Here is a 57,671-nt window from a genome sequence, read left to right as displayed (position 1 = left end):
ATTTATGGGGGATCTATTCGAAGGTGATCATTCCGAACTCTGGCAACCTGGACTTTTATTATCTGGGCATACGCAGGGATGGGGCCACTTTTGAAGAAGGCAGTGCAAAGGAAATAAGACATACCCTGGGAACACGGATCTGGAAATATGGCGGAGGTTTTATTTATAACCTCGAAGCAGCCTGGCAGTTCGGAACGTTCGGTAACGGTAACATCCGTGCATGGACAGGCTCTATAGATGTTGGGTATGTCTTTAAGAAGGTAACACTTAATGTACGTAATGATTATATATCAGGAGATAAAAAAGCCGGCGACGGGAATTTGCAGACATTCAACCCGCTATATCCCAAGGGAGGATATTTTGGTTTTGATCCGCAGGTGGGGCCGGTAAACCTGATTGATATACATCCTTACGGCACAATAGCGTTGCTAAGCAATCTTACCCTGCAGGCAGATGTGGTATTTAACTGGCGGTATTCTGTGCAGGACGGGATTTACAGGCCAAGTGGCACATTTAATATCGCCGGGGCAGGATCTGACAAAAGATATATCGGTACTGCGTATTTAGCCAGTATTGTGTATAACCTGAGTAAATATATCAGTATGAATACAGGCATACAGTATTTCAATACGGGCAGTTTTGTGCATGATGTGATACCTGACCCTAAAAATGGATTATTCATCAATACCAGAATAGGATTTAAATTTTAAACTATGAAAAGGATCATCGTTTCAGCAATTTTAACATTAACAGGATTAACAACTTTTGCCCAAACTACGACGGTTGGTACTTCCACCATCTGGGGTAAAGTAGATGGTGTGGGTATAGAAGGCATGGTACAGGGGCCATCAACAGAAGTAACACCTTTACAGGTAGCCTGTGTATTTGAATACACGGAAGGCGATATTTTCAATTCACCGCCTGCATTGGAAGCTTCTGTAAATGGTATGGTGCATCTGGACCATGACCTGAAAGGTATTATCACGGACATCAGGAAGAGCGGCAGATTTACCGGTCATGCTTTCGAAACGTTGCTCATTACCCCTCCTGCCGGTACGATCGGCGCAAAAAGGGTGTTGCTGATAGGGTTAGGCAACCGCAACAAGTTTACCCCTTCTCTGATGACCGATATTGCCAGTGTAGCTATGCGGGAAGCCCTGCGTTTAGGCGTGGGCAGTTTTGCCTTTGCCAGTGACCTGAAGGATGCCGGTATTGATTCTCCTACTGCGCTGGTAGCAGCGAATGTAGTGAAAGGAATGTTTGCCGCCTACCGCACTGAAATATACCTGAAAACGAAAAAAATGTCCTCATTTAAGCCTTTGACGAAAGTAACATTACTGGCAGGACCAGCCTTTTATACGGTTGCTGGTCAGGGTATCAAAGAAGCTATTGCCACCTTTAACAACTAATTATGAAAGCAGACCTCATTTTATATAATGGGAAGATACATGCAGTAAACGCAGCGACGGCAGTAGCTATCAAAGACGGGATATTTATCGCGGTGGGAGATGACAAGACTGTCATGCAATTTGCATCGGAAGACACAAAGAAGATTGACCTGTTGAAAAAGCTGGTGATACCGGGTATTAATGACTCTCACACGCATGTTATACGGGGAGGGCTGAATTATAACCTGGAATTGCGCTGGGACGGGGTACCATCTCTTGCAGACGCAATGCGGATGCTGAAAGAACAGGTAGACAGAACACCTTCCCCCCAATGGGTACGGGTAGTAGGCGGATGGTCGGAGTTTCAGTTTGCAGAGAAAAGAATGCCAACGCTGGACGAGATCAATTCCATAGCACCGGATACGCCGGTCTTCATCCTGCATTTGTATAACCGTGCTTTTCTGAACAGAGCTGCTTTAAAAGTAGTTGGATACACAAAAGATACGCCGGCACCTCCCGGCAGCGAGATACAAAAAGATGCGAACGGAGAACCTACGGGTCTTATTATCGCCACTCCCAATGCGTTGATCCTTTATTCCACCCTCGCAAAGGGACCCAGGCTTTCTTATGAACACCAGCTTAATTCTACCCGTCATTTTATGACAGAGCTGAACCGCTTTGGAATTACCAGCGTTATAGATGCAGGCGGCGGATCTCAGCTTTTCCCGGATGATTATAAAGTAGTGAATGAACTGCATGAGAAAAAACAGCTGACGGTAAGGATTGCCTATAACCTTTTTACACAGCGGCGGGGGCATGAGTTTGAAGATTTCAGTGAATGGACACAGTCTGTTCCGTTACACCAGGGAGATGATATGTACCGTCATAACGGAGCCGGCGAAATGCTGGTATTCTCTGCGGCCGATTTTGAAGACTTTGCACAACCAAGGCCCGACCTTTCTGGGAATATGGAAGCAGAGCTGGAGAAGGTAGTCAGGCTACTGGCAGAAAAGCGCTGGCCATTCCGTATACATGCAACCTATGATGAAAGCATCACCCGTTTCCTCAGTGTGTTTGAGAAGGTAAACAGGGATATTCCGTTTGATGGGTTACACTGGATCATTGACCATGCAGAAACTATCAGTGAGCGGAGTATAGAAAGAGTGAAAGCTTTAGGTGGAGGGATTGCCATACAAAGCAGAATGGCCTACCAGGGAGAATATTTCACCGGGCGTTATGGACCCGCCGCTGCAGAGCAAACCCCTCCCGTGAAGAAAATGCTTGCCATGGATGTACCTGTTGGTGCAGGGTCTGATGCTACAAGGGTAAGCAGTTATAATCCCTGGGTATCCATGTACTGGCTTACAGCAGGTAAGACCGTAGGTGGTTTACAGTTGTATAATGAACAAAACCGCCTGAGCAGGGAAACTGCGCTGGAATTATATACAAAGGGCAGCGCATGGTTTTCTAATGAGCAGGAGAAAAAAGGAGCCATACAGACAGGTATGTTTGCAGATCTCGCTGTACTTGACCAGGACTATTTCACCATAGAGGACGAAAAAATAAAAAGTATAGAATCTGTTCTTACCATTGTAGGCGGTAAGATTGTGTATGCCAAAAATGAATTTTCACCGTTATCTCCGGCGCCTGTCCCTGTGTTGCCCGACTGGTCACCAACGAAGATATACAACGGCTATACACAGCCTGTAGTAACGGCTGTTCATAGTTGTAAAGGAAGCTGTGATGTACATGCACACCAGCATGATACCGCCAGGTTGAGTAATGTTCCGGTAAATAACTATACCGCATTCTGGGGTGCGCTGGGATGCTCCTGTTTTGCATTTTAATCTCACTATATGATAAAAGATCTTTTATACTCTGATGCAGGAAGTAACATGAATAATATTGCGTTGCTGGTTTACAGGATATTACTGGGCTTCGAACTGTTCCGTGTACATGGCCTGAAGAAGTTCAGGTTAGAGAATGGTCAGAAAGAGCATGTACCTAATCCGCTGCATCTGCCGGATAAACTGAATGGGCTTGTCGCTACTTTTTCTGACACGGTAGTACCATTTTTGCTGATGCTGGGTGTTTGTACCCGGCTGATATTACTCCCTGTAATCGGCGTTACTGCCATTGGCTATTTTGTTGTGCATCGCAGGGATTCTGCAGAAGTAAGGGATGTCCCCTACATGTATACAATATCATTCCTGTTTCTGCTGATAACAGGAGCAGGTACTTATTCTATTGATCATTTACTATTCAGTCTATAAAAAATGGCAGTAAAAACCGGTATTAATTCAGCACTTTCATTATCGCCGAACAGGATACTCACAGATGAATCCGTGCTGTATACAAAAACACACCTGGAATAATATGGAACAACAAAATAATATATGGTCCGTCACGCTTCTGCTTTCCGCTGTTGCAGGGTACTGTGACACAGTTACCTTTGTTGCCGCCGACACGATCTTTTCTGCTCATGTAACGGGTAACTTTATTGTATTTGCTTATCAGATGATAAAGGGCTCTGATCTTCAGGCATGGATCAAGCTGCTGACATTCCCTGTATTTATCCTGGCAGTGATGACAGGAGGATGGATAAAAGTCAAATCATCGAATCAGTATATTCTGTTACTCTGCCAGGGAGCGATATTACTGATTGCGGGATTAACCGCAATGCTATTTCATGCATTGCCTGTATATCTGATAGCGATGCTGGTCGTATTTGCGATGGGACTTCAAAATGCCTTCGGAAAGCTTTTTGCCAAAGAGACATATGGTCCTACCACCATGATGACAGGCAATGTTACACAGTTATCACTGGACACGGGCGCTTTAATACGGGGAAGGTTGAAAGATGCCATTGCCTGGGAAAGTATGAAGAAGCAGTTGATTACAATTGGAGGCTTCCTGGCCGGATGTCTGCTGGGAGCCGTGATTGCACAGAGGACAGGACTGAATGCCATCATTTTACCAGGAATAGCTATGATCGTATGCTATTTTAGTACCCATAAAAAAACAGTATGATAAGATAGCCTTAAAATCACTGTCGCCTGCAGCAGTGGTTTTAAGGCTTAATTCCTTTGACTACTGCCGTTAGAACAAAAATTAAAGAGTTCATTTCTCTAATGGGATTTTCCTTGTAAAATCAGGGATTAATTGATAATTCTTTTGTGAAAAGTTCTTTACCACTTTCATCAGTGACTGACAATTTGATTTTAGGTTGAGTTCTTAAATTTTCGGGAACTGTATAATCAAATTTTATCAGATTATCTGTAATGTCAATATTACTTACTGGTATATCACCTATCTTGATAATGATCTTCTTTTTAGTAAGCAATTTGCCACTCAATTTTATATGATTTATACCCTGGGCTTGTAAAACATCAGGTATAACTTCCTGGATAATCAGGTCCTGCATCTTATCAGGACGATCGTCCTTAGGTTTGAACAAGACAGTGAAAACTTCGTCCAGCTTCAAAGTCGCTTTATCTGTAAATAAACCGGCTAAAGCAGATAATGCAATCAAACCATAAATATTTACACTACCAGCATTCTCATTTCCGTTTAAAAATCCGGCTCTGAAAACAAAGTAAAATATAACGGCAATTGCAGCCCCAATGAAAGGCTTTATAAAGTACCACAATATCCAACTCCGTTCAAAATTTTTAGAGCCAACAAAATTGGTAAAAGAGGAAGCTATATGTGTTAATGCTCCCAGGAAGCCTGCAATTGCAACTAAGAGCAGTAATATTATATTGAGGTGAATAGTAGTAAATGATACGGGCAGATCAGACGTCGTGCAACCGCCCTTTACTATTGTTGTCCCCATATTTTTTTTAGTGTTGTCAATATCTCCTTTAATGGGACCTTTCGTCTTGGCAGTAAGCGCTGTATCTGAGCTATCCTTCTTTATGTTTGTCGAATCACTTATAATTTCAGGCGGCACATGTTTGTTCAAATTCATTAAACGATACTCGGAGGTATCAATAAGTGTCATATGAAAAGGCTTGCATGCATAGTGATAGGCTTTCTCCGCTGGTTCCGGTAAACGGTCAGGCCAGAAGGCTAAAAGACATGTGATAGATATAATGAAAGAAGATATTAGCAGCACCCCTGCAAAAAACTTTCCACTACGAGAGATTTCATTCATTGCCATAATTTAAATTGATGAATATAAATACGGGAATAATATACCATTGAGTATACAAACTGACCCGATGTTATTTTAATTGGAGTTCTCTTCTTAAAACGAATTTAAGAGTTCGCTAAATGGCTAACAATACCAACTAGTTTGTATTTTAACTTGATTTGTTTGTTGATGCGAGGTTTCTGATTTCCTGTGCATGAATACTGAATGGATAAAACTATCCAACCCTTAGAAGGATTAACAATATCCTTCTAAGGCCTTAACAGGCTTGTGATCAGGAGTATAATCCATATATAAGCCATATGTAATCCATATATGAAGCATATATAAAGCATACTTCTAGAGGTATGCTTTATATATGCTTTGTTCTTGGTTTTTATATAGAATTTAAGTATTTTAGAATACTCATTATAACCTTTTAAAGAACTTGTTATGGCAATATTAAAGAGCGGGATCCCATTTACCGGAAGCGTGGGTAACATGTCTTGTTATACACGGAAAGACATGGAGGGCGTTTACATAGTACGAACAAAAGGTGGTGGCTCCAGAAAGAAAATAGCTAAATCCCCCACCTGTAAAGCTATCCGGGACAATAACGCAGACTTTGGCGTCAGCTCAAAGGCGGGTAGTAATGTGAGATGGATGTTGACCTATTTGAAACACCTGGCAGATTATAATATCACTCCAAAACTGAATAGCTTATCAAAAATTATTCAATCTTATGATAAGGTAAATCCTAAAGGTAAAAGAGAAGTATTATTCGCTAAACACAGGCAGCTGCTGAACGGGTTTAGTCTGAATAACAGGTATCCTCTTGACGGCATTGTAAGACACCCGCTGCAATGTACCATTAACAGGACAACCTGCAGTGCAGTAGTCCAGTTTCCGGACCTGATCCCCGGTGTAAACCTGTTCCTTCCCTGGAAAGCACCTCTCTACCGCTTTATTATTTCCCTGGGTATATTAACTGATAATGGGGCTAAGCCAGTGCAGGAAAGGACGCATCGTTTCGTTAAACGCGTTTATACCGCATGGCAGACAGCACAAATACCTTTTGCTGCACAACAGATTGAAGTAAAAATAGAAAACGGATATGCAAATGAAGAAAATCAGACACTGATATTATCAATTGGGATTGAAATGGGCGAACCTATTACCAATGAACTGATCGGTATTGTAAAAAATACAGGCAGTGCTAAAATAGTGATGGTGGAATAACCCATCATCTGATACCAATCATAAAATCATACTGTTGCAACTGGATAATCAGGATGACAGCATCCTTCATAAAATTGAGAAAATCCGACAACGGTATCATCAGATGGTTTTGAAAAAATATAATTATATAAAACAATGTTTAAGAAAGTATATTATCTTTATGCCTGGAATGAAAAAGGCTTCTGCTATATTGCTGTTAATTATATATACTACTGCCGCTTGTGGTGTTAGTATAAAGCAGTTCTATTGCTGTGGCAAGCTGAAATCAGTATCATTTGCTTTTAAAGAGGACAAAAAAGAAAATTGCCACAAGGACCGTGAAAAAAGCGGATGTTGCGAAAACAAATACCATATATTAAAGGTTAAGGACAATCATATTACTACAGATAATGTTCTCAATCCTACTAAGTATTTCACCGACCTCCATATATTCCCCTCTTCTTATCAAAGTCCCGTTCTTACTGTATTTCAACAAATAAATCCGGCCAATCCAGGCAATGCGCCGCCACTGCATTATGGCGTTCCTGTTTATATTCTCAACTGCATCTACAGAATCTGACAATGCTCTCCCCGGGCATATTACAGTCATTATTTCATAGTGACTTATCATTTATTTACAATTACTCTATCTAAAATGTATTGCATTAAGCAGTACTGATTGTCTGTACACATCTAAATCTTACAAAAATGAAAACGATTATTATCACTATGATAATTGCAACAGGTTTTGCAGCCTGTTCAGGCGGAACAAATAAAAAGAACGCCCAGGATAGCACCACAATGACAGCTAAAGTAATGTACACCTGTTCTATGCATCCAGAAGTAATCAGCGATAAGCCGGGTAAATGCCCTAAATGTGGAATGGACTTAGTGAAAAAGGAAATGATGAAAGACATGAACATGGACAGCACTAAACATTAATACTTAAAGCTATGGTTCAAAAACTCATAGAAATTTCTTTACGCAACAGGTTCGTGGTACTGCTTGCAGCGGCGGTCCTGTTTGCATGGGGGATTTACTCCATTCAGCAAAACCCGATTGATGCCATTCCTGATTTATCGGAGAACCAGGTCATTGTTTTTACCGAATGGATGGGACGCAGTCCGCAGATAATGGAAGACCAGGTTACCTATCCTTTGGTCAGTAACCTGCAGGGCATTCCAAAAGTCAGGAATATACGGGGAACATCCATGTTTGGGATGAGCTTTGTATATGTGATTTTTGAGGATAATGTTGATACTTATTGGGCAAGAACAAGGGTATTGGAACGACTAAACTATGCACAACGTTTATTACCCCCGGGTATTACACCTACGCTTGGACCGGATGGAACAGGAGTAGGACATGTTTTCTGGTACACGCTGGATGCAAAGAAAATGGATTTAGGGGAGCAAAGGGCGCTACAGGACTGGTACATCAAGTTTGCCCTTCAAACAGTACCTGGCGTGGCAGAAGTAGCCTCTTTTGGTGGTTTTGAAAAGCAATACCAGTTGGTAGTTGACCCTGTAAAACTGCAATACTACCGTGTTTCTTTAATGGATGTGATGAATAAAGTAAAAGCCAACAACAATGATGTAGGTGGAAGGAAATTTGAGATGAGCGATATGGCTTACATCATTCGCGGATTGGGTTACGTAAAGAGTAAAGAAGACCTGGAAACCATCGCTGTGAGCAATTATAATGGCATCCCTGTAAGAGTGAAAGATATTGGCACTGTACAAATGGGGGGCGACCTCCGCCTGGGCATTTTTGACGAAAACGGGGAAGGCGAAGTAGTGGGCGGCATAGTAGTTATGCGGTATGGCGAAAATGCAGATAAGGTAATCACTGCCGTCAAAAAGAAAATGGGAGAAGTGCAAAGAGGATTACCTGAAGGCGTTAGCTTTAAAGTAGCATATGACCGCAGCACATTGATCGAAGCAGCCATTGAAACCATTAAGGGCAAACTGTTTGAAGAGATTACAATTGTCTGCATCATCGTTATCCTTTTCCTGTTTCATTGGCGGAGCGCATTAAGTATCATTATACAAATACCTATCACCATTTCCATCAGTTTCATCTTACTCAATGCCTTTGGCCTATCCTCTAATATCATGTCGCTTACCGGTATTGCATTAGCCATTGGTGTAATTGTAGATAACGGTATCATCATGAGTGAAAACTCATATCGTAATTTATCAGATTGGCAGAATAACCCTGCCAATAAACCCAAGCAGCCATGAAAAAAATATTTAAAAAGATACTTCCTCAAAAGGATTACGTAAAAATACCCGAAGATATCCGGATGGCTATTATTGAGCGTTCCAGTAAACAGGTATCAAGAGGGGTGTTTTTTTCTACGGTCATCATCATTGCATCCTTCCTGCCTGTCTTTTTACTTACCGGACAGGAAGGAAAACTGTTTGGACCATTGGCCTTTACCAAAACATTCATTATGGCAGTGGATGCAATACTGGTAGTAACGTTAGCGCCTGTTTTGATCTCCCTGTTTATGAAAGGAAGGTTCAGACCTGAAAGTGCGAACCCGATTAACAGCCGTTTGGAGAAAATATATGAACCCGTAATCCGTACCTGCATCAAATGGCGTAAAACGACTATTGGTATCAATATTATCGCATTACTGATAAGTATCCCCCTGCTAATAAGTTTGGGTAAAGAATTTATGCCCCCGCTGGATGAAGGTTCTATTTTATTTATGCCTGTTGCTTTGCCCGATATATCTAATTCGGAAGTGAAAAGATTGTTACAGGTACAGGACAGATTGATTAAGACGGTACCCGAAGTAGAAAATGTTTTGGGTAAAGCAGGCAGGGCCAATACTGCCACTGACAACTCCCCTATCAGCATGATTGAAACGATTATCATACTCAAACCAAAATCAGCCTGGCGGGAAGGTAAAACCAAAGATGATATTATCAATGAGCTCAATTCAAAATTACAAATACCTGGCGTAACGAATGGATGGACACAGCCTATTATTAATCGGATCAATATGCTTTCCACAGGTATCCGTACCGATGTGGGCGTAAAGGTATACGGGCAAAATCTGGATACTATTTATGCCTTTGCGCAGGAAGTTAAAAAACATCTGCAGGGTATTGATGGTGTAAAAGACTTGTATGTAGAGCCGATTACAGGCGGAAAGTATATTGATATTGCAGTAAAGCGGGAAGAGATTGGCCGGTATGGTTTAAGTGTTGATGACTTAAACGATGTGATTGAAAGTGCATTAGGTGGCGTAAAGTTAACTACTACCGTGGAAGGCCGGCAGCGTTTTTCTGTGAATGCAAGATTTGGGCAGGATTTCAGGGATAATCTGCAGTCGCTGAAAAGGTTACAGGTACAGACACCTGATTTTGGACCGGTCCCCCTGGAAGCCGTCGCTGATATAAAAATATCAGAAGGTCCGCCTATGATTAATTCAGAAAATGCTTTGTTACGGGGTACGGTACTGTTCAATGTTCGCGAAAGGGATTTGGGTAGTACTGTACAGGAAGCGCAACAGAAATTAGATCAGATGATGTCAAAAATGCCAAAGGGTTATTTTATTGAGTGGAGCGGGCAATATGAAAACCTGATAAGAAGCGAAAAGACGCTAATGCTGATTTTGCCCTTTGTCCTGCTCATCATTTTCATGTGCATGTATTTTGCCTTTCATTCGGTACGGGAAGCCTTTTTCAGCCTTATATCCATTCCTTTTGCATTAATAGGCGGCGCTTATATGATCTACTTCTGGCACGTTAATCTTTCTGTTGCTGTCGCCGTTGGCTTTATTGCGTTGTTTGGACTGGCGGTAGAAACAGGTATCGTCATGGTTATTTACCTCAACGATGCTATGCAACAATTGGTAACATTAAAAGGCAATTCAAAAGAAACGATTACCCCATCTGATTTGCGGGAGTATGTAATTTCCGGTGCAGCAAAACGTTTGCGTCCGAAGATGATGACAGTATCCGTATCACTTTTTGCATTGATACCGATCCTGTGGAGCCATGGTGTGGGAAGCGATGTAATGAAACCGATCGTGTTACCTATGATTGGTGGTGTACTTACATCCGCTACACATATTTTATTGGTAACTCCCCTCATTTTCTTAATAACAAAAGAATACGAATTACGCAGGCATGGAAAGATAGACGTGCTGGAAGTAAAACATTAGTATATGAAAAATTCATTCTCGATAACCGCTGTTTTGCTATTACTCTCCTGCAAGGCATTGGCACAGGATAAGGTAACGCTGGAAGTAATTTTTCAGCAGATACAAAAAGATAACCCGGGCTTAAAAATGTATGATGCCGAAATCCGTTCGCAGGATGAAGCGGCCAAAGGTGTTCACAACTGGGAACCACCGGAGATTGGCGGAGGACTTTGGATGACACCTTATAACCCTGCCTTATGGAAAAAAGGTCAGGATGGTACCCCCGGCATGGGACAGTTCATGATCTCTGCACAGCAAATGTTTCCCAATAAAAGGAAACAGGATGCAGAAGCGAAGTATATGGAAGCAGTATCATCCGTTGATGCAGAAAAAAAGAAGGCGTCCCTAAATGAGTTGTATGCAATGGCAAAAAAGAATTATTATCAATGGATCATCATCAAAAAAAAGCTAAGTGTCATAGACCAGAATGAGAAGCTCCTCAATTTTATGATTCAGAATGCTGAGATACGTTATAAGAACGGGCTTGAAAAAATAGGTGCCTATTACAAAGCCAAAGCAGCACTGGGTAATCTGCAAAATACACGACTGGTACTGGAGAACGATATCAAACAAAAGCAGGTGGCATTAAATACCCTGATGAATCGTGACAAACTGACCGTGTTCGATATTGACACCATTTATCAGGTAAACGATTATGCCGCTGCGCAATTAGACAGTACTACTTTCATTAATAGCAGAAGCGATATTAAAGCTGTTGAAAAAGACATACAATTAACATACCTGCAACAAAGTGCAGAAAGAGCTAAGTTAAAGCCGGAGTTTGGTGTTTCCTATAATCACATGTTTGGTTTTGGAGGACAACCTATGCAATACAGTCTGATGGGAACAGTAAAAATACCAATGGCAAAATGGTCATCGAAAACAGTTAATGCCAATGTGGAAAGCCTTAAATGGAAGGTATCCTCACTGAACCAGCAAAGGCAAATGATGGTAAATGATGTAAGCGGTGCTGCTTATAACATGAAAAATGAAATAGCGCTAAAGAAAAAGCAGATAAAATTGTTTGATGAAAATATCATTCCTGCATTAAAAAGAAATTTCCAGGTCATGCAGCTGGCATATGAACAAAACACGGAACAGCTCTTTACCTTATACGACGCCTGGGAAACGTTAAACATGACGCAACTCGAATACCTTGAACAGTTACAACAGTTGCTATTGATGCAGGCTGAAATGGAAAGAATATTGGAAATACAATAAAAAGAAAAAAGTATGAGCCGGTATAAACATATTATTGGATTATTCATAGTTGTTATCAGCCTGGTATCCTGTAAAAGCCATACACAGCAGGGAGAATACACCTGCTCTATGCACCCTCAGATCATACGGGATAAACCCGGCAACTGCCCTATCTGTGGAATGACGCTGGTAAAAAAAGGGGCTGATGAAAAAGCAATAAAGGAAGTTGACCTGAACACTTTACTTAAACCTACCAATGGATTTGTGGTGTCTTCTATCCCTGTTATCACCATACAGCCGGATAGTGATACTATTCAAACAGAAGCGCTGGGTACCATTGCCTACGATACAAGAATGATAGGAAATATTTCCGCAAGGGTTTCTGGAAGAATTGAGAAACTTTATCTAAGGTATAATTTTCAGGATGTTAGAGCAGGGCAAAAGGTGATGGATATTTACAGTCCTGAATTAATGACCGACCAGCAAAACCTTCTGTTTCTTTTAAAGAATGACCCCACCAATACAACACTGATAAATGCTGCGAAAGAAAGATTGTTGCTGTTGGGGGTAACCACACAGCAATTACAGCAGGTAATACAAAACGGCAAATCTTTAACCGCTGTTTCAATATACAGCAATTATAGCGGGCATATTCATGATCCGGCAAAAAACATGGCTCCGTCAGAAATGAGAAATTCCCTAGTAACAAGGGAACTGGACGTAAGAGAAGGGATGTACGTACAGCAGGGGCAGCCTGTATTTTCGGTATATAATGCGCATCACCTTTGGGCATTGCTGAATATTTACACCGACCGCCAATCTTTTGTTAAGGTAGGGAATAAAGTACAGATCATACCTGAAACAGCACCGGAGAAAAGCTTTTTAGCAACAATTGATTTTATTGAACCAGTTATAAGAAAAGAGAACAAAACGATAACCGCAAGGGTAGTTTTTGACAATTCAACACTACATATTCCGGTAGGAAGCCAGGTAAAAGCACTCATCCGGGGCAATGCAGTTAATGCAAACTGGTTACCGAAAGATGCCATTATTTCACTTGGTCTGGATAAGATAGTTTTCCTCAGATCAGCCGGTGGTTTTAAAGCGCATAAAGTAGAAACAGGATTGGTAAATAATAATAAAATAGAAATACTAAAAGGATTATCTGCAACGGATAGTGTTGCCGAAAATGCCCAATACCTGGCTGATAGCGAAAGTTTTATCAAAGTAAATAATTAGGCAATGAAAAAGATACTTTTTATAGTCATTTCAGCACTACTTGTTTTTGCAGCTTGTAAAAGCAGAAAAGCCGATGTGCCAAAGGATACAGACGTGTTCTATACCTGTTCAATGGATCCGCAGATAATGGAGAGTAAGCCGGGTAAATGCCCTATTTGTCATATGGAGTTGACGGCTGTGAAGAAAAGTAATAGTGAAGAGATGGATGGCATTCAATTAAGTGAACAACAAATACAGTTGGGGAATATCCGGACAGATACTATAAAGGACGGAACTATTGGCGATCAGATGACATTGAGTGCCACATTAAACATTGATGAATCGAAAATCAATATAGTAAGTGCGCGGGTAGCAGGAAGGATTGATAAGCTATACTACAAGAACATAGGTGATCATATTACTAAAGGCTCCAGGCTTTTTGATTTGTACAGCGAAGAGCTTAATAATGCTAAACAGGAATATATTTCAGTATTGGAGAGACAAAGAACATTGGATAATTCAATTATAGATTTTACCCAATTAGCGCAGGCTGCAAAAAATAAATTGCTATTGTGGGGCATGAATGAAGCTCAGATTACTGAATTAGCCACTACTAAAAAATATGTGGCTCTTACCTCCTTTTATAGTACGGCCAGTGGTACTATTACCACACTGGATGTAAAAGAAGGCGATTATGTAACTGAGGGCGGCAGCGTGGTCCATCTGGCAGATTTATCCGTATTATGGGCAGAAGCGCAGGTATATGCCTCGCAATTATCATTAATAGACCAGAAGGGAGATGCTGTTGTTCAAATTCCTGATATGCCCGGTAAAGAGATAAAAGGACGGATAGATTTCGAAAACCCAGAAATCAGTCCTGATACAAGGATTAACCTGATAAGAGTAACCATACCTAATTACAATAACCAGTTAAAGCCTGGTATGCCGGCGTATGTAACGCTTAAAAGCCGTCAGCATCATTCGTTGTCACTTCCTGTTGACGCTGTTATCCGTGACGCAAAAGGAGCATCGGTATGGGTAAGGACAGGCAAAAATAATTTTGAGAACAGGATGGTAGAAACCGGGCTGGAAGCTGACGAGTCCATTGAAATTAAGTCTGGTTTGCAGGAGGGGGATATTGTTGTTATCAGCGGTGCTTATCTACTTAATAGTGAATATATTTTTAAGAAAGGTGCTGATCCTATGGCAGGAATGAAAATGTAATTTGCAGATAATGTCGTTTAGTTAAGCTCCTAGCGGAACTTAACTAAACGACATTGGAGATTATTTCTCTGCTTACGCCTTGTTTAGCGTAACCGTGAAGGTAGTACCTGCACCATATTCACTGGTAACCGTAATATTCCCTCCTTCAGCTTCTATAAATTCTTTGCTGATCGAAAGTCCCAACCCGGTCCCTTCTTTTTTCGTACCTGGTACCCGGAAATAGCGGTCAAATACTTTTTTCAGATATTCCGGAGGTATTCCCTGGCCGGTATCCTTGACGGAAAACAGTATTTTTTCTCCGGATGAAGATATCTGAAGTCTGACAACCGAGTTCTCATATGAATACCTGATCGCATTGGAGATGAGATTTGTGAGTACCCAGGCAGTTTTTTCACTGTCGGCCACTACCATAGGTAATTCCTGGGGAGTGGACAGCTCCAGGCTGATACCTTTTTGTTCTGCCGCAGTCTTGTTCGCCTGAATGGCGTACTTAAATATATCAAGAGGATCAGAAGGGAAGGCAGACAACTGTATGGTACCGCTTTCAACCTGTGTCATATTGAGTAGTTCTCCTGTAATTTTAAGCAGACGTTCTGCATCCTCTTCAATACTGTCCAGCAGGCTCCTTTGCCCGTCATTTATTGTTCCTAACTCCCCGTTTTCAAGGAGGTGAAGGCTCATTTTTATAGATGAAATAGGGGTTTTAAGCTCATGGGAAACAGTGGCAATAAAACTTGTTTTAGCGAAATCCAGCTCTTTGTAAGGGGTAATATTCTGTAAAAGGATCACGTTGCCAATGAGCTTTTCTTCCGTTTCTCCCGTAGGTATGATCTTTATTGGGATAATTTCTTTTTCAAAGTAGCTTTCCTTATTATCTGCGTAGATCTTTATGGGGTTTTTATTAGCAATGTAATTATCCGTCTGAAAAAGGTCTTGTACCAGAGAGCGGATAAGATCATTATGTACGGCAACGTCCTGTATATATTTTCCAGATACTTCCGCGGCATCAAGTCCTGATATTTTAAGTGCAGTACTGTTCATGAACAGTATTTTCTTACTTTCATCAAGTCCGATAACCGGATCGTTCATATTGTTGATCAATGTCTCTATACGTGTCTTTTCAATCATTATTTTCTCCAGGTTGCCTTCCTTGTATTCCTGAAGTTTTTTTGCCATTGTATTAAAGGCCGCTGCCAGTTCCCCGAACTCACTTCTGTTGTTGAAGTGTAATCGTTCAGCATAGTTTTGCGAAGCAATCTGTTTGATACTTTCTGTCAGTTCCCGTATTGGGTCTGCGATATTACCGGGAAGATTTACAAGCATTACAAATGCGGCAAGAAAACTCACGGTACCGCAGAGACTGAGCCACAGTATGCCATCTTTACTGGTATGGTCCGCCAGTGTACTTTTCCGTGCAATAGCCTGCATATTTACAAGCATAATATCTGTTATATCCCTGCTTACGCTTTCAAACACGGTGCTGTCAGCAAAATTAAGTTTTAGTCTTTCGTAATCTGCTGCGAGTTTAATTGTAAGATAATGTTCTCCTTCTTCCGTCACGTTCTTCTCCTGCAGGTATAGGTTCTTCTCAAATATCGCAGCGTGTTGATGTTGCCTGATACCGGCATTTAACGACTGTAACATCTGCCGGGAATAATCCAGTGTTTTATAATTATCAACGAGGATGTTAGCGGTATCGCGGCGTAGCCTGTTTATATAGATAACGCTCAGGACAGTCAGTAATAATATCATGAGGAACATGACCCCTATACCTAATGTCAGTTTTGGTTTAATTTTCATCAGCTTAATATTATCAGGTCAACGTCATTAGCAGAAAGTTTTTTCAGTAACTGGTTGAACATGTTTGTTGCCAGAATAATCCTGAAAAGGTTCAGATGCGGTTTGCCTATGCAGATAGTCGTAATTTTCCTCTCATCAACCTGCTCTGAAATGGCGATGGACACCTTTCTGTTTTCTACTTTAATAATCTCAGCGCCCAGCTCCGTCGCCATTTTAAAGTTATTGATCAGATGGCGTTGTTTATCCAATGCTATTTTATCAGCGCTTTCATTAGGAGTCTGCACGTACAATACGAACCATTTGCTGTTATAATAGTTAGCCAGCCTGGCGGTCTTTCTGATTACAGTGCGTGCCGTTTTATCATTTGAACTGATACATGCAAGGAAGCGCTCTCTCCTGCCTATGCTTTTTTGGGGTATTTCTGTATCAACTTTTCTTTCAACGTGAGAAGCAACTTCTTTCAGGGATAATTCTCTTAGTTGCAGGATATGTTCACCTTTAAAAAAATTATTCAGTGCTGCCGTTATTTTATCCTGCGGATAGATCTTACCCTCTTTCAACCTTGTTATCAGTTCATCTGCGGTAAGGTCGATATTTACTACTTCGTCTGCCTCCGCGATCACATTATCCGGTATTCTTTCTCTTACTTCTATACCTGTGATCGATTTGATCTCTTCATTCAGGCTTTCGATATGTTGAATATTAACTGCGCTGATAACATTAATTCCTGACTCCAATATTTCCACTACATCCTGCCAGCGTTTTGCATTCTTGCTACCTTCGATATTCGTATGTGCAAGTTCATCTATAATAACGACCTCAGGCCGTAAATTAATTACCGCCTGAAGATCTAATTCTTCCAGTTCTTTTCCTTTATAGAACAATTTTCTACGTTCTATGACCGGCAAACCATTCAGCAATTCGTGCGTCTCCTTCCTGTTATGTGTTTCTATATAACCGATCTTTACGTCGATCCCATTTCTTAAAAGGGCATGAGCTTCCTGCAGCATACGGTAGGTTTTGCCGACACCGGCACTCATACCGATGTAGACTTTGAATTTACCCCTCCGGGACTTTTTTATGAGGTCCAGGAAATGCTGGACGGTTTGATCTTTTTCTGTCATCAGAAAGAAATAGCTAAGGATGTTGTTAAAGAAAAATTGGTTGTTGATGGCGTTGCATCTTTCAAAAAGATGGCATCCTTTCCTGAAAACCCACGTCCTTCGATGCGCCACATTACATTGTCAAGGATAGTGTAATCGAAGTTCAGGGAATATCCCCATGTCTGGAAACCATCAGGGGTCGCTGTTGCAATGATCACACCTTTTTCATCCCTGTAATACTCACCTCTCGCAGCTATAGCCACCTTTTCCACAGGTTTGTACCTCAGGATCAATACCGGCGAATACCAGGTATTGTAGCCGCTGCTACCTTTTGCCTTTTGTTCGGCACCGATATCGAAGCCGGCTATCAGCCCCAGCTTGCCGGAAAATTGCATCAGCGCATAAAAGTTATGAAAGTAGCGCATTTGTTTCACACTATCAGGCTTATCGTTACCAATAAAGGAGCTGCTGTTAAATACGAGTTTATCATTTGGTTTAAATGTAACCTGGTGCCCGAAAGCCGGAGTATGATTTCCATCAACGCGTTGTATGCGTTGCCAGCCATTTAAAAACAAACCGCTTACGTACCATTTATCATTGGATGAAGTATATGATACCCTCACTCCACTTTCGTAATAAGGAGAATTTTCGGCAAGTATACTTCTGGTGAGGTTCCAGCAATCTTTTCCTATAGCGCTTTCAAAACCTATGTGTGATGCAAAGATACCGGCATCTATCCATAGCTGGTGTTCTTTCATGATTTTCACACCGGCATTTGCCTCGAATACATTTCTCATTACACCCCGCTCAGCTGCCAGGTTAGCATTTGCATAGGTACCAGCCATGAGTGCAAGATTTGCTCTCACATTATCTTTTTCATAAGCAGCTTTAATATAACCGAGGTTGATATTAACTTCATTATGCCTGTTATAAGAATAAAGAAATCCTGGTCGCAGATTGTTGCCCGGTTTCCCGAAATCGTACGAGTAATATGTCTCAAGATAACCTGTTACCTTTAATGGCTTTTCTTCCACACTCTGGGCGCATACCGTCAGCCCTTCAAGACTGCTCAATAAACAAATCAACAGTCTCTTCATCATTAATATTTTAGTGATTACTTAATTTATCCAGTGCAATATTCAACTGTAATACATTTATTCTTTCCGTTCCGAATAACCCTATTAAAGGTTTTTTCGTGTTAGCTGTTATGATCTCATCCAGGTTTGCCTCGTTCAGTTTACGGATGGCTGCAATACGTTTTATCTGTATTCTGGCCGCCTGTACTGAAATATCCGGATCCAGGCCACTGCCACTTGCCGTAACGAGATCAGAAGGGATGGACGATTTGTCTACCCCCGGATTATGAACAAGGAAAGTATCTATTCTTGCTGCAACATCTTTCAGATAATCCGCATTGGACGGTCCTTTATTGCTTCCCCCTGCACCGGCAGCGTTGTAGCCTACAGCAGACGGACGAGACCAGAAGTAACGGTCTTCGGTAAATTTCTGTCCTATATTGGCATAATATGTTTTGCCATTGCTGCTTATCACTTCCCCACGTCCTTTATTGGGTGCCAGCTTAGCAATGCCGAGAAAGACCATCGTATAAATACCACTGAAAAATACCGCACAAACCAGTGTTAATCTGATAGCTGGCGCTATATTACTTTTCATATTATTTCTTTTCTTTTAAATGAATAATGATACAAGGAGATCTATGGCTTTGATCCCGATGAAAGGAATCAATACACCGCCCAAACCATAAATGAACAGGTTCCTGCGCAACAGGGCAGATGCTCCAATCGGCTTATAATTCACTCCTTTTAACGCCAGAGGGATCAAAAGCGGGATGATAATTGCATTAAAGATAACTGCTGAAAGAATGGCACTTTCAGGGCTATGGAGATGCATAACATTTAATCCCTGGAGAGATGGTATTGCCACGATAAATAATGCAGGGATGATAGCAAAGTATTTGGCCACATCATTTGCGATGGAGAAGGTTGTCAATGTTCCTCTTGTCATCAGCAACTGTTTTCCTATTTCAACCACTTCGATGAGTTTTGTAGGGTCATTGTCGAGGTCCACCATGTTACCCGCTTCTTTGGCGGCCTGGGTACCGCTGTTCATGGCCACACCAACGTCTGCCTGTGCCAGTGCGGGCGCATCATTTGTACCATCTCCCATCATTGCAACAAGTTTACCACCACTTTGTTCCGCACGGATATAATTCATTTTATCCTCTGGTTTTGCTTCTGCGATAAAATCGTCTACACCAGCCTTAGTTGCAATATATTTTGCGGTCAGCGGATTATCACCTGTCACCATCACTGTTTTGATACCCATCCTGCGCAGACGTTCAAAACGTTCTTTTATGCCCGGCTTAATAATATCCTGCAGTTCAATTACGCCAAGTACCTGTTCATTCTTCACTACCACCAGTGGAGTACCTCCGTTACTGGCTATCTCCCTTACTATGTCATTCGTTTCTTCAGGATAAGAGTTACCTGCTTTCTGCACCAGGTTCCGTATGGAATCAGATGCACCTTTCCGGATACGGGTGCCGGCAAAATCGATGCCTGAACTCCTGGTTTCCGCAGTAAACTTAATAAAATGCGGGTTCTCTACTTTGATCGTGGAAAGATTGATCCCTGCCAGTTCTATGATAGATTTACCTTCCGGTGTTTCGTCGGACATAGAGCTTAATACTGCCGCCATTACGAATATTTCTTTATCCACATTTTTGATAGGATAAAAATTGGTAGCCTTCCTGTTACCGATAGTGATAGTACCTGTTTTATCAAGCAACAGTACATCTATATCTCCCGCAGTCTCCACCGCTTTACCGCTTTTGGTAATAACATTTGCCCTGAGTGCCCTGTCCATACCGGCGATACCGATTGCAGAGAGCAATCCACCGATGGTAGTAGGTATCAGACATACGAACAAGGATATGAAAGCGGCGATGGTGATAGGTGTATGGGCGTAAGCAGCAAAAGGTTCCAGTGTTACTGTTACGATGATAAAGACAAGTGTGAAGCCTGCCAGCAGAATGGTAAGCGCTATTTCGTTCGGTGTTTTCTGACGGCTTGCTCCTTCCACCAATGCGATCATCTTGTCGAGGAAGCTTTCACCGGGAGAAGTCGTTACCATCACTTTGATCTTGTCTGACAATACCTTTGTTCCTCCGGTGACGCTGCTTTTATCGCCGCCGGCTTCGCGGATAACAGGTGCGCTTTCGCCGGTAATGGCACTTTCGTCGATGGTAGCCAGTCCTTCTACGATCTCTCCGTCGGAAGGGATAATATCACCTGGTTCGCATAAAAATATATCCCCTTTTTTCAGTTGTGAAGATGGGACTATTTTAATTTCGTTCATGAATATCTCTCCGATAGTCTGTATCCATTTGGCGGGAGTTTCTTCCCTTGTTTTCCGGAGACTGTCTGCCTGTGCCTTTCCTCTTGCTTCAGCGATCGCTTCGGCAAAGTTTGCAAAAAGCAATGTGATAAATAGTACAAGTGTTACTACTATATTGTATGTAAGGTTTCCCTGATTTTTTTCCCCTGAAGCGATCCACAGGCAGACGCCTGCCATTACCAGTGTACCTACCCAGACGGTGAACATTACCGGGTTCCGGAACATTTTCGCCGGGTTCAGTTTAATGAAAGATTCCTTCAGGGCCTCTTTCATCAGGCTGCTATCAAAAAGTTTATTATTCTTTGTCATTTTCCTGTTATTAGAACTTCAAAAACTATTTCATCCCAAAATATTCGGCAATAGGTCCTAATGCCAGCGCCGGGAAGAATGAGAGCGCAGCAACGATAAATATTACGGCGAAGGTCATAATACCAAAAGTACCTGTATCTGTTTTCAGCGTACCTGCACCTTCAGGTATGTACTTTTTATTAGCAAGTATACCTGCTATCGCTACGGGGCCAATGATAGGAATGTAGCGGGCGATTATCATCACCAAGCCACAGGCGATATTCCAGAAAGGAGTATTATCCCCCAGACCTTCGAAACCGCTACCGTTGTTTGCGCTGGATGATGTAAACTCGTATAACATTTCACTGAAGCCGTGATAACCCGGATTATTCAACCATCCTGCATAAGCAGCCGGATCATGTGCGTACAAGTGGCTTGCGATGGCGGTACCTGTCAGGATCAGGAATGGATGCAGCAACGCGATGAGCATAGCTATCTTCATTTCCCTGGCTTCGATTTTCTTACCAAGGAATTCGGGAGTTCGTCCTACCATTAATCCGCTGACAAAAACAGCCAGGATGATGAATATATAGAAGTTCAGGAAACCGACGCCCACACCACCATAGAAGCAGTTTATCATCATTCCCAATAGCGTAAACATACCAGTGGGTGCGGTCATGCTGTCGTGCATCGCATTTACGGACCCGTTACTTGTAACGGTAGTATTGATGGCCCAATAGGCGGATGCTGCGGGGCCAAAACGGACCTCTTTCCCTTCCATGCTGCCCAGTTGCTGCATGATACCCATTTTTGCGATGGCGGGGTTACCGTTCATTTCACTAACAACAGAAGGTATCAGCAGGAACAGGAAGCCTATTGTCATGACGCCGAAGATCGTCCATGCCAGTTTTCTGCGTTTCAATACATAACCTAAGGCAAATATCATTGCCATTGGGATGAGAATGATAGATACTGTCTGGGCGATATTGGTGAGGTAGTTCGTATTCTCAAGTGGATGAGCGGAATTGGGGCCGTAGAAACCGCCGCCGTTTGTGCCCAGTTGTTTTATTGCCACGAATGCGGCCACCGGACCACGGCTTACCTGTACGGTATCTCCCTGTAATGTGACCATGGTATCTTTACCTTCCATTGTCATTGGAGTACCGTTGAACAGGAGTATCACTCCTACTACAAATGCCAGCGGAAGCAATATACGGGTAGCACTGCGTACGAAGTAACTGTAGAAGTTACCGAGAACATCGGTTGTTCTCTCTTTCATTGCATTGAAAACTACCGCGCAGATAGCTATACCTGTAGCAGCGCTGATAAACTGCCATAACATCAGGGTAAGCTGCCCCATGTATGAAAGTCCGGATTCACCTGAGTAGTGCTGCAAATTGGTATTGGTAACAAAACTCACGGCGGTATTAAATGCCAGGTCTCCGCTCATGGATGGATTTCCATCAGGGTTCAGCGGCAGCCAGCTCATATTCGTAAGTACGAACATACAAATAAGGAACCAGCAAAGGTTAATGATAAGTAATGCAACCAGATGTTGTTTCCAGTTCATTTGTTTATCAGGGTTAATACCCCCGAGTTTGTAAAATAATTTGTCTAAGGGATTGAATATGCGATCCAGCCAGGTTTGCTCATAGTTAAAGATTTTACCGATATAACGACCCAGAGGGATTGCCAGCAGTAAGAGTAAACCATACATGAAAATAATACCCAGAATTTCTGTATTCATGTTATACGTTATAATTGTTTAATAATGTTAGAATTTTTCTGGTTTCACAAGTACATAAAACATGTACAGAAAAACTGCAACAGAGATAATTAACAGTACCGTCATACTTAAATTTTTTCAAAAATTTGAATGATCTTAATAAATAGGAAAAAGCAGGCAATGCCCGCTAAAGTCAATATAATTGTCATTTTATAAACCATTTATGATTCTGAAAATAATGCCTGATATAATTATAAGAGCGTAAAAAGCCAATAGCATATTCCATGGTTTGAAGTACTTTTTAAACTCCACTCTAAGGTTTTGCATATTTTAATTTCCACCTATTAAGACAATTGGCATACCTAAAAGGTTGTGAAAGCCGAAAACTCGCTACTGTGGCTATATTATGCTTTTAAGGAAGCTGGTGCGTAAAAATAAACCCTCTCATTTTGAGAAGGTTTTATCATTTTGGGAGGGTTTTATTCCTATTCATCTTAATTTCCCGGACGAGGCAGCCGTTTTTCAGGAAATGTTCTAATTTACGTCCGTTTATACCTTGTCTTATGCAAACTTCTGTTATTACTACGATCGTTCAGTTTATCGAATCCATTGGTATCCCGGTTGTTTTTGATACGATTACCGAAAAAACATTCGTACCAGGTATCCTTATAAATAAAGGAAGACTTGTTGTAGATCAGGATCAGTTTTTTTATCCCGGAGATCTTTTACATGAAGCGGGGCATATGGCTGTTGCCATTCCTGAGGAGCGGCGGATAATGCATGGTGATGTGGGAGACGCAGGCGAGAGAAGTAAATCGGAAGGAGAAGAAATGATGGCCATTGCATGGAGTTATGCAGCCTGTGTATATCTCAGAATTGATCCGGCGGTTGTGTTTCATCCAGACGGATATAAGGGCTCTTCCGATTGGTATATCGAGCAATATACATCCGGGAATCCGCTTTATTTACCATTGCTGCAATGGGCTGGTTTTTGTTATGATGAAACTAATGCGGAGAAAAATGGTGTAAAACCATTTCCGGAAATGGTTAAATGGTTGAGAGACTAACTTAAGTAATCTTTGTTTTTCTTACTTTTGTAGGATGGAGACAGATTTTAATACCGAATTGAAACTGAAGGGCTTTAAAGCTTATGAAGTGGACGGCAACGCTGCCGGTCATAATTATAGCCGCAAAGACTTTTACAAAATCAGTTTAACTTCCGGGAAGTATAATTTTCATTATGCAGACAGGAGTTTCGATACGGATGGTCCGCTCCTGTTCTTTGGTAATCCCCGTATTCCATATGCCTGTGAGGTTATCAGACCTACTGTCGATGGATTTGCCTGCCTCTTTACAGAAGACTTTCTAAAGCTGAATGATCGTACTGCAAGCCTTCTGGAATCACCTTTATTTAAAATTGGCGGCACCCCTGTTTTTATCTTAAATGATACTCAAACTGAGTCTATAAAAGCCATCTTTCAAAAGATAATTGCGGAACAGGATAGTGAATATGCTTTCAAAGATGAGTTGATCCGTAACTATATACAACTGATTATTCATGAGGCATTAAAAATGCAACCATCTGAAAACTGGTCCAGACAAAAAAATGCGGCAGCCAGGATCAGCGCCGTCTTTTTTGAACTGCTGGAACGGCAATTCCCTGTTGAAAGTGCCGACCGGCCGCTGGAATTAAGAACGGCACAGGACTTTGCAAGGAATTTGTCCGTGCATATCAACTATTTGAACAGTGCAGTAAAGGAAACTACCGGGAAATCAACTACTACCCATATTGGCGATAGAATTATAGCAGAAGCGAAAGCCCTCCTGCAACATACTGACTGGAACATTGCGGAGATTGCTTATGCACTTGGATTTGAATACCCCACCTACTTTAATAACTTCTTCAAAAAGAAAACCGGTTACGTTCCCAAATCAGTAAGAGCAACACGTCTTTGATAATCATACTTTTTCCTTTGTTTTTCTTTATTTCTCCTTTGCGCTTATTGTGACCTTTGTGTCATGCATACGGATTTTTGATCTGTGTGGTGAAACGTAAAAGCAATATTATGAAACACATTTCGATTGGGGGACTTGATGTCTCCCGTATAGGACTTGGCGCCATGTCGATGTCCGGTTATTACAATATCGGTGCAGGCAGTGATGCTGAATCCATCCGCACGATCCATAGGGCGCTGGAGCTGGGTGTAACCCACATTGACACTGCGGAAATTTATGGCCCATTTGTCAATGAGGAACTCGTAGGCAAAGCTATAAAAGGTCGCAGGGACCAGGTGGTACTCGCAACGAAGTTCGGTCTTGTTTCGCATGCTGGTGGCGGTCCGGGTATTATTGATAGCAGTCCGGCGAATGTCCGTGCAGCAGTAGAGGGATCTCTGAAGCGTTTAGGGACGGAGTATATCGATCTGTATTATCAGCACCGGGTAGACCCGAAGACGCCTATTGAGGATACTGTAGGAGTGCTGGCCGAATTGGTCGCCGAAGGCAAGATTCGTCACATTGGATTATCAGAGGCTGGTCCGGGTACGATTCGTCGTGCACACGCCGTACATCCTGTAACAGCATTACAGACCGAATATTCCCTCTGGAGCCGCGATCCTGAGGACAAACTGCTGCCGTTGCTACGTGAACTAGGCATTGGCTTCGTACCTTATTCGCCGCTTGGGCATGGCTTCCTTACCGGCGAAATCAAATCTCCTGAACAGCTCTCTGATGACGACTGGCGTAAGACTAACCCGCGCTTCATCGGTGAAAACTTCCTTCGGAATCTAAGGATCGTTGATGAGGTAAAAGCCGTCGCGGCTGAGGTGAATGCTACACCGGCACAGGTGGCACTGGCCTGGCTACTGGCACAGGGAGATGATATAGCACCGATTCCAGGCACTAAGCGCGTTGCCCGTGTAGAGGAGAACACTGCCGCCGACCAGCTTGCGCTAAACGCGAAGCAGATCGAAAGACTGAACAACCTTACACCGGCCGCTGGTGAGCGACATAATGAAGGGAATATGTCTGTCATTGAACGTTAATACCTTTTATCAGAATAAACAAAGCCTACTGTTGTAGTGCTTTGTTTACTCTTGAAGATACCTTCATTTCTTAGCGAGTTTTAAAAATGCAGTTGTTTTAGTAGCAATTAATGGAAGGCCGGTTTTAACCCAGGTCTTTTTTAGCGCACTCTCTTTCGCCAGAATTACCTCACCATTTTCAATTTTCACGAGTAGAGTTGGCTTAATCATACCATCATATAACTCTATGCATTGAAATGTATCTAAAGACAGGTTAATATGGTGCAGATTCATTTCATAAACACCTTTGATAGTTCTGGCATCGACATGATGTCCTCCCATCATCACACGGTGCTCTACCCGAACTTTACAGTCGCTCACTTTATCTAAGCACAAATAACAAAGCTGAATCTGATATCCATTTCTCTCAAATCGATCAATATACCGCCAGTAATCAGGATGGGACAATGGAGTTTCTAAAACGAAATGTCTATGAGCTTCAATAGCTTGATTCATAGTAACACTAAGTCTATCTTCCATCATCCGCGTAGCTATTGCAGATATTTGGTCTTCCGCTACCTTTTCTTCCTTTAATTGAGACTCGAAGTGGGAACGGGTATCATCTCTGTCAAAAGAAACAATACCTTCAAATGTATCAGGAAGCATGTCATTAATGTAAGTAGATTTTCCAGCACCATTAGGACCGGATATAACCAGTAATGTCGGCTTATTGTAGTCCATAAGTGGTTCTCACTTTATCCGCTTCCTGCTTGCTTAATTTCTTGATGAGTTTTGACGTTAGATTAGCACCCCTGGTATGGACTTCATGGATTTCAATACGACCATCGGCATATTCCCGATAAGCCTGGCCTTCAGGCAATTTATCTGAAAGTATAAGAAATGGGAGGTTTTTATTAAAACTTGTTGCTCTTAACCGATAAAAGGCAACTGAAACTTTATCTTCTAACTTGTTAATTTTTACATCAGCCATGATCTTCTGCATGTATTGTGACTTCGACTACAAATATACCCATTTCTAGCCTTTTATGCAAGTTAATCTAGGAATTTATGGGATTGAATAATCAATAATTGTATATATAAGTAGCTAATTAAAAGCAAAATGAAATGTTTTTTTTTAGATAAACAAGTGTTTTGATGGATTAGGTAAGATGTAAAATACCGGCCGGCATTGACTAATGCGCCGGCCGATATTTTAGTTAGTACCCGGGGTTCTGAGTAAGCCTGCCCTGATAGGCATCTAATGTAGCCTGATCATAAGGGAACAATTCGCTTTTGCCAGGTACGAAGAACCTTGCAAGCCCCTGCCACAAGGGTAGGTTATCTATTGCATTGCCGGCTGTAAGATGCTGTGCCCAATCCACTCTTTTCCATTCTGTGGAAGTTGGTACCTGTGTGGGACGGTACCAGGGGACAGCGGTAGCAGCCGTATTGTTTGGAACATAGTATTGAATTTCTTCACCATTGTTCTTCCAGTAAATGTATTGGGGAACATAATTGTAAGGAGCTACACGATCACGGATCTGTTGGATCTTTGTTCTTGTTTCTGCTATTTTCGCGGATAATAAGTTCCAGCGTGATAAGTCGTATTTACGGATGCCTTCATGGCCAAACTCTAAATAACGTTCATTTACGATAGCATTAAAAAAGCCTTCTTTGGTGGATGGAGTGATGCCTATGTCCGCGTTTTTATAAGCCCTTTTACGCACTTCTTCAAAAGCGGCTATGGCAGCAGCAGTGGGCGCTCCATTTATTTCATTCTCAGCCTCTGCAAACATTAAAAGCACATCAGAGAAACGGATCAATACCCAGTTATAACCGACGTTTAAGACACTTCCGGGGAGAAGAGGGACCCGCCAGTCGCGACGATATTTACCCGTATTTAATTCCCCTAAACGTCGCTGGGATTTAATATTTGAAGAAGAGGTAACCTGGTAGGAAGTTACGGTAACATCACGACGGGTATCTGCAGAGTCGAAAGCATAAAAGTAATTGGGTAACATAATGATACCTCCTCCACCCGCACCATACCGGGAGGCGGCGTTTACATTAGGCCCGTCGTAATTGCCCATACGGCTGTCGCTGTTGGCATTACCACCACCGGCACCCACTTCAAATAATATCTCGCCCTGCGGATCGTAGGTGAAAGAGGTTACACTTCGCCAGATGTTTTCAAAGCTTGCGTTTAAAGTATGCTCACTTCTTTTTGACATTAGTTCGGCACATTCATCCCTGGCAATGGTGTAGTATTTTATATAATCGCTTCCTCTTTGCACCTGGCCATTCTTACGTAATGAATATCCTCCCCGGTATAAGGCAATTCTTGCCCTTAATGCCATAGCAGCTCCTTTGGTGATACGTTCATTGCGGGTCACTTCGGTACGCCAGGGTAACAACTCTTTGGCAGTGGCCAGATCGGCCAGGATTTTATCATAAGTAGAATCCCTGTCAGTTTGCGCAATGAATAAATTGGATTGTTTATAAGAGGGGATCATAGGTGCTGGCACATCTCCCCAGTTACGGATCAGTTCAAGATAGAACTGTGCGCGCAGCGTTAATGCTTCTCCATACAAACGGTGTAATTGCCTCTTTTGATCTTCTGTTCCGTTGGTATATAAGGGCATTAATGGGATTTGTTCGATGCAGAGATTCGCCTTTTCTATTCCCCGGTATAACTGCCGGAAAGGATTGGAAACTTCTGCATTTGTGAGAAGTAACTGGTAACGCCCTACTCCCCTGCGGCCATTATCGATATTACCGCTTACAATCCCTTCATCTGAATCGTAAGGGAAATACATGCTTATTCGTATACCGTAGCCGTTATCGCCCTGTAATTCATCATATACGCCAATTAAAGCGGATGTTGCATTCGGCACGTCAGAGAAGACCTCATCAATACTGTAATCAGATCCCGGAGATACTGCAGTCCATTTTTTACAGCCCTGCATGAATAATAAAGCTATAGTGATTATCAGAAGATGTTTCATTGTTTATAAGTTAAGGTTAATACCAAACACCCATGTTCTTGCACGGGGATAAGCAGCAAAGTCTACACCCGGCGTTAACGGATCTGAACGACGGGCAGTAACATCAGGATCAAAACCTGAATATTTAGTGATGACAGCCAGGTTATTTACGGTGGCATATACCCTCAGGCTGGCAATCTTCGCTATCTTTTGAGGTAATGTATAACCCAGGGTAACGTTATTGATACGAAGGTAGGAACCGTCCTCAATAGCCCATGAATGCAACCACCAGCGCTGTACCCTTACAGGGGACCATATCTGTGCATTTGCATTTAATGCAGATAATTCTTTGGGATCGGTCACGATCTGCCCTTGCGCATTGATGTTCGTCCAGCGGTCTTTCATTGTATTTAGCATGTTCAGATTGGGAAAAGAACCATCTGTCCATTCTAATTTATTGGCATTATAAATATCATTGCCTACAACAAAATTGATGAAGATGCTGGCATCAAAATTCTTATAGGTGAACTGGTTATTCCATCCTCCTGTGAATTTTGGGTTCGCATTACCGATCACGGTTCTGTCTTTATCTGCAGTAATTACGCTATCTCCATTTAAATCTTTCCATTTTAACATGCCCGGCTGCGGCGTTCCATAAACACTGTTGACGGCGATACCAGGTTTAATGGTGTAGGTACCGGTGGTGGCATTATAATCGAAATCGTCGATCTTATAAAAACCATCTGTGACAAAACCGTACATCAGACCTGCAGGCTGACCCACTTTCACTAAATAATCATCTACACCGTCCGTACCCTGCCAGCCCGAGTTACGGGTCATCTGAGAGGGGCCACCTAAATTCTCTACACGGTTGCGGTTAAAGGAGATATTGAAACTGGAATTCCAGGAGAATTTGGGTTTCTGTATTGGCGTGGTATTTATCTGGAACTCTAATCCACGGTTTGAAGTAGCGCCTATGTTTTGTATTTGTGTAGTATATCCGGAAGTTGGTGGAATCTGAACAGCCAGCAAAAGATCATTGGCTGAATTTTTATAGGCGTCGATCGTCAGTTGTAATTTATTATCGAAAAAAGAAAGGTCAAGGCCAAGGTTCCTTGTTACATTTCTCTCCCAGCGTAATTCAGGATTAGCGAGGGCCGTTGGCGCAAAACCGGGAAGGATAGCATGATTGAATGCGTATTGTCCGGTTACGCCATACAACTGCCGGTATAGCATATCCCCAATACGGTTATTCCCTACCGCGCCATAACCGAATCTCAGTTTAGCATCTGAAATCCATTTAATGTTATGCATAAATCTTTCCTGTGAGAAACGCCATGCGACAGAGCCGGAAGGAAAAACAAGGGTGCCGTTTTCAGCAGCGAATTTTGAGGTGCGGTCGGCACGGAGATTAAAAGCAAGCAGGTACTTATCAGCATAGTTATAACTCACACGGCCGAATAAGGAGAAGATACGACTGGGCGCATTCTGCGTTGATGAAGGCAATGGTTGTGACGACCCTGTTGGCGCTGCGCCGAGCCCCATGTTGGCCAATGCCTTATCAGCGGTAATATCAGCAGGAAAATATCTCGTCTCCACGTAGTTAGTGGCGGATTTAAACGCTACAGTTTCTTCTCCTGCCAATACAGAAACATTATGCTGTCCTTTCTTCAGTGCATATTGTAATGTATTGGAATTATTGAAAGTGCTGTTTCGCTGATCACCGATGGAAGCGATGGGCAGGGAAGCATACTGACGGGCAGTATTGGTTATTTTCCCATAAAAGAGGGATTGCCTGATAGTAGTATTATCGTATCCAAATGTAGATCTGAATGTAAGGTTTTTAATAAGGTTGATGTTAATATAACCTGTCAGATAAGTGGCTTTTGTTTGTTGATTCCTGTATTCTGCCTGTGTTAGCAGGATAGGATTTGTAGCGCCGCCGGAAGCGAGATAATAATCTTCATCAAAATCATCAATGGACCCTCCGGGCAGTTCAAATGGACGGTAATTAATGCTATGCCGTAAGCGGTTTGTGGTGCGTGTACCGCTGTTAGTAGTCCCCATGCCTGAAATGGCCTGGTCTAAATAACGCATATTAATACCGGTTTTGACTTTATCGGAGACTTTATGATCTAATCTGAAGTTGGCAATTTTCCGGTCGAACCCCGATTCCAGTAATATACCGTCTTCTTTATTGGCAGTAAGGCTTAGATTGAAGTTTGTCGCAGCATTACCTCCATTCATTGACACATTATGATTCTGGAATTTTGCTTTCCTTCCGAATACTTCTTTCTGCCAGTTTACAGGTGTTACATTTTTGTAGTTGGAAAGGGTGTCCCAGGTGGTGCCGTACGTCTGGGCAAAGTCTGCGCTATCAGCGCTGCTCCCCCGGCTTCTTTCATATTGCCACATGACGAAATCATAAGGACTTAATACCGGCATTGTTTTAGATAGTTCTCCCCAGCCGACAGACCCGGTGTAGCTTACCTGTGTTTTGCCTGAGCGCCCGCTTTTTGTGGTGATGATCACGACGCCGTTAGCACCTCTTGCACCATAAATGGAGGTGGTGGAAGCATCCTTTAGTACATCTACAGAAGCAATATCCTGCGGAGCAATGACAGATAAGGCATTTTCTACCTGTACACCATCTACGATGTATAAAGGGGAATTATCCTGGGTGATAGAACCGCCTCCACGTACGCGGATAATAACATCCGCACCCGGAGCTCCTTCTGATGATACGACCTGTACCCCGGCCAGCCGTCCCTGTAATATCTCCGCGGCAGAGGATAGTGGTACATCCTTGAATTGGCGGGCACTGACGGACGAAACAGAACCGGTAACATCTCTTCTTTGCACGGTAGAATAACCAATGACAACTACCTGATCAAGGTTACTCTGTTCCCTTACAAGTTGTATCAGTAATGGTTTTTCTCCGTTCGCAGTAACTGTTTGCGAACGGTAACCAATATAAGAGAATACAAGTTTTACGGGATGCGTTGTTTTTATTGAGAAGTTTCCATTAGCATCGGTACTTACGCCTTGTTTTGTTTCTGTAACAATAATGGAGACTCCTGGTAATGGTATACTATCAGCGGTAACGCGACCGGTAATAGTTAGCGTTTGAGCGTCCGCTGTTAAAAAGCATAACGCTGAAAACAGAAAAATGACTATTTTCTTTTTCATATCAGTGGAATAAAAGGGCAACTATTCTAAATGGGAATGGGATTTATATAACAATGCTAGGTTTATTTTTTTTATAAACCGTGACCAGGGTTAACTTTTTTTACGCAATCGTTCCCGGTATTTTTGCCGGGCTGCTGCATTTTTTAAATCATCGGATTTCTATCTCAGACTAGTGAATGACACGGGGAGCATATTCAGGTTTACGGGTGAGTAATACGCCAGTTGCGGATAATAAGGTGAAGCAAATATTAAATACAATGTGTACGGGGTAAGGCATTTTCCCGAGGATGCCCCCACAGGAACAGGGGATGTTGGTGAAGAAGAAAAAAAGTGTAGATAGATAAAGGCTGAAGATAGCCATTATAAAAAAAGATAGAAAGAATCCCGTTTTACGGGTGGCTGGAAAATTCAATAATAGTACGATCAGGAATTCTGTGCCTAATACCACGGGGGCCAGCAGGTTCTTGTCGTATTTTACAAGCAGCGGTGATTTACTCATATCTGAGAGGAACAACTGGTAATCCATGGCTTTAAAGATGGCAGCGTAGGTGAATAACATGGAGATGAGGATCACGATTGCAGTGAGGATATGTTTTTTCATTTGCCTGTGAGCTTAAAAAGAAGAATGTTGTTTTCATAAGCAGCGATCAGTGTATCTGCACATTTGGCCAATTGTAAAACAGGTTTATTCTGGTAACCAGGGAATCTGAAACTACCTTCATACTGACCGTCTTGAATATTGTACACATCTACTGCCGGTCCTCTGTAATTACTGGCTACAGCATCTTCAGATAATACATAAGAAAGTATATAGAGGTACTGATCGTCGGCAGTGGCGGTGGAATTGACTATAATAGATTTACTGGACCTGGTGTATATGTTACCGCTTGGTACTGCGATATTAGAGGGTGGTGTATTATCAATGGTATGCATCAGTCTGATGTCGTTGTGTATTTTATCATACCTGATTATTCCTCCATTATAGAATGGAATATAAAATTGATTACCGGTATTCTTCGTGTAAAAACCATCTGCAGAAAGTCCTCCATCTTCAAAACGGGGGAACTCAAATAAGGTAGTATCCTGTGCAGGAGCGTTGAAGTTTCTTAGTTTTAGTTGTGCTACTTTTTTACTGGTATCGAAGTTTGTGATCATATAGGTGGTGCGGGAAATATCCTTATATGTGTGTGCTGTATCAGCATACATAATGCTATCCGGTTTACCGCTGCCGGCCTGATAAGTAACGATCTTTTTGCCAGTATCGCCGAAGATGTAAAAGGTGTGTGTACCGGTATCTACTTCCAGTCTGGTCACTATTTCCATCGGTAATATACGGTTTGTGAAGAAAGAATCTATCTGGTGCAGATTTGTATTGTATCTGAAAATGGTTTTCTTACTATATACATATCCATAGATATTGCCTTGTGCGGCTTTCATTATACTTACCCTGCCTGGGAATAAAACGGTATCGACAGACTGTAGTGTGAATCTGTCGTAATTCCTTTTATGGCTTGTAAATATTCTATCGGGGTCGGCTCCTTTAGCGAGGATATACGTAGTGATCAATGCACAGCATAGCAGCGCAAATAGTATCAGCAAATCTCTTTTCATAAAGATAAGGCTGCAAGGGCAGCCTTTAACCTTTTAAATTTAATGGAATAAGTAATTCAATTTCTCAAGGGCAGATCTGTGTTTTGATACCCCATGCACCAGTGGAATTACATGTAAGATCTGGCTCGCAATGACAATAAGCGATTCTTTTAGATTGATTTGCCTTAACGGCAACGGCTACAGTTGTGCCAACAGCCAGCACAAAAAGCAGAAAAGCTAACTTTTTCATGTTTTCTTTTTGGGTTTTAAAAAATGATCAATATGTACAAGTGAATACGACAGGGTTATGGGTTAAGATTCAGATTTTGTCGAGTGAAACTAAGAAATACTTTTGAACTTTGCAATATCCCTAATAGGGTATTTTTTTTTACTTTTCAGATTGACTGTCGTTACGATGGCATTGAAAATCGCTATTAAAGCGATTTTCCTGCCATATAATCTAATGTTAAATTACACAATGTTTTTACTCCTAAAGTGAAACCACTTTCATCGATAAAGAAATCAGGGGTATGATGAGAGGGTGCTTTAAGCGGATCCTCTCCTTTAGGCATTCCTCCTAAGAAGAAGAATAGTCCGGGTACTTTTTCCTGGTAGAAACTGAAGTCTTCCGCACCCGTTACAGGAGGACGCAATAATACATTTTCTGTGCCGGCAGTTTTTTGTAAAGTTGGCAGCATTTTTTGGGTAAGTTCCGGGTTATTAAAAGTTACCGGATAATGAGAGCTGTAAGGTATTTTAACTTCGGCAGTAGCGCCCAGTGCTTCAGCAGTATTGGTAGCAATTTGTGTTACCCGGTAGACCAGTTGTTTTTCATCGGCAGGCGTAAGGGAACGCAAGGTACCTAACATCTCCACTTTTTCAGGGATGATGTTTGAGCGGTTCCCGCCGCTGATAGCTCCGATAGTTACTACGGCAGGGTTTTCGGTGATGTTGATATTACGGCTTACTATTGTCTGCAGGCTGTTTATGATCTCTGCAGAGACGACGATAGGGTCTACGCTGGACCAGGGGTAAGCACCATGAGCAGACCTTCCTTTCACGACAATCTGCATGTCGTCAACGCCTGCCATTGTACCACCCGGGCGATAGCCTATTTTACCGACTTCTGTCTGTGAATTAATGTGTAAGCCAAATATAACATCTACTTTAGGGTTTTCAAGCACCCCTTGCTTTACCATCTCTTCTGCCCCACCCTTCTGACCGGGTTCTACACCTTCTTCAGCCGGCTGAAAAATGAATTTAACGGTACCATGCAATTCGCTTTTCATAGATGACAGCACCTGGGCTACACCCATTAAAATAGCCATATGTGAATCGTGTCCGCAAGCGTGCATGGCACCCACTTCCTGTCCGTTATAGGTGGTTTTTACTTTTGATGCGAATGGCACAGGAGTACGTTCTGTTACCGGTAACCCATCCATGTCGGCGCGTAAAGCAACTACGGGGCCAGGTTTGCCTCCTTTTAAAATACCTACGACTCCGGTTGTAGCGATGCCTGTTTGTACTTCGATACCCAGTGATTGCAGATGTTTCGCGATGATGGCTGATGTGCGTACTTCATGGTTACCGAGTTCGGGATGTTCATGAAAATCGCGGCGCCAGGTAATGACCTGATCTTTTAATGCATCTGCTTTCTTACTAACTTCAGTATTCTGTGCAAATGCCGGTACTGATACTAGTAATAGAATGGTTGATATTTTCATAGGGTACTTTTTAGAATAGTTAATATAAGAAAAATCCGATTAATCTTCTGCTGCGGGTATCCTTTACTTCGGAGAAGGTGAATATCCTTCTGCATCCATCTCCAATCTGACATTAAATAGCCTGCTTTCGCCCTGATCATTATCAGCAATTAAATGAAGTATCAATTCATTGCCGCTGGCAGACTCCACGCAAACGCCTTCTATTTTTTCACCTTTAAAGTCTGTATTCACCTCGGAGAGGTTAATCAATCCGTCCAGCCTGATAGCAGGTCCTGCTAATTTTCGACTAATACCATTTACCCATCCTATGTAACTATCACCAATAACGCCATCATCATAAGCGTTATCAGTGGCCTCACTGGACATTGTAAATAACAGGATGTCCTTTGATGCTACATAGCACAGCTCTGAGATTCCGGGAAATTCTTTGGTACTGAAAGGGATTATAACGGGTAATATAGAAAATGTTACTTCATTTTGCCGGGTCCAGAAGTTCTTTTCTGTTATAATAAGATGGTTCTCCCGATTAGCGTTATTCCCACGATTACTTAGAATAAGGTGATCTCCAATGCAGGTGGCTCCTTCGACATTCATTTCCGTGATCCCTTTCATCTTTACTCTCTTTATAAACACCGTATTGGAAAATGTTTGTGGTTCCGGAAGAATATCATCAGCTAACGGAATCAGCATTCCCTTTTCTCTTTCTTTACCTGATGCCGAGCCCAAGATGAGTAAGTGGGTCTTGTCATTTATATTGATTAATACAGCGGTTTCAAAGTCGGCCTTTTCAGCTTTGGGGATTCTTTTTTCTGAATAATCAAAAAGTTTTATTGAGTCAATTTCCTGGTAATCCGTATTAAGTACCAGTAAATTATTAGCATCATCTCCTATTAAATACAATTTCCCGTTATGATAATTAATAGCAGATCCCGAGGGAAACTTATTCAGTAGTAAAGACTTCAGTAATACAATTTTTGTTATCAATGTTGGTTATTAATTGTAAAAAGTGAAACAGGAGTACCAATTTAGCAAATTTCAACGATACCGACCAGCATTAGTCCAATCGCACTTTCTTTTCAGACATATAATTATGTAACTTTAGTGCATGAATTCTTCTTCTATTCCGTTGCTGGACCTTAATGATTTTACGCCATTCTTTTTTGAAGGTAGCGCTATACCTTTAGTGCAACAGGATTTCCTGGAAAGATCTTTTCACATTTATAACAGGAAAGAAAATCCCCCTATTGATTACATGTCTCCCAACAGAAGAAAATTTTATAAAATACTGCATAGTACCAAAGGAGAAGCCGTGCTTACAATTGGCTTGAATGAATATGTTATAAATAAGCCCGTACTTGCGTTTATACATCCTGATAATATCATCTCCTGGAAGAATAAATCAAGTGATCATGAAGGATATTTTTGTTTGTTTCATCTGGATTACCTGAATAACTTTTCTTATTTGCAGTATGCTTTCATAAATTATCCATTTTTTAAAGCGGATAAATCTGTGATAGCATTAAACATGGAGGAGTCTGCAAAAATAGAAGATTGTTTCAGAGAAATAAATAATGAGTACAACTCGGATCATGAGGATAAAAAGGAAGCTATCGGATTACAATTACAACGGATTTTATTTGAAGGGAAAAGAGCGGGGAATCACCTTGTCTATCAACCAGTGAGTGATGTCTACCGGCACCTGCATGATTTTATCAATCTGCTGGAGACTATTTTTGTAATTAACAGTCCTGCAGATAAAATCAGATTAAAAACAGCTGCTGAATTTGCACAGGAGTTGTATCTCCATCCTAATTACCTTAATGCATTGATAAAACAACATACAGGTAAAACCCTGAAAACACATATCCAGGATCGTCTGCTGTATGAAGCGCAGGCTTTATTAAGATATACCAGCTGGAATATCCAGGAAATCAGCAACTGTTTAGGGTTTACAGAACAAGCGAACTTTGCGTTGTTCTTTAACAGAAAAACAGGTGTTTCTCCATCGAAATACAGGGAGCAGAGTCATTAGTAGTCTGTTGACAGTGTGATATCTTTGTTAGCTTCAAAGTCGGCCTTTAATAAGTCTAATTTATAGTTAGCATATTGCAGCGCATCTGAGCCTAATAAAAGGCGAAGAGGTGCCTCTGCACTTTCTCCTGTGCTGATAATCACTGCAGCACCTTTTACAGGGTCTCCCAGTTGTGTCCCTGAGATATCTTCCGCATGTTTACGTTTTGTTTCTGTTACTTCAGGATAAAAATTGTTCGGCTGTTTTGGCAAGGCGAAAGAACTGCCTTTCAGGAAATTGGTTCTGAAATAACCTGGTTCGATGATAGTTACTTTAATACCAAAGGGTTTTACTTCCTGGGCTAATGCTTCAGAGAGACCTTCAACAGCAAACTTGGAGGCACAATAGATACCCCAACCGGCGCCGGCGATTAATCCGAATACAGAAGAGATGTTAAATATATGTCCTGATTGGGTAGTACGCATATGTGGTAACACCGCCCTTGTAACATCTAATAAGCCAAATACGTTTACATCAAAGCTCGCCTGTACTTCTTCCCTGGAACATTCTTCTATACCACCGATGAGGCCATATCCTGCGTTATTGACCAGGTAGTCGATATTTCCAAATTGCCGGATGGTTTTATTAACGGCAATATTGATAGAATTATCATCCAGCAGGTTCATTTCTAAAGGAAGAAACTGGGGGGAAGATGTATTTACTGCTTTCTTAAGGGTGTCGATATTTCGGGCAGTAGCTGCTACATTGTACCCTTTTGCTAATAGTTGTTGCACTAATTCAAGACCCAACCCTTGTGATGTACCGGTGACAAACCATGTTTTCTGCTTCATGTTATTTTTTTCACAAAGTAACTATGAAGTAAGGGGCCGGGGTTTATCTCAATCACAGATATTGTTATCTATTTCAAAGATAAGCAGGGGGCTTTGATTTTACATTTCTCCTGTATTATTGTTTGCGAATATGCTCCTTCTGCCAATGTATATGTAAAGCCAGGATGGATATAAAGAAGGCCGTAAAGAGATGTATTGTTCCTGATGACGGCGCGTTTTTCATCTGATATATCTAATCCTGCCGGAAATACCCCCGGTAAAAAAGGAAGAATGAGAGAATGAAGTTTATCGGTATCAGCCATAATGTATAACCGTACATGATACCCCAGAACAATAGCAGAAACAAAACAAATAAAGCGGGCAGGTACGCCTGCATACTACTGCCGTTCCGGTAGCAGATACTACGTAGTAGTTGTGCAATGCTGATGCCCAGTAAAAGTAAACTGATACCTGCCAGGGGCTTGAATGCCATTAATAACCAGGTGAATTCAGGTAATAACAGGATGATATGGGTAAGAATGGAGTAAAAGTAGATACGTGTTATGCCGTAGGGGAAGTTACGCATAAAGCTCAGGTAGTCTTTCTCGAAATGATGTTCCTGGTAAATGAGCAGGGCATGTACCATGATAATCAGTAATACGGCAATAGCAGAAGTGCGAAGGTCATTCGGCATCCTTACAAATCCGATACTGATGATCATTATAATGAATGCTTTGGAAATCAGGTAGGTGAGCTTGCGTTTATCGAATACATGATAAATAAAAAGGCTGAAGAGTGGTTTCTTCCAGCGGCCCGGAATGACTGTTGCATGCGGCGTGTCTGCAAAACGGTTTGCCAGCCGTACGTAAATCAGGGCGCTTATAGTGGTAAGTAACAGCAGGTAACTGAATATCACCAACGGCAGTACGTAATGATGCCACATCAGGCCAATAAAAAGCGCAAATACTGCGTATATAAAAGCAGGCATGTTGATGAGCAATTGCATATAAAACCAGCTCCAAAACTGTTTACGGCGGCTCATAGCAGTACTGCTATAGTAAATGAACTGTTGTTCTGTACCGGATAATTGCAGGGAGACGTATTGCCAGCTCTTTATATTATAAATCAGGCACACTATAAAGAAAAGACACATGATCAGCGGATTGCTGACCAGTGTAATCGTGATCAGTTGCTGAAAATATGCCATCCAGTCCTGCGGTATTGCTCCTAATGTATTGATGAAAAAGCAGTAACTGATGAAGGTGACGAACATGAATAACAACATCCCTGCATGCATCCTGAAGAAGCCGTAGGTAAAGATCCTGGTTAGTACGACCGTCAATGGCTGTTTCATGGTTCAACCAGTTTAAGGGTTTGTTCTGCAACCAGCAATGTACCGGTGGTTTTTAAGCTGCCGGCTTCCGGTTCCTGGTGAGAGGATAATAAGAAGCTGGCGTTACTCTCCCGTATCCATTTATATAATACCAGCAGAGAAGCGCTGTCCATTGTTATCAACGGCTCATCCAGCAGGATGAGAGATGGGTTTCCTATGAAGGCCAGCACCAGGGACAGCTTTTTCAGCATGCCACTGGAATAGGTGCTTACAGGATCGTTTATATAGTCCTGCATCCGCATACTGCTGATGTAAGCTTCTGCCTGGGCCTGTGTACCGTTTTTTGCGCTGATGAACAGCTCCGTCATTTCCCGGCCGCTGAGGTAAGGCGGAAAGACAGGTTCTGCTTCAGCAAAATTAACAAGGCTGCGATAGGCCCTTGTTTGTCTTTTTACGTTCAGGCTGTTGTTTAATATTATATCTCCCTCAAAATCTAAAATCCCTGCCAGTGCCTTTAACAGCGTGCTTTTCCCGGAGCCGTTTACCCCTTTGACCCAATAGATACCGGGGGAAAGACGAAGGTCATCAATAGCGAGTACCAGGCGATGGTGGTAGTATTTCTTGAATTGTTGCAGATGTAGCATACAGGGCAGTAAACTTGTAGATGCAATTTACTCTTCCAATATTATAAATTTTGTTAAAGTTCATTTAAAAGAAATGTCGCTGATAACTGGTATAGGAGACAAGCATCTGTTAATCGTGCGGGAATAAGTTTGCTTATAGCCTGCGATTTAACTGCAAGGGATTGGATGAAGCAAAGATCACTAAATTTAAAACGATATTTCCCAAAAAACACAAAACCCGCTCTTGCAGCGGGTCCTGTATTTACTATCTACCTGTGTGAGAAAAAAATTTAGTGCTTCATATTCTTAGGATCACCTGCGGCATTGACGTAAGTGACTCCTGAAGGGCCGTAACCAGTGATTTCAACGATGACCGGTTCTTTAGTCATAGCGAAGTGATTCTGATTGGCAACTTCTGAATAAACACTGCCGGTGGGAAGTGTTTTCAGCTTGCTTTTATCGAATTTGTCGCCATAACCGAAATACCAGGTACCTGAAACTACTGTACCTACACGGGCATCCGGGTGTAGATGAGCGGGAATCTGTGTATTGGCGGCTACTTTCAACAAAATTGTATAAAGACCAGATTTAGAAGGATCTCCAAAAATAACGATCACCTGTACTGCTGATAAATTAGAAGAACCAGGAGCAGATGGATCTGTTGCTTTTGTTGCAATGATCTCCTGCTGCGTCATGCGGAGCTGTCCCTGAGCATGTGAGGATATATTAAATGCAGATACTATGAGCAATAAAAAAAGGAATGCTTTCATTTATGTTCTTATTTATTCATGAAGAAATCCATTAATCCTTTCTGCACCTGGTCCGTAGCCTCCTGCACAATCCAGTGACCCGCTCCCATGATCTTAGTTTCTGTTACATTTACAGCCACCAGTTTCACATGGTCCGCGAGGAAAGAGGCGGACTGATACTCTGCTCCCATTGCCAGGACAGGCATCTGTAATTTATCCTTCATAAAGGCATGATTGTCCTCTGCATCCTGCGGGAACGCACCAAACCAATGGAAGCTGCCTGTAGTAGCACCTGGTGTAGAATAGGCCCTGATAAATTCATTCGTTTCTTCCTTTGTAAAGGCATTGTTGATATGCCCCACTACCGGCCAGAAATCAGTCAGGAATTCACCTGCCTGTCCTTTTACAAGATCACCGGCAATCGGGCGGGCGAAAAAGCCAAACCACCAGGCACGGGTAGAGAAATCAGACCATACAGGATCTACTCCCGGTAACAGGGCGTCCATTAATGCCAACTTTTTAACTTCAGGACCAAATTGGGCAGCGTAAGCATAAGCGACCATCAGGCCGATATCGTGCCCGGCGAGATCGATGCTGTGGTAACCGAGTTTGGAAACTAATTCGTGGATATCTGCCGCCATTGTTTTTTTATCATATCCTCCGGCAGGTTTGTCTGATTCACCAACACCGCGGAGATCAGGAGCGATAACAGTGAAATGTTTTGATAACTCGGGGAGTAAACGGTTCCACATATACCAGTTCTGACCGAATCCATGGATTAATACCAGGGGTTCGCCCTTTCCACCAATAACATAATGGATCTTTACACCGTTCACGGTGGCCGTTGCGCTTTTGAAATTAGCGGGTGGAGATGCTGGGGTAATGGCTGCTGTAGCAGTGAACGCCAGAAAAAGGGAAACTACCAACAATGTGCTGAAATGAATACTTTTAGATATCATATATTTAGTTTTAAACGATTTTAGATGTTATCCATGCCAGTATATAATCTGCATCTTCCTGCCAGGTAGGCTGTCCTAATACAAAATGATTACGTCCTTCGAATTCTTTATAATCGGTTACTGAATTGCTGTTCCTGTATTTTTTATAATTGGAATAATTGAGAGAAGCCGGTATGGAGTGATCATCACTACCGGAAGTCAGCAATAAAGGCGCATGCGGGTTCTTAAAATTCACTTTCGCCGCATTGCCGATGGTATCCCTTACAATCAGCTTTGACTCCGGTATAGCGTATTTATAATAGGATGTTGTTTGCTGATCGGTAGTCATGCCATTGGCAAAGGAGTAACTCCATTGTTTGAAAGTCATCATATATGATTTCTTCGTGGAAGTGAAGAAGCCCAAAGCCCCCCAGCCTGCTTTCAGAAAAGATAGCTTCAACGTGAATATTCCTTTCGGAGGAACAGAATGTATAGCTACTCCTGCCCGGCCCAGGCCGCGTTGTAATAAAAGCTGCACAATGAGACCACCGATAGAATGACCTATCAGTATGGGCTTTTCTGGTAGTTGCCTGACTATCTCCGCATAATAATCAGTGAGTCCCTGTAACCTGTTAGCTGCTATTGCAGCATCAGGCTGACGGTTCCTGAGCTCCTCAGCAGAAGCATTCTTATGTGGCCAGGAAGGCGCCATAGTGGTATAACCGCTGGCTTCAAAATATGTCCTCCACTCATCCCAGCAATTACTGCTCACAAAAGCACCTGTAATAAAGAGAATTTTATTGTTTTCCATTGCTTGTGATAGCCAAACGAAGGGCCAAACACTCAATTAATTAATAATCAACAAACTACAGTAAACACATTGTAATGATTACCGTTTTATTTCGCGGTTACACGATTGAAACCACGAAATAAAACGGTATATTTAGATATGAACAAATGGCAAAAGCTGTTCTTATGTACCTGCCTGATGGCAGGAATTATTATATCCGCTAAGGCGCAGCAGGATACCTCCCGGGTGAATGCATTACTGCAGCTAAGCGACCACTATTTCCTTAAAGACAACAGGAAAAAAAGTGATCTGGATAGTGCAATGCTATATGTACTGTCTGCCCTGAAACTAAGTAATACACTGCTTTATCAGAAAGGAACCGGTAACAGTTATGAACAGTTATCTAAAATTGTGCATGTAAATGGAGACAGCACCAAAGGCAGATATTTTTCCGGTAAAGCAATTGATATCTTTAAAGCAAACAACTACCTGACAGAACTGGGTGATGCCTATTTCGATCTGGCTGGGTATTATTCTTTTTCCGGGAATGGTCTGAAGGAAAGGATCCATGCAATGAAATTGTCCCTTGACGCATTTCAGAAAGCGAAGAGCCGGAAAAAAGAAGCGGATATATTTAAAGAACTGGGAGATTTATACCAGATACAGGGCGACTTTTCAAAATCCATGGAATCACTTAAGCAGTCTCTAAAAATATATCAGCAGATAGGTTACCTGGAATTGATGGGAGTATATGATTTACTGGGATTTGTATCTACCGCATCAGGGGATCAGAAAGAAGGGATCAGATACGGTCTGCTGGCGGTTCAGACAGCAGAAATGTTAGGAGATTCCAGTAAACAGGTTTGTACTATTTATAACCGTCTTGGTATTACTTATCTTAATCTGAATGAGTTGGATAAAGCCAATACCTACTTCCGGAAGGCCTTATCCGTAGCGAAGAAATATAAAGATAATAATGCCGTTCATGAGTTGGCTTTTAATATCACACATGTATTATTAAGCCAGGAGAAAAAAATGGAATCCCTTCATTTTCTCCATGAAATTGAAAAAGACTATAACCCGGAAGATGTTATCAGTAAGATAAGAATAGTTTCGGGTTTTGCAACTATCTATGCAAAGCTTAACAACTATACAGTAGCACAAAAATACTGCACACAGTTATTGAATATATCTGAGAAGTACGAATTGAACAATGAAGAAAATAGCCTTTTATATGGTGCGGTCATTCCTGTTTTGCTGACTACTCATAAATATCCCGAAACACATAAATACCTGATGGCGAACGGGCAATTGGCAGAGAAAACCGGTCTACTGATGAATTTAGCCGTTAATCATTTATGGTGGTTCAAACTGGATTCCGCTCAGGGTAATTATATCTCTGCTATCGCGCATTACCAGACATACAAAAGATTGAACGATTCCTTGTTTAATGAATCTAAGAGCAGGCAGGTAAGCCAGTTGGAAATCGTGTACAATATCGAACAGAAAGATAAGGACCTGGCCTTTAAAGAACAGAATATCCAGTTACTTACAAAGCAGGCGCAGTTGCAGTACAGCCAGTTGCAGGCAAGCAGGGTCATTAAAAACTTCACGCTGTCAGGAATTGTTTTACTGCTGATAATTATCATCCTGTTGTATAAAAATATGCAGCACCGGTCGAAGAATCATAAATTACTACAGGCACAGCAGATAGAGATACAAAAGAAAAATACTTCCCTGGAGGATCTCATTAAAGAGAAAGACTGGCTGGTGAAAGAGATTCATCACAGGGTAAAAAATAACTTCCATATGGTGATTGGTTTGCTGGGGACACAGTCGGGGTATCTGAAAACAGAAGAAGCATTGTCAGCTATCAGTGATAGTCAGCACAGGATACATGCAATGTCGCTGATACATCAGAAATTATACCAGTCGGATAATCTATCCGCTATTAATATGCCTGATTACATACACGAGCTGGTAGATTATCTCAGGGATAGTTTTAATATCCGGCAGGCTATCCGGTTTAAATTACAAATAGATCGTATTGAACTGGATTTATCACGTTGTATCCCTCTTGGACTGATATTAAATGAAGCGATTACCAATGCTATTAAATATGCCTTTCCCGATGGAAGAGACGGAATTATTATTATTTCATTATCACAGGTGCCGGAGCATAAAATATTATTGACGATAACGGATAATGGCGTAGGGCTGCCGGCAGCGTTTGACATAAATGCACAAAACTCTATGGGGATGAATCTTATGCAGGGATTAAGCGAGGATATAGATGGGGACTTTAACATTGTTAATCATGATGGAACATCTATCAGCATTGCATTTGACCTTACTTTAACAAACTAATTATATGAAAGAGAAAATATTGATTGTCGAAGACCAGTTTGTGGAAGCCGACTACCTCAGGTTAATACTTGTGAAGGCCGGCTATGAAGTTATTGGCATCGCACGTTCTGTGGTAAAGGCTCAGGAGATCATGAAACAAACAACACCTGATTTGGTATTACTGGATATCTTCCTGAAAGGAAAACTGACAGGGATAGATCTTGCGCTGCAATTGAAGAATGACAATATTGCGTTCATATATCTGTCTGCCAATTCAAACGAAGAAGTGCTGACTGCAGCAAAAGCGACCCAGCCTTCCGGTTTTCTGGTAAAGCCCTTCCGGGAAAAAGACCTGTTGGTTACACTGGAAATTGCGCAATATCGTCATCATCATATCCAGGAGTCTGCATTGAATAAAGAATCAACATTGCAGCAGCAACTGACGCACATTATTTCGGCGTACAAAGGCAGAGAACAGAAACTGGCTGAAATCGGAAAGGCATTTCAATCGCATATCCCTTTTGATCTCATAGTAGCCGGCTTTAATTCTACTGAAGATATCGGATTTCTGCGTATAGGATATGATCAGTACCAGACAATACGAATCAAAGAACTTCTGACAATTACAGGATTGACAATGGCTGAAGTAGTAACGCTATCAGCCAATACAATTATTGATACCACTGCCATGTGGTACAATGATGATGCTTTTGAGAAAATATGTAAACAGCCCTCTCTGAAAAAGCTATATGCAAATACTTTTCAGATGAGATCTCATCTCTCCTTTCCCTTACATCTTCCCGACGGAACTTTCTTTCACTTCTCTTTTTACAGCCGCCGGCCCGATACTTATCATGCAGATCATATTTCTTTATTCAGACGACTGGAGCCAATACTGGTTGCTGATATGAGTGATAGAAAAAAGGTGGTACCTGATACTGCGTTTAAAAACACCGAAATAACGAACATCAAAGCATTTGAAGGGATTATAGGAAAAAGCCACCTCCTGCTGAATGTATTTGATCATATTATACAGGTAGCTCCGGCGGATACCTCTGTTCTTATTATGGGCGAGAGTGGCACAGGAAAAGAAAGAATTGCGGATTGTATACACCAGCTATCTCCCAGGAAAGGGCAACCATTTATTAAAGTGAACTGTGCGGCATTACCTGCTTCATTGATAGAGTCTGAATTGTTCGGTCATGAAAAGGGCGCTTTTACCGGTGCGATAGAAAGGAGAACAGGAAAATTTGAACAGGCGGATAAAGGAACGATATTCCTGGATGAAATAGGTGAAATGCCTCTTGAGTTACAAGTAAAGTTGTTACGGGTACTGCAGGAAAAAGAGATCGAACGTGTAGGATCGAATACACCTATAAAAGTGGATGTACGTATTATTACTGCAACGAACCGTAATTTAGAGAAAGAAGTAGCGGAAGGACGTTTCCGGCTTGACTTATACTATCGCCTGAACGTCTTCCCTTTGATACTACCTGCATTAAGGGATCGTACGGAAGATATTCCTGCATTGGCTTACCATTTTATGAATTATTATAATCGTAAAACGGGAAAGAAGATCACAGGCTTATCTGACAAGATCTTAAAAAATATGATGGCTTACCATTGGCCTGGTAATATCCGTGAACTGGAACATGTAATAGAAAGAAGTGTATTGCTTACAAATGGAACGACTATAGAAGATGCTTTAATACCTGTCTCCCGGAAAACTGAACCTGTTGTTGAAGAAGTACGCATGAAGACGATCCATGAGAACGAGCGGGACTATATTATCACCGTTTTAAAGAAATGTAATGGACGGATATGGGGAGCCGGTGCGGCGGCGGAAGTGCTTAATATTCCACCTTCTACATTGAAATCAAAGATGAAAAAACTGGGAATTAAGAAGGAGTATATAGTCTGACAAAGTATATTCAATCAGTACTGCCACAACCAGATAATTTAATAAGCTGCTTTACATCCCTGATGCAAATCTTTCTTCCTTTGGAGGTTAAAATGCCAGCAGCTTTAAATTCCGTTAAAAACCGGACAATATTCTCATCACCTGTACCTACCATACTGGCCAGGTCAATACGGGAAATATTGATCATAATTTCAGCCCCGGGCAACGTTTCCTCCTTAAATTTCTCCCGTAGCACAATTAATGTAATCGCCAGTCTTTCCCTCACAGAACGTTGAGCTAATACAGTAATACTATTTGTCAAAACCGTAAATTCATGACTAAGCGCTTTGAGTAATCTTTTTGCAAGCAAACCGGACCTCTCAAGCACAGTCTTAAAATCTTCCCGGGGGATGAATGCGATGACACATTCCTCCAATGTGGCCGCAGAATCGGCATAACGTTCATCAGCTAAAATTGCGTGATACCCTATCAATTCACCTGCATTGGCAACATAAATTATTTGTTCCTTACCGTTCCGGTCCACCTGGTATTTCTTCACCTTACCCTTTTTAATAAAAAAAATACCATCAGCGACCGTTCCTTTCCTGAATACAACTTCCCCCTTGCGATACCTTTGTTCCAGCATGTGAGAACTGAGCACTGCGAACTCATCTTCCGGCAAATTGTTTAAAATAGACTGAGATTTAAAATTCCATTTATCAATAGGAAACAGACCTGCTAAACTCATAGAAATCGATCTATTGGAATAAAAAAGTGATTTTTTTCAGTTTTTTAATTGAAAAGTATCAGTTAAACCAAATATCATCAAAGGTACCTTTGCAATATGAAAATATCAACTATTTCTCGCCCCAGGATTAATTTCACCAATAATCACGAGTGGATTGATTTTAATGGGACTGTTGGGTTTGTAGGTGTTTCTGCGTACAGACTGAAAGGAATTTCGAATATAGTTAATATAATCTGGCATCACCATAAAGGTATGATCAATAAAGGCACTCTTATTGCAGAGATCCACACAGCTGACCAAATTATCCCTATACATGCTCCTCTTAGTTGTAAATACCTTGGGAGGAATCAGAAATTATCCGGAAATCTAAACCTGGTATTAGAAAGCCCACAAGATAATGGTTGGGTATTTTTTGTAACATCCCTGAAATTCGGCAATCAGGAACCACTTCTTTCGCCGGAAAATTATCAGAAACTCATACGTGCAAAAGTGGCTAATTAATAAGATGAAGAAATCCAATTTTATTATCAGCATTGTAGAAAACAAATGCCCTCGTTGCAGAAAAGGAAAATTATTCAAAAATGATCATCCATATGTGCTAAAGCACGTCCTTGACATGCATGATCACTGCCCGGCATGTGGCCAGCGAACAGAATTGGAAATAGGGTTCTGGTATGGTACAGGCTATGTAAGCTACGTACTTTCAGTATTGTTCTCTATGTTCACTTTAGCCTTATACTGGCTCATTATTGGCATAACATGGAGAGATAACAGCATCTTTCATTGGCTGATCGCCAATACTATTTTACTTGCGCTATCAATGCCGGTATTAATGCGTTTATCAAGAACGGTATACCTGAATTTTTATGTAGGGTATGATCCTGAAGCTAAAGATCTGAGAATAAATCTTTGAATATAATCAAATACTAAAAGTTGTCGAAATGGATATTTTTGAAAAACTATTGAAAAATCGTGGACCGATAGGAGAACATTCAGAACGTGCGCATGGCTATTTTGCATTTCCGAAACTGGAAGGAGAAATTGGCTCACGGATGAATTTCCGTGGTAAAGAAAAAATCATCTGGAGCCTGAATAATTATCTGGGATTAGCAAATCATCCACAGGTAAGAGAAGCTGATGCTACTGCCGCAAAGGCATTTGGATTGGCCTCTCCAATGGGGGCACGTATGATGAGCGGCAATACGAATTACCATGAACAACTGGAAAGTGAGCTGTCCTTATTCGTAAAAAAAGAAGCTACCATATTATTGAATTATGGATATCAGGGTATTTTAAGCGCCATTGATGCACTTTGTAACCGCCGGGACATTATTGTATACGATGCAGAATGTCATGCCTGTATTATAGATGGATTAAGGTTACATCCCGGGCACCGGTATGTCTTTAAACACAATGACATCGCCGATTGCGAAAAACAACTACGCCGTGCAAAACAAATGTCTGAAACGGCAGGTGGTGGTATTCTGCTGATAACAGAAGGTGTTTTTGGAATGGCAGGCGACCAGGGTAAACTGAAGGAAATTGCAACACTAAAACAACAATACGAATTTCGCTTATTAGTCGATGATGCTCATGGCTTTGGTACAATGGGGGAAACCGGAGCCGGCACAGGAGAGGAACAAGGGGTACAGGATCAGATAGATCTTTACTTCTCTACCTTCGCAAAATCAATGGCATCTATTGGCGCTTTTATGTCCGGACCAAAGGAAATCATTAATTTCCTGCGATACAACATGCGGTCGCAGATATTTGCCAAATCCGTTCCTTTACCAATTGTCATTGGTAATATAACCCGTCTGAAGTTACTGCAATCTGAACCTGCCTTAAGAGAAAAACTGTGGGCAAATGTTACAAAGCTCCAACAAGGGCTTATTGAAAGAGGATTTAATATCGGTACCACGAACTCACCCGTTACACCGATCTACCTGCAGGGAGATATTCCTGAAGCTACCGCTATGTGCCTGGACCTGAGAGAGAATTACAATATCTTTTGCTCTATTGTAGTATATCCGGTGATCCCTCGCGGACAAATCATCTACAGACTCATTCCTACTGCTGCTCATAGTGATGAGGATATTATGTTAACCTTAGATGCTTTCAGTGAAGCAAAACAAAAACTTGACAGCCTAACCTACAACGTTGCTGAAATACCGTTGGTCTGATTTCCCCCCCTCCGTGACGTAATCACATTAACCAACCGATATCTGGGCATTATGATAACCTTTCATAATGTTCAGATATCTTTATCTCTTTACCCACATTTTTAATACAAAGTCTACCGTTGCATCCACTAATTGATAACTTGGAGGAATCTCATCCTCCAGACTATGATATGTCACTAACCTGGTACCACCTGGTTTACTGTCCAGGGCATTAAACAGGTAACGCGAATAATATTCATACAGACTGGTGGAATATTCCATTTTCTGATCAATATGTCCACCTGCGGCCAGGTTTTCAAAAAACGAATTATAAAAGTAAAAATGATCAAATTCCGCAAAATCAATCTGCGTAAAATTACCATTGATGAATTCAACGTTCCTGCTATCTGTCAATTCTTTGGCAGCTTGTGCAAAATGATATAATTCTTTCCGCTGTTCCACCCCATAAAATGTAGCTTCCTGAAAATGATGTCCTCCAATCAGACAAAATTTACCCACACCACTACCTATGTCCAGAATCTTCTTTCCTGGTGCGGAAGCCAGGAAATTTGCAGATTTTTTTGCTACCTCCATTGGGGTCCAGTGCCGTTTGGATAACTGTTGTATTCTTTCCGGATACAACCAGTCAAATGCCGCATCATTTAAATACCAGGTAGGCTTTGAAGTAAAATTTTCCATATTCATTTTCTGAAAGAATACACTTCTGCATTCTCAGGATCGTGCATTATTTCGCATGGTAAAGTTAATAGCAGATCCTTCTCATCAGACTGATATTTTTCAATAAAAAAGATGCAAAAAATCACTTTTAGGAGGTTATAACTGATTTCGTGATACGATGCGCCAGGGTTATTGCTTCCATTATTGACAATACGCTGTACATAAATTAAATTATATATAATTTATTCAAACACCCTTATTACCTTCACAAATCTTCCCATGTAATATGGGTTGAGCGTAGTTTCTGTTACACCGTAAGCTTTCCCGGAAGTGGAATGTATGAAAACGATGCTATCCCCTGTCTGAGTAATGATCCCCATATGGCCTACTGTTCTGATGATACTGTCAGTCCCGGTGAACAGAATCAGGTCCCCGGGTTTAGAGAAAGGGAGATCTATAGGGGTTCCTTTATCAGTAAAGTCTGCAGAGGTTCTTGGCACTTCTATGCCAAAATGGTTGAAGACGTAAGTGATGAACCCGGAACAGTCGAATCCTGCACTGGGATCTGTAGACGCATATTTGTACGGGATACCTATTAATGTTTTGGAGTATGCGATGAGCTTTGACGGGGCAGTATTGCCGGTTTGGATACTACCTTCCTGAACGACGATAGTAGTGTCTACACGGCTGGAATCAGTCTGGATGGATATACCGGAATCAACAGGAATGCTCGCTCGTTCTTCGGGAATGCCGCCACAGGATAACAGAACCGGAAGCAATAAACATAACATAAGGTTTTCGCACATATCTAAAATTAGTAAAAAACTTCATGTATTATGCTATTTATTACTAAGAAAAGGTGCGATATTTGATTTTTATCACAATGATTAACACATGGTTACCAAGAAACTGCTCTTTTTACTTTTCATGTTTCCCGTTATTTGTTTAGCCCAGCCAGTTATAAAAAACGATATACTGAACAGACAGGTCGTGTTTGGTAATGAAAAGATGCAGATGACACTTGATTATAATAAAAAGGTCACTATCTCTTCATTGGTGTTGAATGGCCAGCAGGTGCTTGATTCCACAGGTATTTATTCGTTCATTAAAACAGATAGGAAAACTTATTCTACGCTGCATCTTTCTTCTAATCCTGCGATACAACTCCGTGGTAATGTAATAATATGCAGCATCCCTTATGGTGATAGAATACTGGAAACATGGAAGTTTACAGTAACCCCAAAGGATATCAAATTTGATATTGATAGAAAAATATCAAATAATATAGTAGCCGAACAAGTGGGATTACCTCACTTTATGTTCAATAGTATTAATACCTGGGAAGGTGCTTATCAGGAATATGGCGGGCTCGCCTGGTTTTATCTTTTTAATAAGTCGTCCGATACCTATGGTGTTCACAGCAACTCTTCTGATTTCTGGAATAGCAAGACCGGCAATGGTTTAAGCGTTGTTGTCAGTGAGCCTGATGTAGTGATGAGTTATACCCGTGTTGATGATAAACTTTCATATAACATCGCTTTATCCGCTGGCCGGCTGCGTTATGATTCGGGTACTAACCGCAGACGATATATCCGCGACAGGACAGATGTCTGGGCGCCTGTTAACGTAGGAGCAGGTCACAAAAGCATTACGCTCACTTATTTCAATTTTAATGATAAATATGGTCGTGGAAATTTAGTGGGAATTAATGGTGATGAAGTCAATGCTGTATTAAATACGATTGCGAGAATAGGCGTTATCGATAAAGAACATTTTGGCGGTAACAGCTGGCATACGCCCTATGGCCCGATCTGTTTGCACGAACAATATATTGCGCAGATGGGACTCGCCATTAATGATCCATATTATTTAAAAGGTTACCAGCAATGCCTGGATTATTACAGGGATAATGCAATTAAACCGGATGGAAGAGTATGGGCCAGGTGGGCTTATACCAATGAAGATATGATGCCTGGTGAAGTAACAGATAAAGGCTTTTATGAGGCCCAATGGGGATATCTGCTGGATGCCAACCCGGATTTTGTTACTAACGTAGCGGAATTATATGACCAGACCGGCGATAAGGCGTGGGTAAAGACACATCAGCATTCCTGCGAAAAGGCACTGGACTGGCTACTGAAAAGAGATACTAATAATAATGGATTAGTAGAAATGATCAATAATAATCATACAGAGAAAAAGAGCAGTGACTGGATAGATATCATCTGGGCATCTTATGAAAATGCCTTTGTAAATGCGAAACTTTATCATGCTTTGACGTTATGGGCAGACATTGAGCAACAACTGGGAGATATAGAGAAAGCTTATTATTATCAGCAGTTTGCAATAAAGCTAAAAACCAGTTTTAATAAGCCTGTCAGTGAAGGCGGGTTCTGGGATGGCGGCAAGTCCTGTTATATTCACTGGCGCGATAAAGATGGTTCTGTTCATGGGAATAATATGGTTACGCCGGTAAATTTCATGGCCATTGGTTATGGTATTTGTGATGATCGCAGAAGAACGAAAGCTATTTTAGATACGATAGAATACCAGATGAATAAAGAACAGTTATTCTTCTGGCCCATTTGTATGTATAGTTATAATAAGGGCGAAGGTAATGACTGGCAATTCCCTTTTCCTAATTATGAGAACGGGGATATATTTTTATCATGGGGAGCACTGGGCGTAAAAGCCTATGCATCTTATAAACCCGAACTTGCTTTAAAATATGTAAAGAATGTATTGGCACGGTATGCGTTAGACGGTCTTGCTTTTCAACGGTACGGACGTGTGAAACAGGATGGATTGGGAGATGACATTCTTTCCGGGAATAGTCTTTCTGTAGTGGGTCTGTATCAGGCTATCTATGGTGTAAATCCCTTGTATAACAGGTTTTATCTCAACCCACATATTACTGAGCAGTTATCAGGCACGCAGTTGAAGTATAATTTCAGGGGACAGTCATTACTGATAGATCTTGCTATGAATAAGTATGCTGTATCCAATGGGCGGTTTAAAATAGAGAGTGAAAGAGATTTTGGTTTTTACGGTTCTGATAATGAGTTGTTATATTTTAATGGTAATAATCCGGTAGCTTCTATGAAAGTGGAAACTACGGGTACGCTGGCACTGGAAATAAAGAACTTTTCTCAGGATAACATGTTGTGGAGCCAGTTTTCCACTGGTTTAAATAAATATCTGATCAATGATCTTAAAGTTGATAATTATTATACGATCTCTGTAAATAAACAGGTCCTGAAACGGGTGAAGACTAATGCTGATGGCAGCATCGCATTTGACTATAAGACGAATAAGATGACAGATGTTATTGCGATAGAAAATAAGTAGTGATGCAAAGTAAAACCGTTCTCCTGCTTGGTGCCAACTCAGATGTAGCTAAAGCAGCCATTATACAATACGCTGTTAAAGGTTACCGCATCATCGCCGCTTCCCGCAGCACTGACGAACTGCATACCTTCATACAGCAGCACATACCTCAGAAAGAACAGGTTACTATTCTTTACTTTGATGCTGTTGACTTTGACAGTCATGAAAGCTTTTATAAACAACTACCTGAAAAGCCACATATCGTCGTATATGCAGCCGGGTACCTGAAGAATAATGAGGAAGCCCTGCTTGATTTTAAAGGGAGTTTCAGGATGATGCAGGTACATTATGCCGGTGCAGTATCTATACTCAATATCGTTGCGATGGATAAAGACAATAGCCGGTTAGAAAGGATTATCGGTTTGTCCTCGTTATCAGGAGTCAGAGGCAGGAAGAGCAACTTTATTTATGGTAGTACCAAATCTGCTTTTACCCAGTACCTGGCCGGTTTAAGGCAATACCTCTTCCCACGCCATATTAAAGTGAATGTGATTGTGGCAGGTTATATTCGCAGTAAAATGACAGCAGGACTAAACCTACCGGAGTCCTTAATGCTGGAGCCTTCCTTTATAGCCGGTGCGGTCGTGAACGCAGGCAATACGTTTACCATCGTCCCTGGTTTTAAATGGAAACTGATCTATACTATTCTAAAACTAATGCCGGAAAAACTGGTAGCAAAACTTCCCTGATTGATGCTAAAGCAGTTAGGAAATTTCTGGAAATAAGACAATTTTTATATTGCAGTTATTCAGATTAAATGTATTTTTATACTAATATTAGTATAAACTAATATTACCTTATTCACGTTAGGGTAACTCATTCTCAAAATAACTAATTGAAAACCTATGTATGCAGGATTGTCACGCAATCTTAACCCGGCTATTACAGCCCTCTCAAAATAGCACCTTACACCCTTAACATAATCATTAAAACAACGCTAGTTATGCAAAAAATCAAATGGATTTTTCTTCTTGCCCTCGTTATGCTCTCGAGGGTCTCTTTCGGGCAATTGTCGTGCTACAACATCGTGGGATATTATCCTTCCTGGGTAGCTGGTGGCAACTATTACATTAATGCGCCATCAAAAATCGACTACAGCAAATACACGCATATCTGTTATGCATTTGCTATCCCTGGTACTGATGGTAAAATAGGTTCTGTTGATGGTGGCTCTACACTGACAGACCTCGTTACCAGAGCCCATGCCAATAACGTTAAAGTGCTTTTATCAATTGGTGGATGGCTGGACTCCTCACCCAACAACACACCTTTTGAAACCATCGCAAACAGTACGACTTCTATCACTAACCTGACCACTGCCTGTGGCAACCTGGTGACTCAATACAACCTGGACGGTATTGACCTGGATTGGGAATATCCAACAACAAAAACCAAATGGAATAACCTGGCTACCGCTCTTGGTACCAAGCTCCATGGAATGGGTAAACTGTTTACTGCTGCCGTATCAGAAAGCGCCAGCAATAATGGTGATCATTATGATGACGTAACAATGCTAGACCTTGTGAATATCATGTGTTACGGAGATGATAATCTCGCCAGCAGCTCTATCTCCTACTGGACTTCCCGCGGTGTTCCTCAAAGCAAAAGAATGCTGGGGGTACCGTTTTACAGCGCTGATAATACCACAGCAGAACATGTATGGAAATCCAACCTTGCTAAAACAACTGCAGGTGGGATCATGATCTGGGATATTGCATCGGAATATGGTGATATCAATTCCATTTATAACACTTTGGGAGCTGTTTGTAAAGGTGGCACACCGGTCCCTCAGAACCTGGCTTCCGGTAAACCTGTTACTGCTTCTTCTCTCGAAGCAACTACCACTACAAGTGTAGTAGCTTCCAATGTGACAGATGGTAACTATTCCACACGCTGGTCTTCTGCTTTCGCTGATCCACAATGGGTGTATGTGGATCTGGGAGCCACTTATGATATCAACGAAGTAAAAATTACCTGGGAAGCTGCTTATGCAACTGCTTACCAGATACAGGTATCAACAGATGCTGCTACCTGGACTACCGTAAAATCTGTTACAGGTAATACCACACTTACCAATGATAACACCGGCCTGACAGGCTCCGGCCGTTATGTAAGAATTTATGGTACTGCAAGGGCTACTGCCTACGGTTATTCTATTTACGAACTGGAAGTATATGGCGCTGCGCCACAGACTCCTTATGGAGGAACAGCATGGCCTATCCCGGGAAAAATAGAAGCGGAAAATTATGATAATGGCGGAGAAGGTGCTGCTTATCATGATTTAACGGCTACTAATACACAAGGCCAGTATCGTACCACTGAAGGTGTGGATATAGAAGGCACTACAGAAGGTGGATATGATGTTGGTGAGATTCAGGCTGGAGAATGGCTGGAATATACTGTCAACATAGCGAACACAGGCGTCTATACATTACAGGCAAGGGTAGCTGCTATTGCTGCAGGAAAAACATTCCATATTGAAATAGACGGCCAGAATATCTCCGGCGCTATCACCGTACCGAATACCGGTGCATGGCAGACATTTGCTACCGTGAGCGCTACTACGCCGGCATTAACCGCTGGTACCAAAGTAATGCGCGTTGTAATGGATGCTGCTTCCTTTAACTTCAACTGGTTCAGCTTTACCCCAGTGGCTCAGAACATAGCGCTTAACAAAACCATTACGGCTTCTTCTGTAGAAACTGCCGGTTTTGAAGCGTATAAGGCCTTTGACGGTGATGCGACCACTACACGCTGGTCTTCTGCTTATACAGATAACGAATGGATAGAAGTTGATCTTGGTACTGCTCAGAATATTTCAAGAGTGGTACTGAAATGGGAAGTAGCTTATGCGACTTCTTATCGCATAGAAACTTCTACCGATAACACTACCTGGACTGCCCAAAAAACAGTCACCGCTGGTGTTGGTGGTACAGAGGATCTTAGTTTCCCTGCTGTGAGCGCCCGCTATGTAAGGATGTATAGTGTGAAGAGAGCAACCGTATATGGTGTTTCTCTGTGGGAGTTTGAAGTGTATGCAGATGCAACTTCAGCTGCCAGAAAAGCAACTACCATCGCGCTTTCTCCTTCAAAAGAGAATGAAACTCCGCTTTCAATAGGTGTTTGGCCTAATCCGGCTACAAATTTCCTTACTGTTCAGACGAAAGGTGTGAAAGCAAAATCTGTTCTGAAAGTTTATAGCCTTACTGGTCAGGTAATATACAATTCAATTGTTACCGGTCCGGCTACCCAGGTACAGATAGATATTTCCAAATGGACTAAAGGGATTTATATCATTTCATTGGATAATGTGAGGAAGAAAGTAGTGGTAGAATAAGCCATCAATAATTTTCAAAAATGCACCAATCTTAATAAGGTTGGTGCATTTTTGGTATTAGGCAAAACTATTGGAATAAATATTTAACGGGCCTTTCTCTTTAAATGATAATAGTGATAGATAATATTATCATAATATAACGCAAGGATTAAACAGCCTGATGCCAGGAAAAGCGTTTTTAATGCATAAGTTTTAAAGATAAAGCCTCCCAGTACACCTCCGGTAAAGAAAAAGCTGATGATAGCTAATTTCAGATAAATGCTTTTTGATAATCGCCGGAATTCTGCCTGCTGCCGGTAAAAGAATAACTGGGATAATTCAATCCCCAAATCAGTAAACAATCCTGTTAAATGTGTGGTACGAACTACCGACTGAGAGACTTTCGTAACCAATGAA

The 57,671-nt window shown here is 41.6% G+C and carries 52 protein-coding genes (2 of these 52 only partly in view); 25 read left to right on the top strand and 27 right to left on the bottom strand.

Annotated features, from left to right (window positions below; genetic code table 11):
* The 5 genes from GO495_RS17480 to GO495_RS17460 all read left to right on the top strand — a co-directional run.
* Positions 1-710 carry the 3' portion of an alginate export family protein gene (locus GO495_RS17480; RefSeq protein ID WP_157301004.1) on the top strand. It extends 601 nt beyond the left edge of the window, so only the last 710 of its 1,311 coding nucleotides appear in the window; its start codon lies off the left edge, out of view; the stop codon is at positions 708-710.
* Between the two features lie 3 nt (positions 711-713).
* Positions 714-1,409 carry a M17 family peptidase N-terminal domain-containing protein gene (locus GO495_RS17475; RefSeq protein ID WP_157301003.1) on the top strand — a complete coding sequence of 232 codons (696 nt, stop codon included), beginning with the start codon at positions 714-716 and terminating at the stop codon, positions 1,407-1,409.
* A 2-nt stretch (positions 1,410-1,411) separates the two neighbouring features.
* On the top strand, positions 1,412-3,235 hold the full coding sequence (locus tag GO495_RS17470) for an amidohydrolase (protein ID WP_157301002.1): 1,824 nt from the start codon (positions 1,412-1,414) through the stop codon (positions 3,233-3,235).
* Between the two features lie 9 nt (positions 3,236-3,244).
* Entirely contained in the window at positions 3,245-3,661 is a 417-nt protein-coding gene (locus GO495_RS17465) for a DoxX family protein (protein ID WP_157301001.1), read from the top strand.
* Between the two features lie 103 nt (positions 3,662-3,764).
* A complete protein-coding gene (locus tag GO495_RS17460) occupies positions 3,765-4,418 on the top strand; it encodes a YoaK family protein (RefSeq protein ID WP_157301000.1) in 654 nt (217 codons plus the stop codon).
* 121 nt (positions 4,419-4,539) lie between these two features.
* Here the strand turns inward: GO495_RS17460 and GO495_RS17455 are convergent, their stop codons facing one another.
* Complete coding sequence (locus tag GO495_RS17455) at positions 4,540-5,544, bottom strand: hypothetical protein (RefSeq protein ID WP_157300999.1); 1,005 nt, start codon at positions 5,542-5,544, stop codon at positions 4,540-4,542.
* 429 nt (positions 5,545-5,973) lie between these two features.
* Between GO495_RS17455 and GO495_RS17450 the strand changes: the two genes are divergently transcribed.
* The 8 genes from GO495_RS17450 (at position 5,974) to GO495_RS17415 (ending at position 14,599) form a co-directional block, all read left to right on the top strand.
* Positions 5,974-6,759: a hypothetical protein gene (locus GO495_RS17450; protein WP_157300998.1), complete on the top strand. Its 786-nt coding sequence runs from the start codon at positions 5,974-5,976 to the stop codon at positions 6,757-6,759.
* A 34-nt stretch (positions 6,760-6,793) separates the two neighbouring features.
* Complete coding sequence (locus GO495_RS17445) at positions 6,794-7,318, top strand: HYC_CC_PP family protein (RefSeq protein WP_157300997.1); 525 nt, start codon at positions 6,794-6,796, stop codon at positions 7,316-7,318.
* 128 nt (positions 7,319-7,446) lie between these two features.
* Positions 7,447-7,680: a heavy metal-binding domain-containing protein gene (locus GO495_RS17440; RefSeq protein WP_157300996.1), complete on the top strand. Its 234-nt coding sequence runs from the start codon at positions 7,447-7,449 to the stop codon at positions 7,678-7,680.
* A gap of 11 nt (positions 7,681-7,691) precedes the next feature.
* Entirely contained in the window at positions 7,692-8,981 is a 1,290-nt protein-coding gene (locus GO495_RS32415) for an efflux RND transporter permease subunit (protein WP_157300995.1), read from the top strand.
* The gene (locus GO495_RS32410) at positions 8,978-10,918 is read left to right on the top strand and encodes an efflux RND transporter permease subunit (RefSeq protein WP_157300994.1); all 1,941 of its coding nucleotides are present in this window, start codon (positions 8,978-8,980) and stop codon (positions 10,916-10,918) included. Before GO495_RS32415 ends, GO495_RS32410 begins: the two co-directional genes overlap by 4 nt.
* A 3-nt stretch (positions 10,919-10,921) precedes the next feature.
* Entirely contained in the window at positions 10,922-12,178 is a 1,257-nt protein-coding gene (locus GO495_RS17425; RefSeq protein WP_157300993.1) for a TolC family protein, read from the top strand.
* A 12-nt stretch (positions 12,179-12,190) separates the two neighbouring features.
* The gene (locus GO495_RS17420) at positions 12,191-13,396 is read left to right on the top strand and encodes a heavy metal-binding domain-containing protein (RefSeq protein ID WP_205691282.1); all 1,206 of its coding nucleotides are present in this window, start codon (positions 12,191-12,193) and stop codon (positions 13,394-13,396) included.
* A 3-nt stretch (positions 13,397-13,399) separates the two neighbouring features.
* Positions 13,400-14,599, top strand: coding sequence for an efflux RND transporter periplasmic adaptor subunit (locus GO495_RS17415; RefSeq protein ID WP_157300992.1), 1,200 nt, complete (start codon positions 13,400-13,402; stop codon positions 14,597-14,599).
* Positions 14,600-14,671: 72 nt separating this feature from the next.
* On the opposite strand, the gene GO495_RS17410 is transcribed toward GO495_RS17415, so the two are convergent.
* From GO495_RS17410 to kdpF, 7 genes are read right to left on the bottom strand one after another with little or no spacing between them, the layout of a single operon-like run.
* Entirely contained in the window at positions 14,672-16,399 is a 1,728-nt protein-coding gene (locus tag GO495_RS17410) for an ATP-binding protein (RefSeq protein ID WP_157300991.1), read from the bottom strand.
* On the bottom strand, positions 16,399-17,523 hold the full coding sequence (locus tag GO495_RS17405) for a sensor protein KdpD (RefSeq protein WP_157300990.1): 1,125 nt from the start codon (positions 17,521-17,523) through the stop codon (positions 16,399-16,401). Before GO495_RS17405 ends, GO495_RS17410 begins: the two co-directional genes overlap by 1 nt.
* Positions 17,523-18,599 (bottom strand): porin, encoded by a 1,077-nt coding sequence (locus GO495_RS17400; RefSeq protein ID WP_157300989.1) that lies wholly within the window; start codon positions 18,597-18,599, stop codon positions 17,523-17,525. Before GO495_RS17400 ends, GO495_RS17405 begins: the two co-directional genes overlap by 1 nt.
* Before the next feature lie 10 nt (positions 18,600-18,609).
* Positions 18,610-19,176: a K(+)-transporting ATPase subunit C gene (locus GO495_RS17395; protein WP_157300988.1), complete on the bottom strand. Its 567-nt coding sequence runs from the start codon at positions 19,174-19,176 to the stop codon at positions 18,610-18,612.
* Between the two features lie 15 nt (positions 19,177-19,191).
* Positions 19,192-21,228: a potassium-transporting ATPase subunit KdpB gene (gene kdpB / locus GO495_RS17390; RefSeq protein WP_157300987.1), complete on the bottom strand. Its 2,037-nt coding sequence runs from the start codon at positions 21,226-21,228 to the stop codon at positions 19,192-19,194.
* Positions 21,229-21,253: 25 nt separating this feature from the next.
* Positions 21,254-22,954 carry a potassium-transporting ATPase subunit KdpA gene (kdpA, locus tag GO495_RS17385; protein ID WP_157300986.1) on the bottom strand — a complete coding sequence of 567 codons (1,701 nt, stop codon included), beginning with the start codon at positions 22,952-22,954 and terminating at the stop codon, positions 21,254-21,256.
* 27 nt (positions 22,955-22,981) lie between these two features.
* Positions 22,982-23,059, bottom strand: a complete 78-nt coding sequence (gene kdpF, locus GO495_RS32735; protein WP_157301040.1) for a K(+)-transporting ATPase subunit F — start codon at positions 23,057-23,059, stop codon at positions 22,982-22,984.
* A 437-nt stretch (positions 23,060-23,496) separates the two neighbouring features.
* Between kdpF and GO495_RS17375 the strand changes: the two genes are divergently transcribed.
* The 3 genes from GO495_RS17375 (at position 23,497) to GO495_RS17365 (ending at position 25,977) form a co-directional block, all read left to right on the top strand.
* Positions 23,497-24,000 (top strand): hypothetical protein, encoded by a 504-nt coding sequence (locus GO495_RS17375; RefSeq protein ID WP_157300985.1) that lies wholly within the window; start codon positions 23,497-23,499, stop codon positions 23,998-24,000.
* A 34-nt stretch (positions 24,001-24,034) separates the two neighbouring features.
* Positions 24,035-24,889 (top strand): helix-turn-helix domain-containing protein, encoded by an 855-nt coding sequence (locus GO495_RS17370; protein ID WP_157300984.1) that lies wholly within the window; start codon positions 24,035-24,037, stop codon positions 24,887-24,889.
* 110 nt (positions 24,890-24,999) lie between these two features.
* Positions 25,000-25,977 (top strand): aldo/keto reductase, encoded by a 978-nt coding sequence (locus GO495_RS17365; RefSeq protein WP_157300983.1) that lies wholly within the window; start codon positions 25,000-25,002, stop codon positions 25,975-25,977.
* 63 nt (positions 25,978-26,040) lie between these two features.
* On the opposite strand, the gene GO495_RS17360 is transcribed toward GO495_RS17365, so the two are convergent.
* The 9 genes from GO495_RS17360 to GO495_RS17320 form a co-directional block, all read right to left on the bottom strand.
* Entirely contained in the window at positions 26,041-26,697 is a 657-nt protein-coding gene (locus GO495_RS17360) for a zeta toxin family protein (protein WP_157300982.1), read from the bottom strand.
* On the bottom strand, positions 26,684-26,959 hold the full coding sequence (locus GO495_RS17355) for a hypothetical protein (RefSeq protein WP_157300981.1): 276 nt from the start codon (positions 26,957-26,959) through the stop codon (positions 26,684-26,686). The genes GO495_RS17360 and GO495_RS17355 overlap by 14 nt, the downstream gene beginning before the upstream one ends.
* 214 nt (positions 26,960-27,173) lie before the next feature.
* Positions 27,174-28,961, bottom strand: coding sequence for a RagB/SusD family nutrient uptake outer membrane protein (locus GO495_RS17350; protein WP_157300980.1), 1,788 nt, complete (start codon positions 28,959-28,961; stop codon positions 27,174-27,176).
* Positions 28,962-28,964: 3 nt separating this feature from the next.
* Complete coding sequence (locus tag GO495_RS17345) at positions 28,965-32,129, bottom strand: SusC/RagA family TonB-linked outer membrane protein (RefSeq protein ID WP_157300979.1); 3,165 nt, start codon at positions 32,127-32,129, stop codon at positions 28,965-28,967.
* A 169-nt stretch (positions 32,130-32,298) separates the two neighbouring features.
* Positions 32,299-32,730 (bottom strand): MauE/DoxX family redox-associated membrane protein, encoded by a 432-nt coding sequence (locus tag GO495_RS17340; RefSeq protein WP_157300978.1) that lies wholly within the window; start codon positions 32,728-32,730, stop codon positions 32,299-32,301.
* Positions 32,727-33,740 (bottom strand): hypothetical protein, encoded by a 1,014-nt coding sequence (locus GO495_RS17335; protein WP_157300977.1) that lies wholly within the window; start codon positions 33,738-33,740, stop codon positions 32,727-32,729. Before GO495_RS17335 ends, GO495_RS17340 begins: the two co-directional genes overlap by 4 nt.
* A gap of 64 nt (positions 33,741-33,804) precedes the next feature.
* Positions 33,805-33,969, bottom strand: coding sequence for a hypothetical protein (locus GO495_RS17330; protein ID WP_157300976.1), 165 nt, complete (start codon positions 33,967-33,969; stop codon positions 33,805-33,807).
* Between the two features lie 184 nt (positions 33,970-34,153).
* Positions 34,154-35,443 (bottom strand): amidohydrolase, encoded by a 1,290-nt coding sequence (locus tag GO495_RS17325; RefSeq protein WP_157300975.1) that lies wholly within the window; start codon positions 35,441-35,443, stop codon positions 34,154-34,156.
* A gap of 63 nt (positions 35,444-35,506) precedes the next feature.
* Positions 35,507-36,427 carry a DUF6929 family protein gene (locus tag GO495_RS17320; protein WP_157300974.1) on the bottom strand — a complete coding sequence of 307 codons (921 nt, stop codon included), beginning with the start codon at positions 36,425-36,427 and terminating at the stop codon, positions 35,507-35,509.
* Positions 36,428-36,548: 121 nt separating this feature from the next.
* Between GO495_RS17320 and GO495_RS17315 the strand changes: the two genes are divergently transcribed.
* The gene (locus GO495_RS17315; protein WP_157300973.1) at positions 36,549-37,475 is read left to right on the top strand and encodes a helix-turn-helix transcriptional regulator; all 927 of its coding nucleotides are present in this window, start codon (positions 36,549-36,551) and stop codon (positions 37,473-37,475) included.
* On the opposite strand, the gene GO495_RS17310 is transcribed toward GO495_RS17315, so the two are convergent.
* The 6 genes from GO495_RS17310 to GO495_RS17285 all read right to left on the bottom strand — a co-directional run bounded on the left by GO495_RS17310 (position 37,472) and on the right by GO495_RS17285 (position 42,738).
* Positions 37,472-38,305 carry an oxidoreductase gene (locus GO495_RS17310; RefSeq protein WP_157300972.1) on the bottom strand — a complete coding sequence of 278 codons (834 nt, stop codon included), beginning with the start codon at positions 38,303-38,305 and terminating at the stop codon, positions 37,472-37,474. The two genes, GO495_RS17315 and GO495_RS17310, sit on opposite strands and share 4 nt — an antisense overlap.
* 232 nt (positions 38,306-38,537) lie before the next feature.
* Positions 38,538-39,638, bottom strand: coding sequence for a hypothetical protein (locus GO495_RS17305; protein WP_157300971.1), 1,101 nt, complete (start codon positions 39,636-39,638; stop codon positions 38,538-38,540).
* Positions 39,635-40,261 (bottom strand): ABC transporter ATP-binding protein, encoded by a 627-nt coding sequence (locus tag GO495_RS17300; protein WP_157300970.1) that lies wholly within the window; start codon positions 40,259-40,261, stop codon positions 39,635-39,637. Before GO495_RS17300 ends, GO495_RS17305 begins: the two co-directional genes overlap by 4 nt.
* Before the next feature lie 269 nt (positions 40,262-40,530).
* Positions 40,531-41,010: a cupin domain-containing protein gene (locus tag GO495_RS17295; protein ID WP_157300969.1), complete on the bottom strand. Its 480-nt coding sequence runs from the start codon at positions 41,008-41,010 to the stop codon at positions 40,531-40,533.
* 8 nt (positions 41,011-41,018) lie between these two features.
* The gene (locus tag GO495_RS17290; RefSeq protein ID WP_157300968.1) at positions 41,019-41,948 is read right to left on the bottom strand and encodes an alpha/beta fold hydrolase; all 930 of its coding nucleotides are present in this window, start codon (positions 41,946-41,948) and stop codon (positions 41,019-41,021) included.
* Between the two features lie 10 nt (positions 41,949-41,958).
* Entirely contained in the window at positions 41,959-42,738 is a 780-nt protein-coding gene (locus GO495_RS17285) for an alpha/beta hydrolase (protein ID WP_157300967.1), read from the bottom strand.
* A gap of 138 nt (positions 42,739-42,876) precedes the next feature.
* Here GO495_RS17285 and GO495_RS17280 point away from each other — a divergent pair, with 138 nt between their 5' ends.
* Positions 42,877-45,084: a tetratricopeptide repeat-containing sensor histidine kinase gene (locus GO495_RS17280; RefSeq protein ID WP_157300966.1), complete on the top strand. Its 2,208-nt coding sequence runs from the start codon at positions 42,877-42,879 to the stop codon at positions 45,082-45,084.
* A 4-nt stretch (positions 45,085-45,088) separates the two neighbouring features.
* Positions 45,089-46,984 (top strand): sigma 54-interacting response regulator, encoded by a 1,896-nt coding sequence (locus GO495_RS17275; RefSeq protein ID WP_157300965.1) that lies wholly within the window; start codon positions 45,089-45,091, stop codon positions 46,982-46,984.
* Positions 46,985-46,994: 10 nt separating this feature from the next.
* Here GO495_RS17275 and GO495_RS17270 read toward each other — a convergent pair whose 3' ends face one another.
* A complete protein-coding gene (locus GO495_RS17270; protein ID WP_157300964.1) occupies positions 46,995-47,711 on the bottom strand; it encodes a Crp/Fnr family transcriptional regulator in 717 nt (238 codons plus the stop codon).
* Positions 47,712-47,807: 96 nt separating this feature from the next.
* On the opposite strand from GO495_RS17270, the gene GO495_RS17265 reads away from it, so the two are divergent.
* The 3 genes from GO495_RS17265 to GO495_RS17255 all read left to right on the top strand — a co-directional run bounded on the left by GO495_RS17265 (position 47,808) and on the right by GO495_RS17255 (position 49,894).
* Positions 47,808-48,212, top strand: coding sequence for a biotin/lipoyl attachment domain-containing protein (locus GO495_RS17265; protein WP_157300963.1), 405 nt, complete (start codon positions 47,808-47,810; stop codon positions 48,210-48,212).
* 115 nt (positions 48,213-48,327) lie between these two features.
* Entirely contained in the window at positions 48,328-48,624 is a 297-nt protein-coding gene (locus GO495_RS17260) for a DUF983 domain-containing protein (RefSeq protein WP_240915249.1), read from the top strand.
* Between the two features lie 28 nt (positions 48,625-48,652).
* Positions 48,653-49,894: an aminotransferase class I/II-fold pyridoxal phosphate-dependent enzyme gene (locus tag GO495_RS17255; RefSeq protein WP_157300961.1), complete on the top strand. Its 1,242-nt coding sequence runs from the start codon at positions 48,653-48,655 to the stop codon at positions 49,892-49,894.
* An 81-nt stretch (positions 49,895-49,975) separates the two neighbouring features.
* Here the strand turns inward: GO495_RS17255 and GO495_RS17250 are convergent, their stop codons facing one another.
* Complete coding sequence (locus GO495_RS17250) at positions 49,976-50,578, bottom strand: methyltransferase domain-containing protein (RefSeq protein ID WP_157300960.1); 603 nt, start codon at positions 50,576-50,578, stop codon at positions 49,976-49,978.
* Between the two features lie 215 nt (positions 50,579-50,793).
* Positions 50,794-51,357, bottom strand: coding sequence for a C40 family peptidase (locus tag GO495_RS17245; protein ID WP_157300959.1), 564 nt, complete (start codon positions 51,355-51,357; stop codon positions 50,794-50,796).
* 88 nt (positions 51,358-51,445) lie between these two features.
* Between GO495_RS17245 and GO495_RS17240 the strand changes: the two genes are divergently transcribed.
* The 3 genes from GO495_RS17240 (at position 51,446) to GO495_RS17230 (ending at position 57,275) form a co-directional block, all read left to right on the top strand.
* Positions 51,446-53,899, top strand: coding sequence for a glucosidase family protein (locus GO495_RS17240; protein WP_157300958.1), 2,454 nt, complete (start codon positions 51,446-51,448; stop codon positions 53,897-53,899).
* A 2-nt stretch (positions 53,900-53,901) separates the two neighbouring features.
* Positions 53,902-54,627, top strand: a complete 726-nt coding sequence (locus GO495_RS17235; RefSeq protein WP_157300957.1) for an SDR family NAD(P)-dependent oxidoreductase — start codon at positions 53,902-53,904, stop codon at positions 54,625-54,627.
* A gap of 254 nt (positions 54,628-54,881) precedes the next feature.
* Complete coding sequence (locus GO495_RS17230) at positions 54,882-57,275, top strand: discoidin domain-containing protein (protein ID WP_157300956.1); 2,394 nt, start codon at positions 54,882-54,884, stop codon at positions 57,273-57,275.
* Positions 57,276-57,358: 83 nt separating this feature from the next.
* On the opposite strand, the gene GO495_RS17225 is transcribed toward GO495_RS17230, so the two are convergent.
* Positions 57,359-57,671, bottom strand: the final stretch of a protein-coding gene (locus GO495_RS17225) for a YoaK family protein (protein ID WP_157300955.1). 410 nt of this gene lie beyond the right edge of the window; only the last 313 of its 723 coding nucleotides appear in the window; the start codon falls outside the window, past its right edge — the gene reads right to left on this strand; it ends in the stop codon at positions 57,359-57,361.

It is taken from the genome of Chitinophaga oryziterrae, from assembly GCF_009758125.1.
GTDB lineage: Bacteria > Bacteroidota > Bacteroidia > Chitinophagales > Chitinophagaceae > Chitinophaga > Chitinophaga oryziterrae.
The sequence above is the reverse complement of the archived record's forward strand: the minus strand, read 5'-3'. Positions and strand labels throughout refer to the sequence as shown.

Coding starts and splice junctions, on each gene's coding strand:
- GO495_RS17475 (WP_157301003.1), top strand. CDS start 714: ATGAAAAGGATCATCGTTTCAGCAATTTTAACATTAACAGGATTAACA.
- GO495_RS17470 (WP_157301002.1), top strand. CDS start 1,412: ATGAAAGCAGACCTCATTTTATATAATGGGAAGATACATGCAGTAAAC.
- GO495_RS17465 (WP_157301001.1), top strand. CDS start 3,245: ATGATAAAAGATCTTTTATACTCTGATGCAGGAAGTAACATGAATAAT.
- GO495_RS17460 (WP_157301000.1), top strand. CDS start 3,765: ATGGAACAACAAAATAATATATGGTCCGTCACGCTTCTGCTTTCCGCT.
- GO495_RS17455 (WP_157300999.1), bottom strand. CDS start 5,544: ATGAATGAAATCTCTCGTAGTGGAAAGTTTTTTGCAGGGGTGCTGCTA.
- GO495_RS17450 (WP_157300998.1), top strand. CDS start 5,974: ATGGCAATATTAAAGAGCGGGATCCCATTTACCGGAAGCGTGGGTAAC.
- GO495_RS17440 (WP_157300996.1), top strand. CDS start 7,447: ATGAAAACGATTATTATCACTATGATAATTGCAACAGGTTTTGCAGCC.
- GO495_RS32415 (WP_157300995.1), top strand. CDS start 7,692: ATGGTTCAAAAACTCATAGAAATTTCTTTACGCAACAGGTTCGTGGTA.
- GO495_RS32410 (WP_157300994.1), top strand. CDS start 8,978: ATGAAAAAAATATTTAAAAAGATACTTCCTCAAAAGGATTACGTAAAA.
- GO495_RS17425 (WP_157300993.1), top strand. CDS start 10,922: ATGAAAAATTCATTCTCGATAACCGCTGTTTTGCTATTACTCTCCTGC.
- GO495_RS17420 (WP_205691282.1), top strand. CDS start 12,191: ATGAGCCGGTATAAACATATTATTGGATTATTCATAGTTGTTATCAGC.
- GO495_RS17415 (WP_157300992.1), top strand. CDS start 13,400: ATGAAAAAGATACTTTTTATAGTCATTTCAGCACTACTTGTTTTTGCA.
- GO495_RS17410 (WP_157300991.1), bottom strand. CDS start 16,399: ATGAAAATTAAACCAAAACTGACATTAGGTATAGGGGTCATGTTCCTC.
- GO495_RS17405 (WP_157300990.1), bottom strand. CDS start 17,523: ATGACAGAAAAAGATCAAACCGTCCAGCATTTCCTGGACCTCATAAAA.
- GO495_RS17400 (WP_157300989.1), bottom strand. CDS start 18,599: ATGAAGAGACTGTTGATTTGTTTATTGAGCAGTCTTGAAGGGCTGACG.
- GO495_RS17395 (WP_157300988.1), bottom strand. CDS start 19,176: ATGAAAAGTAATATAGCGCCAGCTATCAGATTAACACTGGTTTGTGCG.
- kdpB (WP_157300987.1), bottom strand. CDS start 21,228: ATGACAAAGAATAATAAACTTTTTGATAGCAGCCTGATGAAAGAGGCC.
- kdpA (WP_157300986.1), bottom strand. CDS start 22,954: ATGAATACAGAAATTCTGGGTATTATTTTCATGTATGGTTTACTCTTA.
- kdpF (WP_157301040.1), bottom strand. CDS start 23,059: ATGACGGTACTGTTAATTATCTCTGTTGCAGTTTTTCTGTACATGTTT.
- GO495_RS17375 (WP_157300985.1), top strand. CDS start 23,497: ATGCAAACTTCTGTTATTACTACGATCGTTCAGTTTATCGAATCCATT.
- GO495_RS17370 (WP_157300984.1), top strand. CDS start 24,035: ATGGAGACAGATTTTAATACCGAATTGAAACTGAAGGGCTTTAAAGCT.
- GO495_RS17365 (WP_157300983.1), top strand. CDS start 25,000: ATGAAACACATTTCGATTGGGGGACTTGATGTCTCCCGTATAGGACTT.
- GO495_RS17360 (WP_157300982.1), bottom strand. CDS start 26,697: ATGGACTACAATAAGCCGACATTACTGGTTATATCCGGTCCTAATGGT.
- GO495_RS17355 (WP_157300981.1), bottom strand. CDS start 26,959: ATGCAGAAGATCATGGCTGATGTAAAAATTAACAAGTTAGAAGATAAA.
- GO495_RS17350 (WP_157300980.1), bottom strand. CDS start 28,961: ATGAAACATCTTCTGATAATCACTATAGCTTTATTATTCATGCAGGGC.
- GO495_RS17345 (WP_157300979.1), bottom strand. CDS start 32,129: ATGAAAAAGAAAATAGTCATTTTTCTGTTTTCAGCGTTATGCTTTTTA.
- GO495_RS17340 (WP_157300978.1), bottom strand. CDS start 32,730: ATGAAAAAACATATCCTCACTGCAATCGTGATCCTCATCTCCATGTTA.
- GO495_RS17335 (WP_157300977.1), bottom strand. CDS start 33,740: ATGAAAAGAGATTTGCTGATACTATTTGCGCTGCTATGCTGTGCATTG.
- GO495_RS17330 (WP_157300976.1), bottom strand. CDS start 33,969: ATGAAAAAGTTAGCTTTTCTGCTTTTTGTGCTGGCTGTTGGCACAACT.
- GO495_RS17325 (WP_157300975.1), bottom strand. CDS start 35,443: ATGAAAATATCAACCATTCTATTACTAGTATCAGTACCGGCATTTGCA.
- GO495_RS17315 (WP_157300973.1), top strand. CDS start 36,549: ATGAATTCTTCTTCTATTCCGTTGCTGGACCTTAATGATTTTACGCCA.
- GO495_RS17310 (WP_157300972.1), bottom strand. CDS start 38,305: ATGAAGCAGAAAACATGGTTTGTCACCGGTACATCACAAGGGTTGGGT.
- GO495_RS17305 (WP_157300971.1), bottom strand. CDS start 39,638: ATGAAACAGCCATTGACGGTCGTACTAACCAGGATCTTTACCTACGGC.
- GO495_RS17300 (WP_157300970.1), bottom strand. CDS start 40,261: ATGCTACATCTGCAACAATTCAAGAAATACTACCACCATCGCCTGGTA.
- GO495_RS17295 (WP_157300969.1), bottom strand. CDS start 41,010: ATGAAAGCATTCCTTTTTTTATTGCTCATAGTATCTGCATTTAATATA.
- GO495_RS17290 (WP_157300968.1), bottom strand. CDS start 41,948: ATGATATCTAAAAGTATTCATTTCAGCACATTGTTGGTAGTTTCCCTT.
- GO495_RS17285 (WP_157300967.1), bottom strand. CDS start 42,738: ATGGAAAACAATAAAATTCTCTTTATTACAGGTGCTTTTGTGAGCAGT.
- GO495_RS17280 (WP_157300966.1), top strand. CDS start 42,877: ATGAACAAATGGCAAAAGCTGTTCTTATGTACCTGCCTGATGGCAGGA.
- GO495_RS17275 (WP_157300965.1), top strand. CDS start 45,089: ATGAAAGAGAAAATATTGATTGTCGAAGACCAGTTTGTGGAAGCCGAC.
- GO495_RS17270 (WP_157300964.1), bottom strand. CDS start 47,711: ATGAGTTTAGCAGGTCTGTTTCCTATTGATAAATGGAATTTTAAATCT.
- GO495_RS17265 (WP_157300963.1), top strand. CDS start 47,808: ATGAAAATATCAACTATTTCTCGCCCCAGGATTAATTTCACCAATAAT.
- GO495_RS17260 (WP_240915249.1), top strand. CDS start 48,328: ATGCATGATCACTGCCCGGCATGTGGCCAGCGAACAGAATTGGAAATA.
- GO495_RS17255 (WP_157300961.1), top strand. CDS start 48,653: ATGGATATTTTTGAAAAACTATTGAAAAATCGTGGACCGATAGGAGAA.
- GO495_RS17250 (WP_157300960.1), bottom strand. CDS start 50,578: ATGAATATGGAAAATTTTACTTCAAAGCCTACCTGGTATTTAAATGAT.
- GO495_RS17245 (WP_157300959.1), bottom strand. CDS start 51,357: ATGTGCGAAAACCTTATGTTATGTTTATTGCTTCCGGTTCTGTTATCC.
- GO495_RS17240 (WP_157300958.1), top strand. CDS start 51,446: ATGGTTACCAAGAAACTGCTCTTTTTACTTTTCATGTTTCCCGTTATT.
- GO495_RS17235 (WP_157300957.1), top strand. CDS start 53,902: ATGCAAAGTAAAACCGTTCTCCTGCTTGGTGCCAACTCAGATGTAGCT.
- GO495_RS17230 (WP_157300956.1), top strand. CDS start 54,882: ATGCAAAAAATCAAATGGATTTTTCTTCTTGCCCTCGTTATGCTCTCG.